General features: G+C 63.8%; 55 protein-coding genes (1 of these 55 running past the window's edge). 27 read left to right on the top strand and 28 right to left on the bottom strand.

Annotated elements, in window-relative coordinates:
* Positions 1 to 445 precede the first annotated feature (445 nt).
* Complete coding sequence (locus U9J33_RS10760; protein WP_054438941.1) at positions 446 to 760, top strand: DUF6481 family protein; 315 nt, start codon at positions 446 to 448, stop codon at positions 758 to 760.
* Between the two features lie 61 nt (positions 761 to 821).
* The gene (locus U9J33_RS10755) at positions 822 to 1,544 is read left to right on the top strand and encodes a spermidine synthase (protein ID WP_420719839.1); all 723 of its coding nucleotides are present in this window, start codon (positions 822 to 824) and stop codon (positions 1,542 to 1,544) included.
* A gap of 115 nt (positions 1,545 to 1,659) precedes the next feature.
* Here the strand turns inward: U9J33_RS10755 and acs are convergent, their stop codons facing one another.
* Positions 1,660 to 3,609 carry an acetate--CoA ligase gene (gene acs, locus U9J33_RS10750; protein WP_324695118.1) on the bottom strand — a complete coding sequence of 650 codons (1,950 nt, stop codon included), beginning with the start codon at positions 3,607 to 3,609 and terminating at the stop codon, positions 1,660 to 1,662.
* A 258-nt stretch (positions 3,610 to 3,867) separates the two neighbouring features.
* Here acs and U9J33_RS10745 point away from each other — a divergent pair, with 258 nt between their 5' ends.
* Entirely contained in the window at positions 3,868 to 4,380 is a 513-nt protein-coding gene (locus U9J33_RS10745; protein ID WP_054438939.1) for a GNAT family N-acetyltransferase, read from the top strand.
* A gap of 84 nt (positions 4,381 to 4,464) precedes the next feature.
* On the opposite strand, the gene lpdA is transcribed toward U9J33_RS10745, so the two are convergent.
* The 3 genes from lpdA to U9J33_RS10730 are packed head-to-tail and all read right to left on the bottom strand — an operon-like array spanning position 4,465 to position 7,580.
* Positions 4,465 to 5,883: a dihydrolipoyl dehydrogenase gene (gene lpdA / locus U9J33_RS10740; RefSeq protein ID WP_324695116.1), complete on the bottom strand. Its 1,419-nt coding sequence runs from the start codon at positions 5,881 to 5,883 to the stop codon at positions 4,465 to 4,467.
* Positions 5,884 to 5,887: 4 nt separating this feature from the next.
* Positions 5,888 to 6,226 (bottom strand): acyl-CoA thioesterase, encoded by a 339-nt coding sequence (locus U9J33_RS10735; RefSeq protein WP_054438984.1) that lies wholly within the window; start codon positions 6,224 to 6,226, stop codon positions 5,888 to 5,890.
* Positions 6,227 to 6,269: 43 nt separating this feature from the next.
* Positions 6,270 to 7,580, bottom strand: a complete 1,311-nt coding sequence (locus U9J33_RS10730) for a pyruvate dehydrogenase complex dihydrolipoamide acetyltransferase (RefSeq protein ID WP_324695114.1) — start codon at positions 7,578 to 7,580, stop codon at positions 6,270 to 6,272.
* 166 nt (positions 7,581 to 7,746) lie between these two features.
* Here U9J33_RS10730 and U9J33_RS10725 point away from each other — a divergent pair, with 166 nt between their 5' ends.
* A complete protein-coding gene (locus tag U9J33_RS10725) occupies positions 7,747 to 8,202 on the top strand; it encodes a universal stress protein (protein ID WP_132468799.1) in 456 nt (151 codons plus the stop codon).
* Between the two features lie 51 nt (positions 8,203 to 8,253).
* Here U9J33_RS10725 and rnr read toward each other — a convergent pair whose 3' ends face one another.
* The 11 genes from rnr to radA all read right to left on the bottom strand — a co-directional run bounded on the left by rnr (position 8,254) and on the right by radA (position 21,052).
* Positions 8,254 to 10,506 carry a ribonuclease R gene (rnr, locus tag U9J33_RS10720; protein WP_324695110.1) on the bottom strand — a complete coding sequence of 751 codons (2,253 nt, stop codon included), beginning with the start codon at positions 10,504 to 10,506 and terminating at the stop codon, positions 8,254 to 8,256.
* Positions 10,507 to 10,568: 62 nt separating this feature from the next.
* A complete protein-coding gene (locus U9J33_RS10715; RefSeq protein WP_054438935.1) occupies positions 10,569 to 11,444 on the bottom strand; it encodes a sulfite exporter TauE/SafE family protein in 876 nt (291 codons plus the stop codon).
* A gap of 288 nt (positions 11,445 to 11,732) precedes the next feature.
* Positions 11,733 to 13,073, bottom strand: a complete 1,341-nt coding sequence (locus tag U9J33_RS10710) for a M20/M25/M40 family metallo-hydrolase (protein WP_324695108.1) — start codon at positions 13,071 to 13,073, stop codon at positions 11,733 to 11,735.
* A gap of 40 nt (positions 13,074 to 13,113) precedes the next feature.
* On the bottom strand, positions 13,114 to 13,698 hold the full coding sequence (locus U9J33_RS10705) for a DUF805 domain-containing protein (RefSeq protein WP_132468796.1): 585 nt from the start codon (positions 13,696 to 13,698) through the stop codon (positions 13,114 to 13,116).
* A gap of 18 nt (positions 13,699 to 13,716) precedes the next feature.
* Positions 13,717 to 15,300, bottom strand: a complete 1,584-nt coding sequence (gene proS / locus U9J33_RS10700; RefSeq protein WP_420719838.1) for a proline--tRNA ligase — start codon at positions 15,298 to 15,300, stop codon at positions 13,717 to 13,719.
* Positions 15,301 to 15,353: 53 nt separating this feature from the next.
* Positions 15,354 to 15,911 carry a polyhydroxyalkanoate synthesis repressor PhaR gene (gene phaR / locus U9J33_RS10695; RefSeq protein ID WP_054438930.1) on the bottom strand — a complete coding sequence of 186 codons (558 nt, stop codon included), beginning with the start codon at positions 15,909 to 15,911 and terminating at the stop codon, positions 15,354 to 15,356.
* 95 nt (positions 15,912 to 16,006) lie between these two features.
* Positions 16,007 to 17,050, bottom strand: coding sequence for an alanine racemase (gene alr / locus U9J33_RS10690; protein ID WP_324699043.1), 1,044 nt, complete (start codon positions 17,048 to 17,050; stop codon positions 16,007 to 16,009).
* Positions 17,040 to 18,668: an MFS transporter gene (locus U9J33_RS10685; RefSeq protein WP_324695102.1), complete on the bottom strand. Its 1,629-nt coding sequence runs from the start codon at positions 18,666 to 18,668 to the stop codon at positions 17,040 to 17,042. The genes alr and U9J33_RS10685 overlap by 11 nt, the downstream gene beginning before the upstream one ends.
* A gap of 59 nt (positions 18,669 to 18,727) precedes the next feature.
* Positions 18,728 to 19,147: an iron-sulfur cluster assembly scaffold protein gene (locus U9J33_RS10680; RefSeq protein WP_324695100.1), complete on the bottom strand. Its 420-nt coding sequence runs from the start codon at positions 19,145 to 19,147 to the stop codon at positions 18,728 to 18,730.
* Positions 19,147 to 19,668: a CvpA family protein gene (locus U9J33_RS10675; RefSeq protein ID WP_185997416.1), complete on the bottom strand. Its 522-nt coding sequence runs from the start codon at positions 19,666 to 19,668 to the stop codon at positions 19,147 to 19,149. The genes U9J33_RS10680 and U9J33_RS10675 overlap by 1 nt, the downstream gene beginning before the upstream one ends.
* 10 nt (positions 19,669 to 19,678) lie before the next feature.
* Positions 19,679 to 21,052: a DNA repair protein RadA gene (gene radA / locus U9J33_RS10670; RefSeq protein ID WP_185997417.1), complete on the bottom strand. Its 1,374-nt coding sequence runs from the start codon at positions 21,050 to 21,052 to the stop codon at positions 19,679 to 19,681.
* Between the two features lie 71 nt (positions 21,053 to 21,123).
* Between radA and U9J33_RS10665 the strand changes: the two genes are divergently transcribed.
* Positions 21,124 to 23,424 carry a patatin-like protein gene (locus tag U9J33_RS10665; RefSeq protein ID WP_324695097.1) on the top strand — a complete coding sequence of 767 codons (2,301 nt, stop codon included), beginning with the start codon at positions 21,124 to 21,126 and terminating at the stop codon, positions 23,422 to 23,424.
* Positions 23,425 to 23,473: 49 nt separating this feature from the next.
* Here U9J33_RS10665 and dnaJ read toward each other — a convergent pair whose 3' ends face one another.
* Together dnaJ and dnaK are read right to left on the bottom strand one after the other, a co-directional pair.
* Complete coding sequence (gene dnaJ / locus U9J33_RS10660) at positions 23,474 to 24,604, bottom strand: molecular chaperone DnaJ (RefSeq protein ID WP_324695095.1); 1,131 nt, start codon at positions 24,602 to 24,604, stop codon at positions 23,474 to 23,476.
* Between the two features lie 81 nt (positions 24,605 to 24,685).
* Positions 24,686 to 26,596: a molecular chaperone DnaK gene (gene dnaK, locus U9J33_RS10655; RefSeq protein WP_324695093.1), complete on the bottom strand. Its 1,911-nt coding sequence runs from the start codon at positions 26,594 to 26,596 to the stop codon at positions 24,686 to 24,688.
* Between the two features lie 205 nt (positions 26,597 to 26,801).
* On the opposite strand from dnaK, the gene U9J33_RS10650 reads away from it, so the two are divergent.
* Together U9J33_RS10650 and U9J33_RS10645 are read left to right on the top strand one after the other, a co-directional pair.
* Positions 26,802 to 27,338 (top strand): copper chaperone PCu(A)C, encoded by a 537-nt coding sequence (locus U9J33_RS10650; RefSeq protein WP_324695091.1) that lies wholly within the window; start codon positions 26,802 to 26,804, stop codon positions 27,336 to 27,338.
* Positions 27,338 to 27,844 (top strand): vgr related protein, encoded by a 507-nt coding sequence (locus tag U9J33_RS10645; RefSeq protein ID WP_324699042.1) that lies wholly within the window; start codon positions 27,338 to 27,340, stop codon positions 27,842 to 27,844. The genes U9J33_RS10650 and U9J33_RS10645 overlap by 1 nt, the downstream gene beginning before the upstream one ends.
* 79 nt (positions 27,845 to 27,923) lie before the next feature.
* Here the strand turns inward: U9J33_RS10645 and U9J33_RS10640 are convergent, their stop codons facing one another.
* The 3 genes from U9J33_RS10640 to hrcA form a co-directional block, all read right to left on the bottom strand.
* Positions 27,924 to 28,181 (bottom strand): glycine zipper domain-containing protein, encoded by a 258-nt coding sequence (locus tag U9J33_RS10640; protein WP_054438912.1) that lies wholly within the window; start codon positions 28,179 to 28,181, stop codon positions 27,924 to 27,926.
* Positions 28,182 to 28,322: 141 nt separating this feature from the next.
* Positions 28,323 to 28,898, bottom strand: a complete 576-nt coding sequence (gene grpE / locus U9J33_RS10635; RefSeq protein WP_324695088.1) for a nucleotide exchange factor GrpE — start codon at positions 28,896 to 28,898, stop codon at positions 28,323 to 28,325.
* Positions 28,899 to 28,914: 16 nt separating this feature from the next.
* Positions 28,915 to 29,958: a heat-inducible transcriptional repressor HrcA gene (gene hrcA / locus U9J33_RS10630; protein ID WP_054438908.1), complete on the bottom strand. Its 1,044-nt coding sequence runs from the start codon at positions 29,956 to 29,958 to the stop codon at positions 28,915 to 28,917.
* 220 nt (positions 29,959 to 30,178) lie between these two features.
* Here hrcA and rph point away from each other — a divergent pair, with 220 nt between their 5' ends.
* Genes rph through U9J33_RS10610 form a run of 4 tightly spaced genes read left to right on the top strand, consistent with a single transcriptional unit; the run spans position 30,179 to position 33,579 of the window.
* A complete protein-coding gene (gene rph, locus U9J33_RS10625; protein WP_054438906.1) occupies positions 30,179 to 30,895 on the top strand; it encodes a ribonuclease PH in 717 nt (238 codons plus the stop codon).
* Positions 30,892 to 31,524: an RdgB/HAM1 family non-canonical purine NTP pyrophosphatase gene (rdgB, locus tag U9J33_RS10620; RefSeq protein ID WP_324695085.1), complete on the top strand. Its 633-nt coding sequence runs from the start codon at positions 30,892 to 30,894 to the stop codon at positions 31,522 to 31,524. Before rph ends, rdgB begins: the two co-directional genes overlap by 4 nt.
* A 10-nt stretch (positions 31,525 to 31,534) precedes the next feature.
* Positions 31,535 to 32,686: a radical SAM family heme chaperone HemW gene (hemW, locus tag U9J33_RS10615; protein WP_324695083.1), complete on the top strand. Its 1,152-nt coding sequence runs from the start codon at positions 31,535 to 31,537 to the stop codon at positions 32,684 to 32,686.
* Positions 32,683 to 33,579, top strand: coding sequence for a tyrosine recombinase XerC (locus tag U9J33_RS10610; RefSeq protein ID WP_324695081.1), 897 nt, complete (start codon positions 32,683 to 32,685; stop codon positions 33,577 to 33,579). The genes hemW and U9J33_RS10610 overlap by 4 nt, the downstream gene beginning before the upstream one ends.
* A gap of 6 nt (positions 33,580 to 33,585) precedes the next feature.
* On the opposite strand, the gene aqpZ is transcribed toward U9J33_RS10610, so the two are convergent.
* A complete protein-coding gene (gene aqpZ, locus U9J33_RS10605; RefSeq protein WP_054438899.1) occupies positions 33,586 to 34,284 on the bottom strand; it encodes an aquaporin Z in 699 nt (232 codons plus the stop codon).
* 491 nt (positions 34,285 to 34,775) lie between these two features.
* Here aqpZ and U9J33_RS10600 point away from each other — a divergent pair, with 491 nt between their 5' ends.
* From U9J33_RS10600 to U9J33_RS10585, 4 genes are read left to right on the top strand one after another with little or no spacing between them, the layout of a single operon-like run.
* On the top strand, positions 34,776 to 34,934 hold the full coding sequence (locus U9J33_RS10600; RefSeq protein ID WP_324695077.1) for a cold shock domain-containing protein: 159 nt from the start codon (positions 34,776 to 34,778) through the stop codon (positions 34,932 to 34,934).
* 58 nt (positions 34,935 to 34,992) lie between these two features.
* Complete coding sequence (locus U9J33_RS10595) at positions 34,993 to 35,211, top strand: hypothetical protein (RefSeq protein ID WP_054438896.1); 219 nt, start codon at positions 34,993 to 34,995, stop codon at positions 35,209 to 35,211.
* A 60-nt stretch (positions 35,212 to 35,271) separates the two neighbouring features.
* The gene (locus U9J33_RS10590; RefSeq protein WP_054438895.1) at positions 35,272 to 35,550 is read left to right on the top strand and encodes an antitoxin Xre/MbcA/ParS toxin-binding domain-containing protein; all 279 of its coding nucleotides are present in this window, start codon (positions 35,272 to 35,274) and stop codon (positions 35,548 to 35,550) included.
* An 8-nt stretch (positions 35,551 to 35,558) separates the two neighbouring features.
* Positions 35,559 to 35,810, top strand: a complete 252-nt coding sequence (locus U9J33_RS10585; RefSeq protein WP_054438894.1) for a hypothetical protein — start codon at positions 35,559 to 35,561, stop codon at positions 35,808 to 35,810.
* A 32-nt stretch (positions 35,811 to 35,842) separates the two neighbouring features.
* On the opposite strand, the gene U9J33_RS10580 is transcribed toward U9J33_RS10585, so the two are convergent.
* Positions 35,843 to 37,003, bottom strand: coding sequence for a penicillin-binding protein activator (locus tag U9J33_RS10580; RefSeq protein ID WP_324695073.1), 1,161 nt, complete (start codon positions 37,001 to 37,003; stop codon positions 35,843 to 35,845).
* A 41-nt stretch (positions 37,004 to 37,044) separates the two neighbouring features.
* Between U9J33_RS10580 and rsmI the strand changes: the two genes are divergently transcribed.
* From rsmI to U9J33_RS10545, 7 genes are all read left to right on the top strand, one after another.
* On the top strand, positions 37,045 to 37,872 hold the full coding sequence (gene rsmI, locus U9J33_RS10575) for a 16S rRNA (cytidine(1402)-2'-O)-methyltransferase (protein WP_324695071.1): 828 nt from the start codon (positions 37,045 to 37,047) through the stop codon (positions 37,870 to 37,872).
* Between the two features lie 61 nt (positions 37,873 to 37,933).
* The gene (locus U9J33_RS10570; protein ID WP_324695069.1) at positions 37,934 to 38,230 is read left to right on the top strand and encodes a YraN family protein; all 297 of its coding nucleotides are present in this window, start codon (positions 37,934 to 37,936) and stop codon (positions 38,228 to 38,230) included.
* A gap of 118 nt (positions 38,231 to 38,348) precedes the next feature.
* Entirely contained in the window at positions 38,349 to 39,335 is a 987-nt protein-coding gene (gene gshB, locus U9J33_RS10565) for a glutathione synthase (RefSeq protein WP_054438888.1), read from the top strand.
* Positions 39,336 to 39,365: 30 nt separating this feature from the next.
* Positions 39,366 to 39,965, top strand: a complete 600-nt coding sequence (locus tag U9J33_RS10560) for a DedA family protein (RefSeq protein WP_324695066.1) — start codon at positions 39,366 to 39,368, stop codon at positions 39,963 to 39,965.
* A gap of 65 nt (positions 39,966 to 40,030) precedes the next feature.
* Complete coding sequence (locus tag U9J33_RS10555; RefSeq protein ID WP_324695064.1) at positions 40,031 to 40,429, top strand: Rap1a/Tai family immunity protein; 399 nt, start codon at positions 40,031 to 40,033, stop codon at positions 40,427 to 40,429.
* Positions 40,430 to 40,586: 157 nt separating this feature from the next.
* Positions 40,587 to 42,584, top strand: coding sequence for a DNA topoisomerase IV subunit B (gene parE, locus U9J33_RS10550; RefSeq protein ID WP_132468792.1), 1,998 nt, complete (start codon positions 40,587 to 40,589; stop codon positions 42,582 to 42,584).
* Positions 42,577 to 43,350, top strand: a complete 774-nt coding sequence (locus U9J33_RS10545) for a hypothetical protein (protein WP_132468791.1) — start codon at positions 42,577 to 42,579, stop codon at positions 43,348 to 43,350. The genes parE and U9J33_RS10545 overlap by 8 nt, the downstream gene beginning before the upstream one ends.
* A gap of 6 nt (positions 43,351 to 43,356) precedes the next feature.
* On the opposite strand, the gene U9J33_RS10540 is transcribed toward U9J33_RS10545, so the two are convergent.
* The 6 genes from U9J33_RS10540 to U9J33_RS10515 all read right to left on the bottom strand — a co-directional run bounded on the left by U9J33_RS10540 (position 43,357) and on the right by U9J33_RS10515 (position 51,520).
* Positions 43,357 to 44,073, bottom strand: coding sequence for an NYN domain-containing protein (locus tag U9J33_RS10540; RefSeq protein ID WP_185997429.1), 717 nt, complete (start codon positions 44,071 to 44,073; stop codon positions 43,357 to 43,359).
* Positions 44,074 to 44,087: 14 nt separating this feature from the next.
* The gene (locus tag U9J33_RS10535) at positions 44,088 to 45,308 is read right to left on the bottom strand and encodes a glycosyltransferase family 87 protein (RefSeq protein WP_324695059.1); all 1,221 of its coding nucleotides are present in this window, start codon (positions 45,306 to 45,308) and stop codon (positions 44,088 to 44,090) included.
* A gap of 248 nt (positions 45,309 to 45,556) precedes the next feature.
* Complete coding sequence (locus U9J33_RS10530; RefSeq protein WP_324695057.1) at positions 45,557 to 46,507, bottom strand: glycerophosphodiester phosphodiesterase family protein; 951 nt, start codon at positions 46,505 to 46,507, stop codon at positions 45,557 to 45,559.
* A 100-nt stretch (positions 46,508 to 46,607) separates the two neighbouring features.
* Positions 46,608 to 49,100 (bottom strand): TonB-dependent receptor, encoded by a 2,493-nt coding sequence (locus tag U9J33_RS10525; RefSeq protein ID WP_324695055.1) that lies wholly within the window; start codon positions 49,098 to 49,100, stop codon positions 46,608 to 46,610.
* Positions 49,101 to 49,201: 101 nt separating this feature from the next.
* A complete protein-coding gene (locus U9J33_RS10520) occupies positions 49,202 to 50,329 on the bottom strand; it encodes an ROK family transcriptional regulator (protein ID WP_324699040.1) in 1,128 nt (375 codons plus the stop codon).
* A 579-nt stretch (positions 50,330 to 50,908) separates the two neighbouring features.
* Positions 50,909 to 51,520, bottom strand: a complete 612-nt coding sequence (locus U9J33_RS10515) for a TetR/AcrR family transcriptional regulator (RefSeq protein WP_324695053.1) — start codon at positions 51,518 to 51,520, stop codon at positions 50,909 to 50,911.
* A 140-nt stretch (positions 51,521 to 51,660) separates the two neighbouring features.
* Here U9J33_RS10515 and U9J33_RS10510 point away from each other — a divergent pair, with 140 nt between their 5' ends.
* The 5 genes from U9J33_RS10510 to U9J33_RS10490 form a co-directional block, all read left to right on the top strand.
* Positions 51,661 to 52,107, top strand: coding sequence for a VOC family protein (locus tag U9J33_RS10510; RefSeq protein ID WP_324695051.1), 447 nt, complete (start codon positions 51,661 to 51,663; stop codon positions 52,105 to 52,107).
* Positions 52,108 to 52,333: 226 nt separating this feature from the next.
* On the top strand, positions 52,334 to 52,843 hold the full coding sequence (locus tag U9J33_RS10505) for an RNA polymerase sigma factor (protein WP_324695049.1): 510 nt from the start codon (positions 52,334 to 52,336) through the stop codon (positions 52,841 to 52,843).
* Between the two features lie 103 nt (positions 52,844 to 52,946).
* Positions 52,947 to 53,927, top strand: a complete 981-nt coding sequence (locus U9J33_RS10500; RefSeq protein ID WP_324699039.1) for a FecR family protein — start codon at positions 52,947 to 52,949, stop codon at positions 53,925 to 53,927.
* 121 nt (positions 53,928 to 54,048) lie between these two features.
* Positions 54,049 to 56,505, top strand: a complete 2,457-nt coding sequence (locus U9J33_RS10495) for a TonB-dependent siderophore receptor (protein WP_324695047.1) — start codon at positions 54,049 to 54,051, stop codon at positions 56,503 to 56,505.
* Positions 56,506 to 56,561: 56 nt separating this feature from the next.
* A protein-coding gene (locus U9J33_RS10490; protein ID WP_324695045.1) for an energy transducer TonB crosses the window boundary here: on the top strand, positions 56,562 to 56,692 show its beginning. 577 nt of this gene lie beyond the right edge of the window; only the first 131 of its 708 coding nucleotides appear in the window; its start codon is at positions 56,562 to 56,564; the stop codon falls past the right edge of the window.

The raw sequence follows: 56,692 nt of genomic DNA, 5'->3' as shown, positions 1-56,692 counted from the left end.
ACTTTCTTTGATCCGGGTCCAGGTTTTCGTCCTGGCCCGGGCAATGCCGGCGCGGCATCGTGGAACCGCGGGAGCGGCTTTGCAGGTCGCATACAGATTGTTGCGCCGTGGGAACACCATTACCTTTGCGGCGCCTGTCCGGCCGGTACGGCGGGAGGGCCATTCCTGCACGAAGCAACAGTCCGTGACAGAAAGCGCATGTCTTGATAATGGGCGATTCCACTGATGTCGCCCTTTGAAGGATAATGGCTGGGTGCGACGTGCACCTCACCTGTCCTCAAGACGCTGCAAGCAGGGCCTGCGCCGCGTTGGACCAGGCCCGTCAACAAAAGATCAGGGACGATGTCCATGATCGTCCGGAACCATCCCGTTCTTCAACACCTCCAAGGATGATGATCCCATCACATCCGCAGCCGGTGGCGACGACGCAATTAGGTAGAATACAATGGCAGCATACAAGGAGCCGGGCGTGGCAGCCCGGCAGAACGCCGCGGCTGAGGCGCGGGCCAAGGCGCTCGCAGCGCTGAAGGCGAAGGCTCCGATCGATCCGGCCGTCCAGGCGGAACGCGTGGCGAAGGCTGAAGCGCGCGAGCTGGCCCTTGCGGAAAAGCGCAAGGCGGCCAAGGAAAAGCGCGAGCGTGACCTTGCAGCCAAGGCGGAACAGGCCGCAGCAGCCGCGCCCAAGCCCGAGCCTACCGAGGAAGAGCGCAAGGCGGCGCGTGACGCCCGCTACGCCGCGCGCAAGGCACGCGGGAAGTAATTCTGCACCCTCACCCCCAGTCCGCAATCGTCCATTCCGCGACCGATGCCGGGATCAGGAGTTGAACGCTCCTGTTTCCGACCTTCTGCCCGGCGACGAGCTCATCGATATAGCGCACGTTCCGAACGGCGACCGTTTACGGCTCGTGCGCAACGGTGACGATTTTGTCATTCTGCTCGACAAGCACGAGCTCATGAGTACCGATCTCTTTTCGTCGGAAGAGGCACTTGCCACGATGACCTGCGAGCGGCTCGGCACCCGTGCCGACCTGCAGATGCTCATCGGCGGCTATGGCATGGGCTTCACCTTGCGCGCCGCCCTCGAAACCCTGGCGTCCGACGCTCAGGTCATCGTGGCGGAGATCGTGCCCGAGATCATAAAATGGGCGCGCGGACCGATGCGGGCCTTCACGGCCGGCTGCCTGGACGACGCCCGGGTCCAGCTCGTGCAGGACGACGTCGCGATACTGATAAATGCGGCGGATAGCGCCTATGACGCGATCCTGCTCGATGTCGACAACGGTCCCGAAGGGCTCACCCGCCGGGTGAACGACTGGCTCTATTCGCGAATGGGCCTCAGGGCCGCCATGACGGCGCTGAAGCCACAAGGTATCCTGGCGATCTGGTCGGCAACGCCGGACGCCGAGTTTTCGGCGCTGCTCGCCGCGATGGGTTTCGAAGTGACGGTCGTCTCCGTCGAAGCCTGCATCGGCGAAGCGCCCGGCCAGGAGGCACCCGGCGACGAACCGCTGGAGCACGTCATCCTGTTTGCGCAGAAGCCGTGATCAGTCCGGCCGCAGGCCGGGCGAAAGCCTGATCGAACAGACCGTTTGCAAAAGGGGCGGGAGGCGAATCTTTCATATTCGCCTCCCGCCCCTTTTCGCTGCGGTCCTGGGATCTTCAGGCCGCCGCTGGCTGGGGCCGGTTGGCGATCAGGTTGTCGACCACCGAAGGATCGGCGAGCGTCGAGGTATCGCCGAGGTTCGAAAAGTCGTTCTCGCCGATCTTGCGCAGGATGCGGCGCATGATCTTGCCCGAACGCGTCTTGGGCAGGCCCGGCGCGAACTGGATCACGTCAGGCGTGGCGATCGGCCCGATTTCATGGCGGACCCACTTGATGAGTTCGCGGCGCAGGGCCTCGTCCGGCTCGACTTCGGCATTGCAGGTGACGAAGGCGTAGATCCCCTGCCCCTTGATCTCGTGCGGCATGCCCACCACCGCCGCCTCGGCCACCGCCGGATGCGCGACCAGCGCCGATTCGATCTCGGCGGTGCCCATCCGGTGGCCCGATACGTTGATGACGTCGTCGATCCGCCCGGTGATCCAGAAGTACCCGTCCTCGTCCCGGCGGCAGCCGTCGCCGGTGAAGTAGGTGCCGGGGAAAGTGCTGAAATAGGTCTGGAAGAAACGCTCGTGATCGCCCCAGACCGTGCGCATCTGGCCGGGCCAGCTATCCGCGATGACCAGGCAGCCGTCGGCCGCTCCTTCCAGGACGGTGCCGTCGTTGTCCAGCAGCACGGGCTTCACGCCGAAGAACGGCTTGCTGGCCGAACCCGGCTTGAGCGCGGTGGCGCCGGGCAGCGGGGTTATCATGGCCCCGCCCGTCTCGGTCTGCCACCAGGTGTCGACGATCGGGCAGCGGCCCTCGCCCACGACCTCGTGATACCAGGACCAGGCTTCGGGATTGATCGGCTCGCCCACCGAACCGAGCAGGCGCAGGCTCTTGCGGCTGGTCTTCTTCACGAATTCGTCCCCCTCGCGCATCAGCGCGCGCAGGGCCGTGGGAGCACCGTAGAATATCTCGACCCCGAACTTGTCGACCACCTGCCAGAACCGGCTGGCGTCGGGGAAGTTGGGAACGCCTTCGAACATCACCGTGGTCGCGCCGTTCATCAGCGGCCCGTAGACGACATAGGAATGCCCCGTGACCCAGCCGATGTCGGCCGCGCACCAGTAGATCTGGCCGGGTCGGTAATCGAAGACGTATTCATGCGTCATCGAAGCCCAGACGGCGTAACCGCCGGTGGTATGGAGCACACCCTTGGGCTTGCCGGTGGAGCCGGAGGTATAGAGGATGAACAGCGGGTCTTCGGCGCCCATCTCCTCTGGCGGGCAATCGGCGGACTGCCCGGCCGCGGCGGAAGCCCAGTCGATGTCGCGCCCTTCGACCATCGGCACTTCGGCGCCGGTATGCGCCAGCACGATGACGCTGTCGACACCGGGACACGCCTTCAGCGCCTCATCGACATTGGCCTTGAGCGCAACCTTCTTGCCCCCGCGCAGCCCTTCGTCGCTGGTGAGAACGATGCGGCTGTCACAATCCTGGATGCGCCCCGCCAGCGCATCCGGAGAGAAGCCGGCAAAGACGATCGAGTGGATCGCACCGATGCGCGCACAGGCCAGCATGGCGACGGCTGCCTCCGGCACCATCGGCAGATAGATGGTGACGCGCTCGCCCTTCTTGACGCCGCGTGCCTTGAGCAGGTTGGCGAAACGGCAAACGGATTCGTGAAGCTCGCCGTATGTGATGCGGCGCTCGGGATTCTTCGGATCGTCCGGCTCCCAGAGGATCGCTATGTCGTTCTCTCGTGCCTCTAGGTGTCGATCAAGGCAGTTCGCCGAGAGATTGAGCGTGCCGTCCGGGAACCATGAAATGCCGAAGTCCGCCTCGTTGAAGCTGGTCTGCTTCACCACCTCGAAAGGCTTGATCCAGTCCACCCGCTGCGCTTCTTCCCGCCAGAAACCCTCGGGATCCTCGATGGAACGGGCGTACATCTGCTGATAGCGCGCCTCATCGATCAGGGCGTTCTCGGCCCATTCGGCGGGCACTGGATAGATGGCCTCGGCCATGACTTCCTACTCCTCTCGCCAGGCACTGCCCGGCAAACGACTTTCTAGGCCAGCTTCGCGAGCGGCCGGTTCCTCCCTACATTAACCGATGAATCGCCAAGCGCTACCTGTCTTGCAACGACTTGTCCCACTAGCGGGACATAACCGACAGGTCGTGTTAGCCTTGGCCGCAGGCGACGGCGTTCGATGATCCCGATCAATGCCGGATCATGGTACAAGCGCCTAAGGAACCGACACAATTCCAGTGGAGTTCGACCCATGTCCCTCAATGACGCCATCACGCTGCCAACCCGTTCCGGGATCGTGCTCGACGTCCGCCCGGCCACCCAGAACGATGCCGAGGCTCTGGCGGAATTCTTCGAACGGGTAACCGATGACGACCGGCGGTTCCGCTTCTTCGCCGCCGCCGACAGGGTCAGCCCGCAGCAGATCGCACCCATCGTCAAAGCGGACCATTACCGTACCGAATCGTGGCTGGGATTCTCTGAAGACGGCGGGATCATCGCCTCGGGCGTGCTCGCCTTCGACGACAACAGCGATTCCGCCGAAGTAGCGATTTCAGTGCGAGCGGATCACAAGGGCAAGGGCGTCGGCTGGGCCATGCTCGACTTCCTCGGCAAACAGGCCGATGCCCGCGGCTGCAAGCGCATCATCGCCATCGAAAGCCGCGAAAACAGCGCTGCCATCGAGGTGGAACGTGACAAGGGTTTCATCCCCGAACCCTTCATCGGCGATCCCACTCTGGTCATACTCTCCAAGAACTTCGGCTGAGCGCGATCCTCCGCTACCGAACCAAAGAGAAAGGGCGGGCCCGCAAGGACCCGCCCTTCTCATTTTCGTCCGGAGACGCGATCCTTAGAAGTGGATAGCGCGACCGTAAGCCGAGAGCGTCGCCTCGTGCATCATTTCCGACAGTGTCGGGTGCGGGAACACGGTCTGGATCAGTTCGGCCTCGGTGGTTTCGAGGGTCTTGCCGACCACGTAGCCCTGGATCAACTCGGTAACTTCCGCGCCGATCATGTGAGCCCCCAGCAATTCGCCGGTCTTGGCGTCGAACACGGTCTTGATGAAGCCTTCCGGCTCGCCGAGAGCGATCGCCTTGCCGTTACCGACGAACGGGAAGTTGCCGACCTTCAGCTCGTAGCCCGCTTCCTTGGCCTTGGCCTCGGTCATGCCGACCGACGCCACCTGCGGGTGGCAGTAGGTGCAACCCGGGATGTTGTTACGATCGAGCGGGTGCGGGTGAACGTCCTTGTTGCCCAGTTCCTGAGCAATGGTTTCGGCAGTGGTGACACCTTCGTGGCTGGCCTTGTGTGCCAGCCAGGGGCCTTCCACACAGTCGCCAATGGCCCACACGCCCTTGACGTTGGTGCGGCCGTAGGGATCGACCTTGATGTGGAAGCGCTTGTCGGGTTCGATACCGAGATCTTCCAGCCCGATGTTCTCGACATTGGGGACAATGCCGATCGCGACGATGACATGGCTGAACTCGACCGTTTCGGTCTTGCCCTTCTTGTCGGTCAACGCAACCTTCACGCCGTCCTTGCCGACCGCGATATCGCCGGTCTTGGCGCCCGTCATGATCTTGAGGCCCTGCTTGGTCAGCGCCTTCTCGAGGAAGGTGGAGACGTCGGCGTCCTCAACAGGAACGATACGGTCCATCATCTCGACGACGGTCGTATCGACACCCATGTCGTTGTAGAAGCTGGCGAATTCGATACCGATCGCGCCCGAACCGATGACCAGGAGCTTCTTCGGCATTTCCTTCGGCGTCATCGCGTGGCGATAGGTCCACACGCGCTCTCCGTCGGCCTTGGGCTTGGGAAGGTCACGCGCGCGGGCACCCGTGGCGATGATGATGTGCTTGGCGGCCAGTTCGGTCGCCTTGCCGTCGGCATCGGTGACGGAGAGCTTGCCCGGAGCCACGAGCTTGCCGTTGCCGAAGTGCACGGCAATCTTGTTCTTCTTCATCAGGTGCGTAACGCCCTGATTGAGCTTGTCGGCTACCCCGCGCGAGCGCTTGACCACCGCGTCGAGGTCGGCGGTGATGTTGTCCGCCGCCAGGCCGTAATCCTTGGCGTGCTTCATCTGGTGGAACACCTCGGCCGAGCGCAGCAGCGCCTTGGTCGGGATGCAACCCCAGTTGAGGCAGATGCCGCCGAGGCGTTCGCGCTCGACGATGGCGGTCTTCAGTCCGAGTTGCGCACAGCGGATCGCCGAAACGTAGCCGCCGGGGCCGGAACCGAGGACGATGACGTCGTAAGTATCAGCCACTGAGTTATTTCTCCTGATCGATGACGCGCGGTTTGCCGAATTCGTTCACCGCGACGAAGGTGAACACCGCCTGTGTCACCTTCACTTCTTCCTCTTCATGCCGGTGCCGACGCCATGCCTCGATGGCGATGGTCAGCGAAGTACGGCCCACGCGCTGAATTTCGCCGTAGACCGAAACCTCGTCGCCAACCTTGACCGGCAGGTGGAACTGCATGCCGTCCATCGCCACCGTCACCGCGCGTCCGCGCGAGCGACGGGCGGCGACGAGGCCGGCACCCATGTCCATCTGGCTCATCAGCCAGCCGCCGAAGATGTCTCCATAGGCGTTGGCGTCAGCCGGCATGGCCGTGACCCGGATCACCGGATCGCGTGGATGCTCGCTCACGTCAGGCGACCATCCCGAGCGGGGTCTCGACGTATTCGCGGAACGCGGCCATCAGGCGCGCACCATCGGCGCCGTCCACCGCGCGGTGGTCGAAGCTGCCGGTTGCGCTCATGACGGTCGCCACGCCGAGCGTGCCGTCGGGCATGACCCACGGGCGCTTGTCACCCGCGCCGATCGCCAGGATGGTCGACTGCGGCGGGTTGATGACGGCCGAGAACTGCTTGATGCCCATCATGCCCATGTTCGAGATCGAGGCGGTGCCGCCCTGATACTCGCCGGGAGCAAGCTTGCCTTCGCGGGCACGCGTGCCAAGATCCTTCATGTCCTTGGCGATCTGCGAGAAGGACTTGCCGCTCGCATCGGTGACGATCGGGGTGATGAGCCCGCCGGGGATCGAGACTGCGACAGAGATGTCGGCTCGGGCGTAAGTGATCAGTTCGTTGCCGGCGAAGGTCACGTTGCACTCCGGCACGTCGATCAGCGCGCGGCCAAGTGCCTTGACCAGCATGTCGTTGACCGAGACCTTCACGCCCTGCTTTTCGAGCATGGCGTTCAGTTCGGCGCGCAGCGCCATAAGCTTGTCGAGGCGGACATCGACCGAAAGGTAGATGTGCGGCGCTTCCTGCTTGGACTGGGTAAGGCGCTTGGCGATCGTCTTGCGCATTCCCGAAAGCTTGGTGACCGCGTGCGGAACCCGATCGTCGAGCAGCGCACGGGTTTCCGGTGCCATGTCGACGGGAGGAGCCTTGGCTTCGGCGGCGGCGGGCGCGGCGGCAGCAGGCGCCGGAGCGGCGGCCGCAGGCTTGGCCGAACCGGGCTGCGCGCTTTCGACGTCTGCCTTGACGATGCGGCCGTTCGGGCCGGAACCCTTCACGGTGGCAAGGTCTACGCCCTTGTCGGCAGCGATACGCTTGGCAAGCGGCGAAGCGGCAACGCGGCCGTCCTTGGCAGCAGGCACAGAGGCGACCGGGGCAGGCGCGGCGGCAGCCGGAGCCGGAGCGGCATCGGCTGCCTTGGGGGCCTCGGTCTTGGCGGCGGCAGGTGCGGCGGAAACGGCACTGACGTCTTCACCTTCACCGGCGAGGACGGCGATCACGGTTCCAACCTTCACGCCTTCGGTACCTTCGGCGATCATGATCTTGCCGATGGTGCCTTCGTCGACGGCTTCGAACTCCATCGTGGCCTTATCGGTTTCGATTTCGGCCATGATATCGCCGGAGCTGACGGTGTCGCCTTCCTTAACCAGCCATTTTGCCAGTTTTCCCTCTTCCATCGTGGGGGACAGGGCGGGCATCTTGATCTCGATGGGCATGGAAGCTTGTGTGTCCCTTGTTTTCCTGGGGAGGTGTGCGGGGTCCGCCTTTCCTTGGACAAGTTGAGCCGCGCGCACAAGCGCCTTCGCACGCCTTTTTTCGCATTCGTGATGGCTTGCACCGTGACCTGAATAGCCCGATAACCCGTGTTCAAGAGGGAACACTATGCGCATCTACCTGGTCATCGTCGACGAAACGGAAGAAGCGCTGGTGGCGCTGCAATTCGCGGCGCGCCGCGCCGCGAAGACCGATGGTGCACTGCATCTGCTGGCCCTCGTGCCGCCCCAGCCGTTCAATGCCTTCGGGGGGGTTCAGGCTACCATCGAGGAAGAGGCCCGCGCCCGTGCGGAAACGCTGGTGACGGCCGCCGCCGGCAACCTTTTATCACAAGGCGCTAAGATGCCGGTAATCTCGGTCCGCATGGGCGAGGACATCAAGATCGTGCGGCAGTACCTGAAAGAGCACGCCGAGGTCTCGGCACTCGTGCTCGGCGCCGCCCGGGAAGGCGGGCCGGGCCCACTCGTTGCGCACTTCACCGGCGCCGGACTGGGGCAGATGCCCTGCCCCGTTTTCGTGATTCCCGGCACCCTCGATGCCGAAGCGATCGAGCGCCTGAGCTAGGATCGCAAAAGCGGCGTTCGTCCCGAAGCGAATTCGGGACGAAACGACCGACTACTTCCTGCGCCCCTGATGGCGAATGTTGCCGGGCCGCCCGCGCTTGCCGACGAAGTGCTTGCCCTTCTTCTTCAATTCCTGGGGCTTGCCGCGCGGCTCGATACGGCCGCCACCCTCTTCCAGCTCGAACTTGAGCGCACCGGTAAGCGGATTGGCCTCGGCCAGGCGCAGCCGCAGGATCTGGCCCATTGCATAAGTGGTGCCCGTGCTTTCGCCTTCGAGAATCTGTGCCTTCTCGTCATAAGAGAAGCGTTCCGCGCCCAGAGTCGAAACCGGCACCAGACCATCGCCACCAAGGCCGATGATCGTGGCGAAGAACCCGAACTTCTGAACTCCGGTGATGCGCGTGTCGAACACATCACCGACACGGGCGGAAAGCCATGCCGCAACGTATCGGTCGATCGTCTCGCGCTCGGCCTCCATGGCGCGGCGCTCGGCGGCGCTGATGGCCTCGCTGACGCGGCCGAGATCGTCACGGTCGCGCTCGGACAAGCCGGAGGTCGCGGGAATCTTGCCCTTGGGCGCCGGTTGCTCCAGTCCATAGGCATCGACCAGCGCGCGGTGGACCAGAAGGTCGGCATAGCGACGGATCGGCGACGTGAAATGGGCGTAAGAACCGAGCGCGAGGCCGAAGTGACCTTCGTTGCGCGGCCCGTAATAGGCCTGTGTCTGGCTGCGCAGCACCGCTTCCATGATGAGCGCCTTCTCGCTCTCATCCGCGATGTCCTTGAGCATGCGGTTGAACAGGCCCGGCGTGATGACCTGCCCAAGCGAAAGCTTGCGCCCGAAGGTGGCAAGATAGTCTTTCAGCGCCATGAGCTTTTCACGGCTGGGCACTTCATGGACACGGTAGACCACCGGCGCAACCTTGGCTTCAAGGGCCTTGGCTGCTGCAACGTTGGCGGAGATCATGAAATCCTCGACCACGCGGTGCGCGTCGAGACGCTCGCGCAGGGCGATCTCGGCAATGCGGCCCTGATCGTCCAGCTTTACCCTGCGCTCGGGCAGTTCAAGTTCGAGCGGATCGCGGTCGCTGCGCGCCTGGGCGAGCACCTTCCAGCAAGCCCACAGATCCTGAAGGTGCGATTCGGCACGGCCTTCATCAATGCTTGCCTGGGCCTCCTCGTAAGCGATCACTTCATGGATGCGGACGAGCGCGCGTGTGAACCGCCAACCAACGACCTTCCCCTGTGCATCGATCTTGAGGTGGCACGCCATGGCCGCGCGGTCCTCTCCCGAGCGCAGCGAACACACGTCGGCACTGAGCACTTCGGGCAGCATCGGCACGACGCGGTCGGGGAAATAGACCGAATTGCCACGCCGCCGCGCCTCGCGGTCAATCTCACCACCCGGCCGCACATAGAAAGAGACATCGGCGATGGCGATGAGTGCATCGAATCCGCCCTCGCCGTCCGGCTTGGCCCAGATCGCATCGTCATGGTCGCGGGCGTCCGAAGGATCAATGGCGACTATCGGCAGATGCCGCAGGTCTTCGCGCTTCTCGGCGCTGAGCGGCATCTTCGCCGCGGCCTCGGCTTCCTCGATGGTCTCTTCGTTGAAGCGGTTCGGGATACCGTGCTTGTGAATGGCGATAAGGCTGAACGCTTTGGGCGCCAGTGGCTCGCCCAGGATTTCCGTGACCTTCACCGATGGACGCGCGGATCGCCCGATCGGTTCGGCCAGAACCAACTCGCCCTTTTCGGCGCCGCCAAGGTCGGAAATCGGGGCAGAACTGCGGACACGCTTGTCAACAGGTGCCAACCATGGCTTGCCCGCACCGTCGATCTCGACGACCCCGAGAAGCTGCTCGGATCGCAGGGTGAGCTTCTTCATCGGCCAGGCGCGCCACCCGGTGGGAGTTTCCTCGGTGCGCGAAAGTACGCGATCGCCCTTCTTGAGCGCTGAACCACGCCCCTTCTCCACCAGGCGAATGCGCGGTGGCGGCGTTGCATCGTCCGGTGTCCAGGTGTCGGGAATGGCGATCGCCTCGCCTTCCTCGATCTGGACCACGCGAAGAACAGTGACCTTGGGCATACCGCCCATCCGATGAAATGCTGTGCGCTTGCCGTCGATCAGGCCTTCCTCGGCCATGTCCTTCAGCAGCGACTTGAGCTGAATTTTCTCCTGCCCTTTCAAGCCGAATTCACGCGCAATTTCGCGTTTGCCGACGGGGTCGGACGAATTCTGAATGAGATCGAGGATTTGCTGGCGTGTCGGCAGGCCAGGCTCGGGCCGGTTCTTGGGAGGCATGACAGCGCCATGCGCCCGTTCAGGGCTTATTGCAATGGCGCCGCATCATTGCGGCGCCGTCATCACGGGTGCTGTTCGGGAATTTCACCCTCGATTGTTGCGGCATGGGCTGTTGCCGGCGTTGGCAGCGCCTTGTCTGCCGAATTGGCCTTCAGGAACAGTTGCCAGGAGGAAACGGCGAGAACGCAGGCCAGAAGAGGCTGCAGAATCCTGTCCGGCGCATGGGACGAGAGGTAGCTTCCAAGAATGACCCCGGGGATCGATCCCAGCAGCAATACCGCCAGAAGTCCGAAGTCCACATCACCGATAAACCAGTGCCCCACGCCGGCGATAAGAGCCAGCGGCACGGCATGGGCAATATCGGAGCCGACGATGCGGGCGACGGGCAGCTTGGGATAGAGCATGAGCAGCACAGTCATGCCGATCGCGCCCGCTCCTACCGACGAAATCGATACCGCAACGCCGATTGCCGCTCCGAGCAGCACCGTCCCTCCCACGACCCGAGAGCGGGGCTGGTCCGGATTAATGTCATGCGCGAACTTGAGCAGCCATTTCCGACAGACAACCGCCACCGCCGTCAGGCCGAGGAGGACCGCCAGCGAGATCATGATGAGATGTTCGGTGGAATTGCCGATCTTGCCGAAGTACGACAGGAAACCGAGAGTTACGATGGCTGCCGGCACGCTGCCGCAAGCCATGCGGCGCACGATCGTCCAGTCGACAGTGTTGCGCTTGCCGTGAACCGCGGAACCGGCGATCTTGGTCACCGCGGCGAACAACAGGTCGGTGCCTACCGCTGTCTGCGGGCTTACGCCGAACAAAAGCACCAGCAGCGGCGTCATGAGCGAGCCTCCGCCAACCCCGGTCAGCCCCACCAAAATACCCACCAGCATACCGGCCAAGGCATGCAACAGGTCGAAATGTTGTGTCAGGCCCATGATCGCTTACCGTTTCCCTTGGATAACGGCGCCGTCCAGATATTCCCACGCTTTGGCAAGCGATAATGGCAAGTTGTTGCGATATATCCCGGGTTGTGCCCCGGCCTTGCGATTGTCATCCAGATCCCCTTCAGCCCGAATTTCCCGCATCACTGCTGCATAACAAGCCTATCCGCGAGCTGCGAACCGAGAATGCACCATCCTCGGTCAGCACACTCCCGATTGCAGGCATTGGCAACCGAATTGGACGCATCGGATCTTCCCTCGGCAATGCCTGAAACATCCGTTTCAAGGCAATTGCGCAAGCGGAGTAAAACCCCCGCCCGGAACGGCGGCTGCAATCGGACTGACGCTGCCGTCAGCCGCGATCGATCTTACGCCGAGTATCCAGTCGTCGCCGCGCAGTCCTTCAAGCTTCACGCTGGTTTGCGAAGTCTTCGCCACCAACGGCTGCGCTTCCCATTCCGGCGCATCGGTGCGTCGGCGCCATACCGAATAGCCGGCAGCCCCCGCCACTGCCTTCCAGGTCACGTCGGTCCAGGTCTTGACCGCGGCGTCCGCCACCGGCTCCGGTGGCATGGGTGCGCTGGCGAGCGCAGCCAGACCTGCGATGTTGAGGCGCGTGACCTTGGCGAGATAGGGGAAATCCATCTCATCGATGGTATCGCCGAACTTCACGCCGTTTTCGGTGCGCAGGTCCTGATGCTGATGGTCATAATCCTCGATCGCGACCGAGAATCTCACCGCCGGATTTCCCTGCTCCAGGAACGGAATCTGATCGCCGCCGCGCCCCATACGGTCGGCGCGCCAGACCTGCCGAACCGCGAGATCATCCTGAACGCCTCCTGCCAGAGCGGCAATGTAGCGAGAGATATTGCGGCCGGGACTATCGTTTTCACCACCAAAACGGCGGGCATCAGCGCGTGTCTTGTCCGTTGCGTCGGCACGCGGCCCTTCGGAAAACACGCGCACATGCCGATCATCCACGAGGCCGTCGGAACCATGAGTGCCGCCAACGATATCGTTGTTGAAGACGGCCTTGACAGTCCAGCCCTGTTTTCTGGCGTACTCCGCCAGCAGCTTGCCGCCATATAGCCCCTGCTCCTCGCCCGAAAGGGCGGCGTAGACGATCGTGGTCGGAAACTTTCGCCTGGACAGCACGCGGGCGGCCTCGAGAACGAGCGAGGTGCCTGAAGCATCGTCATTGGCACCCGGTGCATCGCTCTTGATGTCCATCACATCGGTCACGCGGCTGTCGATATGAGCCTGGACGATCACCACTTCATTGGGCCGTTCGGTACCGCGCTGTATCGCAACCACGTCCACCATCCTGACTGGCGTCGGAATGCGCGTACCGCTCACAATGGCTTCCGGCATGGTGACTTCGAGGCAACCGCCACAAGCCTTGGAGGTTTTGCGGAACTCGTCGGCGGCCCAGCGCCGGGCCGCGCCGATCCCGCGCTTTGGGTCGGTATCCGATGAAAGCGTGTGGCGGGTGCCGAAGGACACCAGTTTTTCCACATCGGCGCGCATCCGGCCTTCGGAAACTTCGGCCGAATCACCGGCTGAAGCGGGGACGGCGTAAATGATCGAGGCGGAAAGCGCAGTCGCGGCCAGAAGCTTGTTCATGTACGCGCTTGTCACGCCGGATATCCGGGTTGGCAAGAGGTCAGACGCGAACCGGCGGAGGTCCGTAGCGATTGGTCCCTGGGCTGGAAGGCCATACGCCGAACACGATGACAAGCAAAATGGCCGCGTAACCGAGCAGGCTGGCGCCCACCAATTTCGATTGCATCGCGAATGCCGTTTCAAAATTCTCCGGCGAAACGGTGCGCATAGTCGAAACGATCTCGTTCATTTTCGACCAGACAATCGCCTTCGAAGAGAGTGAGAGCAGGAACGTCAGAACCGATATCCAGCCCGGCCTCCCGGAATCGTGCAGGCGGCGGGCGAAAGCGGCCATCAGCAGGAGGCCGGCCAGAACCGAAACGATGGAGGACACCGTCATCGACGTCCTCATGTAACCGGCCATCTGGGCCATCAGGCGGACCTGCATGTCGGCCGCAGTGGCACCTTGTTGAGCGGCGCTGAAAGCGCCTTTCATCATTCCACCCATCATCGGCATGGCCATGACCATGCCGACGAGATACTGGATGACGACGAGGAAGAGGACGTAGAGCCAGAACGTCTGGCGGGCATCACGTCCCCTGAAGTTCAACAGGTTCGACAGGTTGTACTTGATCGATCCCAGCACGCCCTCTTCCCCTTCAGATCAGTAGGACCTTGCGACGTAGATCCGCTCGACCGCCGGCTCTCCGGAGAATACGCAAGGGCCAGTGACCGGCGCAGCGTCCAGCGGGGTGTTGCGGATGGTGAGCTTCAGCGCCTTCAGCTTATGCACCACGGCTTCGAGTTCGGCACCGGTCGGCCGCGACCATTCGACCTCGACCCAGCCCGGATAACGCTTGCCTTCCGAGAAGAAGGAAGCAAGTTCGTCGAAGCTCGCAGCGCGCGAGATGTTCGCATCGAGCTTGCCCTTCGCCTCGGCGAAGAGCGAGGTCTGGATATCCTCGATTTCTGTGGCCGCGCGGGCGATGAAATCTTCCTTCGCCATGGCAGCAAAGTTAGCCTTGGCCGCCTCGTTCCAGAGCTTGTTGCGGCGCAGCATCGAGACCTGCCCGCCGGCAGCATCGCGGCCGCCGATCTCGAGGATGAGCGGAACGCCCTTCTTGACCCAGGCCCAACGCTTCTGGGTCGCCTTGCCCGGACGCTTGTCGAGCAGGACGCGCAGCGGTTCCCCAAGTGCGAATTGCGTGACGAGCGCCTTGCGGAGTTCCTCGCAGTAAGCGAGCAATGCTGCGTCTTCGTCGTTGTCGCGCAGCATCGGCAGGATGACGATCTGGTGCGGCGCGATCATCGGCGGCACGCGAAGACCATCATCGTCGCCGTGCGTCATGATGACACCGCCGACCATGCGCGTGGAAGTGCCCCAGCTCGTCGTATGCGCGTACTGCTGGGTGCCTTCCTTGTCCTGATACTGAATGCCTGCCGCTTCGGCGAAGCCCGTCCCCAGGTAGTGCGAGGTGCCCGCCTGAAGCGCCTTGCCATCCTGCATCATGGCTTCGATCGAGTAAGTCGCGACCGCGCCGGGGAAGCGTTCATTCTCAGGCTTTTCGCCCGCGATCACCGGCATGGCCAGCTCGTTCTCGGCAAAGTCGCGATACATCTCGAGCGCACGCAGCGTCTCGATCATGGCATCGTCACGGTCGGCGTGGGCAGTGTGCCCTTCCTGCCAAAGGAATTCGCTCGTCCGCAGGAACATGCGGGTGCGCATTTCCCAGCGTACGACGTTGGCCCACTGGTTGACCATGAGCGGCAGGTCGCGCCAGGACTGCACCCAACGCGCCATGGCAGCGCCGATCACCGTCTCCGAAGTCGGGCGGACAATCAGCGGTTCTTCCAGCTTCGCTTCGGGATCGGGCACAAGGCCGCCCTTGCCGTCACCGACGAGGCGATGGTGAGTGACAATCGCCATTTCCTTCGCAAAGCCTTCGACGTGCTCGGCTTCCTTGGCGAAGTACGAAAGCGGAATGAACAGCGGGAAGTAGCAGTTCGTGACGCCGGCAGCCTTGATGCGGTCATCCATCAGGCGCTGGATGCGCTCCCAGATACCGTAGCCCCACGGCTTGATCACCATGCATCCGCGAACGCCCGATTCCTCGGCCATTTCGGCCTCGGAAATGACTTCCTGATACCACTGGGCGAAGTCGTCCTCGCGCTTGGTCGAGAGGGCGTGACGAATGGCGGACACGATTGCTTCTTCCTGATCTGCGATGCGACGGACCATCCGTTGCATTCAAGGCAATTCGCGGCGCCTTGTTCGCGCCGCGAAGGACCATGCGCAGACCCTTATTTGCCCAGCGCGTCAAGCCTCTTCTGGATTTCGGCCATCTGATCGCGCAGTGCCGAAAGATCGCCTGCCTCTCCGGCTGGAGGGGCTTTGGGCTCGGGCTTTTCCGCTCCCGGCATGAACGCGGCGGCGGCGGCCTTGAACATCGCCATGTTCTGTTCGGCCAGCTTCGCCAACGGGTTGTTGCCGAGGCTGTCCTCGAAAGCCTTGTGGAGCTTCGTCTGATTGGCCCGGAAGTTGTCCATCGAAGCTTCGAGATAGTGCGGAACCAGCGACTGCATCGAATTGCCGTACATGCTGATAAGTTCGCGAAGGAAATTCACCGGAAGCATCTGCTCTCCGTTGGATTCCTCCTCCATGATGATCTGCGTGAGGATCGTGTGCGTAATGTCGGTACCGCTCTTGGCATCGAGCACTTTGTAATCGACACCTTCACGGGTCATCTTCGCAAGATGATCGAGCGTGATGTAGCTCGAGGAACGTGTATTGTAGAGACGACGGTTTGCGTACTTTTTTATGATTACCGTGTTGTCGTCCTGCGACGCCGTTTCAGCCATTGCCAATCCCCAGTCCAGAATGACAACATGTTACCACCCGGTGTTGTCGCAACGCAACACAAATTGCTGCGCAGCAAAACTCCGGGTTAATCGCGTTAGCGACCGAACCTGCGCCCCAAAAGCGTGAGCAGTTCGTATTGCGACAATCCCGTCTTTGCAGCAGCCTCGGGAAGTGCATAGTCTGCGGAGACCCAATCGCCCTCTCCCAGTTCAGGAGCATGGGTCAGATCGATTACGGTCATGTCCATGCTGACCCTGCCGAGCACTGGCAATACGTGTCCCCCGGCGCGGAACACACCCCTGTCCGACCAGCACCGCAGATAGCCGTCGGCATAACCCAGCGCGACGGTTCCCACGCGCATGGGGGAGGTAACCTCATACGTAGCATTATAGCCGATCGTTTCTCCGGCGGAGACCGAACGCACCTGAAGGATGGCCGCTTCCGGCAGGACCACCTGCCTGAGATCGTCCGCCATCTCCGCCCGTGGCACGCCGCCGTAAAGCGCGATTCCCGGCCGCGTGATGTCCCCGTGGTAAGCGCTGCCAAGTGCAATCCCGGCGCTGTTGGCAAGGCTGGCGCGTTCATGACGCACTTGTCCGAGCGCCTGCCGCCAGCGAAGCCGCTGCCGTTCGTTAAGATCGCTTTCTTCCTCGGCCGATGCGAGATGCGATAGCACGATGTCGACATCCAGCGCTTCGACCGCCTCGTCACCCAGTTCGGAAAGCGAAACGCCGAGACGGTTCATCCCGGTGTCCACCATCAAATGGCAACGCCCACCGCCGCATTCGATCCAGCGCCGGGCCTGCGCAATCGAATTGATCACCGGAACCGTTCCTGTTGCACGGGCAAAGGCGGCATCCCCTGCACTAAGCGGGCCGTGCAGAACGGAAAGACCGGCAGAGCCGATACAGTCGAGCAGATCGGCGGCTTCACCCCAATGAGCTACGAAGAAATCCTGACAACCAGCCTCCCGCAGGACCGGCACGACTTCGCGCGCGCCAAGACCATAACCGTTGGCCTTCACCGCCGCCCCTGCCAGTGCACTTCCCGAAAGACGGTCCAGCGCTTGCCAGTTTGATTTCAGGGCCTCCCCATCAAAGGAGAGGCGGAGGGCGGAAGCAGGAACTTCAGGAAGCATCGTCACCATAATCGCGCGGAGGGCCGCCTCGCAGCCCCCACAGCGAGACGACGAGGGCCATCGCGACAACACCCCACGTATACCAGAGACCCTGATAGGGGTTGCCGCTGCTCGCGACCATGTAGCTGGAAATCAGCGGAAGGAAACCGCCAAAGTAGCCCGTCCCGATGTGATAGGGGATGGACATCGAACTGTACCGGATGCGCGGCGGAAACATTTCCGAAAGCAGGGCCGCTACCGGACCGTAAGTGGCACCGGACAAGGCCATCAGCACGATTAGCACAACTCCGATCGTCACGGCATCTCGCGCGCCTGGTGTGACTTTGGCGAAATCGTAGCCCGCCTCGCGCAGCCATCCCTGCAGGACAGCGCCTCGGCCTTTCCTGTCGCCCCACGGATAGGTTTCGAGCGGAAGCGCCTTGCCGCCGACCTGCAAGACAAGCTCCGGCGCGGCGGACAGGCGATAGGTCACGCCCGCTCCGGCGAGATCTCCAAGCAATTTCCCGCAGTTCGACTTCTGCTCGATATCGAAGGGATTGTAGCTGCAGTCAGGCCCGACAACGAAGACCGGCGCCTCCCGAGCCGCATGCGCAAGCTGGGGATTGGAATGACTCCCGATCAACCAGAAAGCGGGAAACAGCAGGAGCAAGGTCAGGGCATAGCCCCATATGATCGGCTTCCTGCGACCGATACGGTCAGACAGGCTGCCGAATATTACGAAGAAGACCATGCCCAGCGCCGCGGACGCACCAACGATCAGTTCCGCCGGCCTGTCCTCCATGCGCATGGCTCCCTTGAGGAAGCTCAGAGCGGAGAACATCGCGGTATACCAGATCACGGTCAGTCCGGCGGCGATCCCGAAGAGAGCGATGAAAATCCGCTTCCTGTTACCGGGGTAAGTGAGACTTTCGATAAAGGGGTTACCGGAAATTTCGCCCTGCGCCCGCATCGCCTTGAAGACCGGGCTTTCCGATAGCTTGAGGCGCATCCAGAGCGATATCGCCAGTAATGCGAGGCTGAGGATGAATGGCAGGCGCCAGCCCCACGCCTCCCATAGGGCTGGGCTCATGACCGATTTACAGCCAAGCACCACGATCAGGCTCAGCACGAAACCTCCGACGACGCTGGCCTGAATGAAGCCGGTGTAGAACCCGCGCCTGTTCGGCGGCGAATGCTCGGACACGTAGATCGCGGCGCCCCCATATTCCCCGCCGAGTGCGAGCCCCTGCAGCACGCGGAGCACCAGGATAATCGCAGGAGCCGCCCAGCCTATGGCATCGGCGGAGGGAATAAGGCCCACGCCGGCTGTCGCCACGCCCATCAGTGTGACCGTCACGAGAAACGTGTACTTGCGACCCAACTTGTCGCCGAGATATCCGAACAGGATCGCACCAAGCGGCCGGAACCCGAAGCCCACGGCGAAGCCGGCCCAGACCAACAGGGTCTCCAAAGTCGCATTGCCGGAAGGAAAGAAGGTCTTGCCGATAACCGCAGCAAGCGTGCCGTAAATGAAAAAATCGTACCACTCGAAAACCGTGCCCATCGAGGACGCGGCTATTACCAGCCTGATGTCGGACACGCTCGGCTGAACCGGTTTCCCAGGTGCTACCTCTGCCATTTCGATCTTCCCCCGCCGGTCCCGATTTCGAGATCCGTCAACGCGATCTAACCGCGCTTTCAGCCGATGGGAAGAACCTGCGTCGCCGCCTTCCAAGGGAGCATGACCGCACCATGGCGTGCCGGATAATCACGCGCAGCAGCGATCAAAACAAAGCCGGGCCAATCGGGAAGACCTTCCTCACCCGCCAACCACCGTGTAATTTTCGCAGCCGCATCATGCACTTGTGCAGAAGTCCGGCCGATTGCAGCGTCTGAAAAAATTGCAGCGGCAGCCTGTCCGATCGCGCAGGCCTGGCTGCGGACCCCCACGTGCACGATCCTGCCTTCAGCGTCCAGGTCGAGACCCAGCGCGATCGTGCTGCCGCAGCTTTGCGAGCGCGCCTCTGCCTTCAGCGACAGTGCTTCGTCCCAGGGGTGGCCCGCCAATTGAACGGCTAGCCCCAGGACTTCTGGCGTATAGAGCACTGCCGTCGACATCAATTGTCTGCCGCTTCGCTTGCTGCGGCTTCGTGTCGGCGTTCGGCAATCATCTTGACGAGCGCTTCGCTACTCGCGTTGACGAACGGATAGGTTCGCGCCTGCTTTATCCAGTCCGGCCGGCCGCCTGCACCCCAGATCGTGTCATAACCAAGCACCAGCACCGAAAACGCGAGAACCACGATAATCATGCCCTTCACCGCCCCGAAACCGAAACCCAGCACGCGATCGATCGGGCCAAGCACCGACGCGCGGCTCCGCTTGCCTGCCCAGCCTGCGATCAGCTTTACGGCAAAGAACGGAACCAGCAGCAGAAGCGCGAATGCCAGGACGGGTGTCGCCGATCCCGTGCCGGAATAGGGCTCGAGCAGGAGCGACACCGGCTCATGGAAAGCGCGGATGGCAAACACCGCAAAGACCCAGGCGCCCAGCGCCAGTATCTCTTGCACGAAACCACGAAGAAACCCGGTGGCGGCCCCCACGCCGACAAACACCAGAACAGCAATATCGAAACCGGTCATAAGCTACGAACTAGGCATCCCCCAGGATACGGTCAACGAGATTGGGCAGCATCGCAAGTCCGGTGAAGTCGATGTCCTTGGCGGATTCCGCTTTTGCACCGCCTGCCGGACCTATCGCGCGCCCGAATCCAAGCTTGGCCGATTCGCGCTGACGGATAGATGAATGGGAAACCGGCCGGATTTCTCCTGCCAGCGAAACCTCGCCGAACCAGACGGCATTCTTCGGTAGCGGGCGATCGCCCAGTGCCGAAACAAGCGCCGCAGCCACGGCCAGATCGGCGGCCGGATCGGCAAGCCGATAGCCGCCGGCGACGTTCAGATAGACTTCGGCACTGGAAAAGTTGAGCCCGCAGCGCGCTTCCAGAACCGCAAGCAGCATCGCCATGCGTCCCGAATCCCACCCCACTACCGCACGCCGCGGAGTCGCCCCGCTCTGGAGTCGCACGATCAGCGCCTGGATTTCGACCAGCACAGGCCGCGTGCCTTCCATGGCAGCGAAAACCGCGCTCCCGGGCATTTCCTGATCGCGACCGGACAGGAACAACATGGAAGGATTGCCGACTTCGGTCAGACCCGCCCCTTCCATGGCAAAGACCCCGATCTCATCGACCGGGCCGAACCGGTTCTTCAGGCTGCGCAGGATCCTGTACTGATGGCTACGCTCACCCTCGAAGCTCATTACCACGTCGACCATGTGCTCAAGGACGCGCGGACCGGCGATTGAACCATCCTTGGTAACGTGACCGACCAGCACGAGCGTGACGTCGTTTTCCTTGGCGTACCGGATCAATTCGAACGCGCAGCCGCGCACCTGGCTGACTGTGCCGGGAGCGCCCTCTATCGAATCGGAATGCATGGTCTGGATCGAATCGATGACCAGCAGGGCTGGCGCATCCATCATGCCCAGCGTGGTGAGAATGTCCCGTACCGAAGTTGCCGAAGCCAGCAGGATCGGGGATTTCGATAGGCCAAGCCGCTCCGCCCGCAGCCGGACCTGCCCTGCCGCCTCTTCACCACTTACATAGACGACGCTGCCACCCGAGTTTGCGATATGCGCGGAAGCCTGAAGCAACAGCGTCGACTTGCCGATGCCCGGATCGCCGCCCATCAGGATGGCGGAGCCCGGGACAAGACCTCCGCCCAGAGCCCTGTCGAATTCCGCATATCCACTCGCGCGGCGTTTGGGCAGTTCGCCGGGGGCATCGAGCGGCGTGAACTGGATCGGACGGCCGCCCGAAGACAGATCATGCTTGGACGAAAACACCGTTTGCGGCGCATCCTCGACCAATGTGTTCCACTCGCCGCAATCGGCGCATTGGCCTTGCCAGCGGCTGGAAACTCCCCCGCAGGACTGGCAGACATATCGACGTTTGGGCTTTGCCATGAGGTTCCGGGTATCTGGAACGGAATGAGAACGCAATTGCCTTTCTTCCAATATGCCGCCAACATGGAGCCATGCGGCAAAAGGAACTGCGGATCGCGCTGGTCTGCTACGGTGGTATCAGTCTGGCCGTCTACATGCACGGCGTTACCAAGGAGTTGTGGAAGACCCTTCAGGCAAGCCGCGCGTTCTGGGCGGGCGAAGAAGCTCCCGAAGGAACCGCCCGCGTCTACCGACGATTGCTGCAGCGGCTGGAAGAAGGAAGCAACCTGCGACTACGGGTGCTGACGGATATCGTCGCCGGCGCGAGCGCGGGCGGGATCAACAGCGTGTTCCTTTCCCAGGCGATCCATTCAGGCCAGTCGCTCGAGCCGCTGACCGAACTCTGGCTGGAAAATGCCGATATCGATGTGCTGCTCGATCCCGAAGCGCGCGCACGGTCGCAGGCGACCAAGTTCTGGGCCAGACCGATCGTATCCTACCTGTTGCACCGCCCCGGCAACGCGGTGAGCACCAGCGTAGCGCCGGAAACACGGGAAGAAGTACGCGAGAAACTCTCGCGCCTGATCCGATCACGCTGGTTCGAGCCCCCCTTCAGCGGTATCGGCCTGTCACGATTGCTGGCGGGCGCTTTTTCGGCGATGGAACGCGCAAACGCGGGACCTGCGCTCCTTCCACACGGACACCCGATCAATCTGTTCGTCACCGCCACCGACTTCAAGGGCCACCTCGAAACCCTGAGGCTCCATTCCCCCGAGCTGGTGCTCGAAAGCGAACACCGACTGACTATCGGGTTCGAGGCTTTGTCGGGCTCGGCAAATCTCGCCCCCATGCCGGAGCTCCTGCTAGCCTCGCGTTCGACCGCTAGCTTTCCCGGCGCGTTCCCGCCTCTGCAGATCGAGGAAATCGACAATCTCGTGTCCGAACTGAGCCTTGAGTGGCCGGATCGCGAGGCGTTCTTCCGTCGCATCATGCCAGAGCACAGCCTGCGCGGAGATCTCGACAAGGTCGCACTGATCGACGGCTCCGTACTCAACAATGCACCGTTCGCCGATGCCATGGCCGTGCTGCGCGATCGTCCGGCAACGCGAGAAGTGGACCGACGCTTCGTCTACATAGATCCCACGCCCGATCGTATCGGCGCCTCGATACGCCGACAAAAGACGGCGCCCGGTTTTTTCTCGACGATCTTCGGCTCGCTTTCCTCGATTCCGCGCGAACAGCCTATCCGCGACAACCTCGAAGCGCTCGAGCGCCAGTCGCAGGAGATGGCGACGATGCGCACCATCATCCTCGCCCTGCGGCCCGAAATCGAGGAAACGGTAGATCGCCTGTTCGGCAATACCTTCTTCCTAGACCGGCCCACCCCGAAGCGGCTCGCGGCGTGGCGCAACAAGGCACAGCTCGCCGCCCTCGAACAGGCCGGTTTCGCCTATCACGGCTACGTTCAGGTCAAGTTCTCGGGCATTGTCGCGACATTGGCGCGACTGGTTCACGAGGCGGCGCCCGACCTTGGCCTGTCGTCCAGCCAACCTGTCGTCCAGCGTCTGCACGATCATTTCACGCTCAGCGGGCTGGATCGGATCGAAGGCCTCAAGGGAGACGGTTCTCCGGGAATGATCGGGTTCTTCCGCAGTCACGATCTCGCCTTCAGGGTGCGCCGCCTGCGGCTTCTGGCACGCCGCGTCACGCAGGAATGGCAGCAGGAAGCCAGCGTAACCGAGGCCGAGCGGGACAAGGCGCGCGAAGCGATTTACGCCGCGCTTGCGCTCTATCTCGACCGAGAGCCCGCCGCTGCACTGGGAGAAGATTTTCCAGCACTGGCCGCCGGTGTCTTTGCGGACCCTGCAGCCGTGGTCGATCACGTCTGGAAAGCTCGAAACCTGGTCGAGATCGATGCACGGGTAGATGTCATGCTGGCCGAGGCACTGGCCGACATGCCCCAAGCTCTGCGCCGGCGCGTGCTGCTCGCCTATCTGGGATTCCCGTTCTACGATACTGTAACCCTGCCGCTGCTGCGCGGCGAAGGGCTGACCGAGTTCGACCCGGTTCGCGTCGACCGCATCTCGCCCGAGGATTGCCACATGATCCGCAAGGGGCCGGTGCTGCGCGGAACCGAATTCTACAACTTCGGCGCCTTTTTCAGCCGCGCCTACCGCGAGAACGACTACTTGTGGGGAAGGCTCCACGGTGCGGAGCGTATGGTCGACCTGATCGCCTCCTCACTTGAAGGCGAACATGCACTCTCACAGGGCGAAATGGCCGCATTCAAGCGGGACGCCTTCCTTGCAGTGCTTGATGAGGAAAAGAACAGGTTGACCGCCGATCCGGCGCTGCTTCGCGACCTTCGCGAAGATGTTTTGCGGGGCGGCTAGAGGAACCACATCGTCGTCCCGGAAGAGGTCCGGGACGACGATATGAACCTCATTCGGTCAGATCGTTCCAGGCTTCCTTGATCCGGTCGAAGAAGCCCTTGGACTGCGGGCATTCATCGCCGGTTTCGGTTGCCTGAAGCTCGCGCAGCAATTCCTTCTGGCGAGCGGAGAGCTTGGTCGGTGTTTCCACGCTGATCTCGACGACGAGATCGCCGCGGCCGCGCCCCTGAAGCACCGGCATGCCTGCACCGCGCTTGCGCAGTTGCTTGCCTGACTGGATGCCCGCGGGAATATCGATCGTGATCGGATCACCGTCGATGTTCGGAATCTCGATCGACCCACCAAGTGCTGCCGTAGTGAAGGTGATCGGTACGCGTGTGAGCAGTGTCGTTCCGTCTCGCTCGAACACCCGGTGACGCTTGACGTGCAGGAAGATGTAGAGATCTCCGGGAGGCGCGCCGAAAGGCCCGGCCTCGCCTTTGCCGGACAAGCGAATGCGCGTGCCCGAATCGACTCCTGGCGGGATGTCGACCTGCAAGGTCTGCGGCTTGTCCACGCGCCCTTCACCGCCGCAGGAGCGGCATGGCTTCTCGATCACTTCGCCCCGGCCGTGACAGGTCGGGCAAGTGCGCTCCACCACGAAGAAGCCCTGCTGGGCACGAACCTTGCCGTGGCCCGCGCACATGTTGCACGCGCGCTTGCCTGTGCCCGGTTCGGCGCCAGAACCGCCGCAAGGCTCACAGCTCTGCGACACTTCGATGGTGATTTCGGTCTGCTTGCCATGGAACGCCTCGTCGAGGCTGACTTCCATGTCATAGCGCAGATCGGCGCCGCGACGCGCCTGCTGCCGACCGCCGCCACCGAAGGCACTGCCGAAGATGGATTCGAAGATGTCTCCGATGTCGCCGAACTCGGCGCCACCGGCATGACCGCCACCGCCCATTCCCTGCTGGAACGCCGCATGACCATAACGGTCGTAGGCAGCCCGCTTCTGGGGGTCCTTGAGGCAATCGTATGCCTCGCTGATCTGCTTGAAGCGCGCTTCGGAATCGTCGCACCCCGGATTCTTGTCGGGATGATAGCGCATCGCGAGCCGGCGATATGACGACTTGATAGTCTTGTCGTCGGCGCTGCGCTCTACTTCAAGCAGTTCGTAATAGTCGATTTCGGTAGCTGACACGTCTCGTTATTCCCCGCGTGCGACCTGGCCGCCACCGTTACGTCCGGTAACGATGGCGGCCACGCTTGTCATGAGGACCGATCAGCCCTTGTTTTCGTCGACTTCCGAGAATTCGGCGTCGACGACATCGTCGTCACCACCGGCCGGAGCGGCTTCCGGAGAAGCGGCAGAGGCCTGCTCCTTCTCGTAGATGGCCTGACCCATCTTCATCGCGACTTCGGTCAGAGCCTGCGACTTGGCAGTGATCTCGGCGGGCTCACCGCCTTCGATCGCGGCCTTGGTCGCGGCGATGGCCGCTTCGACTTCCGCCTTCAGGCCGGCGTCGATCTTGTCGCCATGTTCGACGATCTGCTGCTCGGTCGCATGGACGAGGCTGTCGGCGTTGTTCTTGGCCTCGGCAGCCTCGCGACGCTTCTTGTCCTCCTCGGCAAACTTCTCGGCATCCTTGACCATCTGGTCGATGTCGTTGTCCGACAGACCGCCCGATGCCTGGATGCGGATCTGCTGCTCCTTGCCAGTGCCCTTGTCCTTGGCCGAAACGTTGACGATGCCGTTCGCGTCGATGTCGAAAGTGACTTCGATCTGCGGCACGCCCCGGCGCGCGGCCGGAATGCCCACCAGGTCGAACTGGCCGAGCATCTTGTTGTCCTGCGCCATCTCGCGCTCGCCCTGGAACACGCGGATGGTCACCGCCTGCTGGTTGTCCTCGGCGGTAGAGTAGACCTGGCTCTTCTTGGTCGGGATCGTCGTGTTACGGTCGATCATCTTGGTCATGATGCCGCCCAGCGTCTCGATACCCAGCGACAGCGGGGTCACGTCCAGCAGCAGCACGTCCTTGACGTCGCCCTGAAGCACGCCGGCCTGGATCGCGGCGCCCATGGCGACGACTTCGTCAGGGTTCACGCCGGTGTGCGGATCCTTGCCGAAGAAGTCCTTCACGACTTCACGGACCTTGGGCATGCGGGTCATACCGCCAACCAGCACGACATCGTCGATGTCCTTGGCCGAGACGCCGGCGTCAGCCAGAGCCTTCTTGCAGGGCTCGAGCGTGCGCTGAATGAGGTCCGCAACCATCTTTTCAAGGTCGGCGCGGGTGATCGTCTCCACGAGATGCAGCGGGGTCGTGGCGCCGCCTTCCATGCGTGCGGTGATGAAGGGCAGGTTGACCTCGGTCGTCGCGGTGGACGACAGTTCGATCTTCGCCTTCTCGGCCGCTTCCTTCAGGCGCTGCAGGGCGAGCTTGTCGCTGCGCAGGTCCATGCCTTCCTTGGCCTTGAACTTGTCGGCCAGCCATTCAACCAGCTTGGTGTCGAAGTCTTCACCGCCCAGGAACGTGTCGCCGTTGGTCGACTTCACTTCGAACACGCCGTCGCCGATTTCGAGGATCGAAACGTCGAAGGTACCTCCGCCAAGGTCATAAACGGCGATCGTCTTGCCGTCCTGCTTGTCGAGGCCGTAGGCCAGTGCAGCCGCGGTCGGTTCGTTGATGATGCGCAGCACTTCCAGACCGGCGATCTGGCCGGCGTCCTTGGTCGCCTGGCGCTGTGCGTCGTTGAAGTAGGCGGGCACGGTGATGACGGCCTGCGTCACGGTCTCGCCGAGGTACGATTCGGCGGTTTCCTTCATCTTCTGCAGAGTGAAGGCCGAGATCTGCGACGGGCTGTAGTCTTCGCCGCCGGCCTGGACCCAGGCGTCACCGTTCTTGCCCTTGACGATGTGGTACGGAACCAGCTCGGTGTCCTTCTTGGTCACCGGATCGTCGAAGCGGCGGCCGATGAGGCGCTTTACCGCAAAAATCGTGTTGTCGCCGTTGGTCACGGCCTGGCGCTTTGCCGGCTGCCCGATCAGGCGCTCACCATCCTTGGTGAAAGCGACGATCGAGGGCGTCGTGCGGGCGCCTTCTGAATTTTCGATTACCTTGGGCTTGCCGCCGTCCATGACGGCGACGCAGCTGTTGGTGGTGCCAAGGTCGATACCAATTACTTTTGCCATTATCCCCATTCCTCACGTCAGTGGATGACACCATGCGGATCGCCTCCCTCCATAAGGCAAGGCGGCTTGCACGGCTCGATGACGTTCAAGTCGTCGCACCGGCATATAGGTGTGGTTTCGCTTGGAACAAGTCTGTCTCGATGGCATTACGCCGGGGAAATTTTCAGTGCCCCGTCATGAGCCTGCCCGAGAGGATCAACCTGCCGTGAAGCCGCTTCGTTTGCTGACCCTTGCCAGTGCCCCCGCCCTGCTTTTCGTGCTCGCCGCCTGCCAGCAGGGCGAAGCCCCAACGTCGCAGGAAACCGCCACACAGTCGGCTGAAGGCGCTGTCGGCCCAACGGCAAAGCCGGGCATCAGCGCAAGCGACGGGCACCTGGTCCTTCCCGTGGTAAGCGGCCGCCCGGGCGCGGTCTACTTCTCTGTGCGCAACGATGGTCCGGCCGCCGTGAAGCTTATCGGCGTACACGTCACGGGGGCAGGCAGCGCCCAGATGCACAAGACCGACGGCGGCAGCATGGCGGCTGTCGATTCGCTTGAAATCGCACCCGGTGCACAGGTCGAATTTGCACCCGGCGGCCTTCACGTCATGGCGTTCGACATCGGCGAAAGCGTGAAATCCAGCGGAACCGCTGAACTCACCCTCACCTTCTCCGATGGAGACAAGCTGTCGATGCCCTTGCGGGTGGAAACGATGGGCGGGGACATGCCCGGAGGCGGAGACATGCCGGGGATGAACCACTGATCGCGGGCCTTCCACTCGCGCTCCCGGACAGCCCCTGCCCACCCGGAGGAGAGCGCAAGCTGACCGCCGGCGAAACGGCGCTAGTGCGCTCGATATTCGGAGAAGCGGTGGACTGCAGGCCCGTGCGCATCCGGCGCAGGCGGTGGTTTCCTTTCCAGCCCGCCAATGTGGCGATGGCGCCTTGCGGCCATATCCATTTCGCCGGCGCCTCGGACCTCTATCGCGATGATTTTTCAGACGCGCCGATTGGGATGCAGGGCCTCTTCATTCACGAAATCACGCATGTCTGGCAGGCGCAACAACGAGGTCGATGGTATCTTCCACTGATGCGCCACCCCTTCTGCCGCTACGATTATGCGCTGCGACCGGGCTGGACGCTCGCCAGGTACGGGATCGAACAGCAGGCGGAAATCGTGCGCCATGTCTTCATGCTCGAACGAGGCTGGCAAATTCCGGGCGCGCCGCCACTGGCCAGCTATCGCGGAATTCTTCCGTTTTCTGCCTGAGCCCGAAACCAAAAGTGTGCCAACGAAAAGAGCGCGCGGAACGTTCCGCGCGCTCTTTTCGTTGGATGACCCGAAGTTTTCAGCAATCGCGGTCCCAATAACGGTTCCCGCGGCGGTCGTAGCGGTAGCAACCGTCGTGCTTCTTTGCTGTCGAGCCCGCAACAGCGCCTGCCGCTGCACCGATGGCCGCGCCGGTGCCAACGTCGCCGCCGGTAATGGCACCGACACCCGCGCCGAGAGCGCCACCGGCAAGGGCGCCTTCGCCCGCGTAGTTGCTGGCGCAACCGGCGATGCTGAATGCCCCGGCGGCGAGGATGGGAAGTATGAGCTTGCGCATGGAATCTCTCCGCTGAAAGTCAGGTTTGTCTACCTGCTCAACGGCTCCGGCGCGGACGGGTTCCATGTCGCCCCGTCAAACATCGACGCCCCGCCCCCGTTCGTCCCTGCGGGACTTGACGGCAGGCGGGGCGCGAAAGGATCAGTCAGGCTTCTTTGCGACGGCGACCATGGCCGGGCGCAGGAGGCGATCCTTGATCATGTAGCCCGCCTGGAGCTCCTGCACGACAGTGCCGGGTTCCGCGTCGGCCGAGGGAATCTCGATCATCGCCTGATGCTGGTTGGGGTCTAGCGGCAGGCCCATCGCCGCGATGCGGCTGATGCCGTGGTTCGTGAACGCCTTTTCGATCTCACGGCCAGTGGCCTCGATACCGGCGACCAGGCTCTTCAGCTTCTCGTCCTCGCGCAGTTCGGCGGGGATCGCCGAGAGCGCCCGCGTCAGATTGTCCGCAACCGAAAGGATATCGCGGGCAAAACCGGTCGCCGCATAGGCGCGCGTGTCCGCAATGTCCTTTTCGAGACGGCGACGCACGTTCTGTGTCTCGGCGCGCGCATAGAGCGCGTCCTGCTTGGCGACTTCGATTTCCTCGCGAAGCTTCGCGATTTCACCGCTGTCCTTACCACTGTCGATCATGTCTTCGGGCACGCCCTTCAGTTCTTCCGCGATCGCGGGATCTACAGTTTGACCCTCTGGCGGCTGGGTCTTGTCGTCAGTCATTATTCTGTTGTTCCAACTATCCGATGAGCTTGCCCAGGCTCTGGGCGGTGAAGTCCACCATGGGGACGACGCGCGCATAATTCAACCGAGTCGGCCCGATTACCCCCACGACGCCCACCACGCGGCCTTCGCGGTCGCGATAAGGCGAGGCGATCACGGACGAGCCCGACAGAGCGAAAAGACGGTTCTCGGAACCGATGAAGATACGGGTCGATTCGGCTTCGCGGGCAAGGTCGAGGAGTTCGGCCACGGATTGCTTGTTCTCGAGATCGTCAAGCAACGAACGCACCCGTTCGAGATCGACCAGCGCGGTCTCGTCGAGAAGGTTGGCCTGTCCGCGCACGATCAGCACCGGGCGCGCCATGGCATCCTCGCTCCACACCGCAAGCCCCCGCTCCACGAGATCGCGGCTCGCCGAATCCAGGGCGGATTTGCCGGTGGCGATATCGGCGCGCATCGCCCTTGCGGCCTCGCTCAGCGTACGGCCAGCGAGGTGCGACGAAATGTAGTTCGAAGCTTCCTCCAAAGCGCCCGGCGGCAATATCGCGGGAAATTCGACGATGCGGTTCTCTACAGCGCCATCTTCTCCCACCAGCACTGCCAGCGCTCGCCCCGCAGCCAGCGGAACGAGTTGCAAGTGCATCAGGCGCGGCTCGCGGCGCGGCACCATCACGACGCCAGCTCCGGAAGTAAGGTTCGACAACAGGGAACTGGTCGCTTCGAGCGCGGCCTCGATCGGGCCGGGTGCGGCGATTCGGCTCTCGATCGCCATGCGTTCCTCGGCGGTGGGCTCGGCCACCTGCATGATGCCGTCCACGAACAACCGAAGCCCGGCCTCGGTCGGCAGGCGTCCGGCGCTGGTGTGCGGCGCGGCCAGAAGTCCAAGCGATTCGAGGTCTGCCAGAACCGAGCGGATCGACGCCGAAGACAACTGCACCCCGCCCGGCCCCGCCAATACCTTGGATCCGACCGGGGTTCCGGTCGCCAGATAGCCCTCCACGACTAGGCGGAAAATCTCCCGCGCGCGGGCGGTCAGTTCATTGATGGGCGTCGTCGGCATGTACCTTCAATCTAGGGATTGGGATTGCAGCCTCAAGCACAATGCGCAGCCTGTTTCCCGATTGTCGCATTTTCCGAGCCGTCAGGTGTTTCCACCTGACTTGAAAATGCAAGTTTACCGTTTGTCGCATTTTCCGAACCGTCAGGTGTTTCCACCTGACTTGAAAATGCTCTAGGGGGCGCGGGTAATCGACGATCCGAACTAGACCAAAGGAACCTCCATGCGACCTTCCGGCCGTACGCCCGACGAGATGCGCACCATCGATATCCAGACCGGTTTCACCAAGCACGCCGAAGGTTCGGTGCTGATTTCCTTCGGTGATACCCGCGTCCTCGTCACCGCCTCCGTCGAAGAGAAGGTGCCGCCGTTCCTTCGCGGCAAGGGCGAAGGCTGGGTAACGGCCGAATATTCGATGCTGCCCCGCGCAACGCATACCCGCGGTAGCCGCGAAGCGGCCAAGGGCAAGCAGTCCGGCCGCACGCAGGAAATCCAGCGCCTCATCGGCCGCAGCCTTCGCGCCGTGGTCGACATGAAGAAGCTCGGCGAACGCCAGATCGTGCTCGACTGCGACGTGCTTCAGGCGGACGGTGGCACCCGCACCGCCTCGATCTCGGGCGCGTGGGTTGCGCTGCGTCTTGCCGTCGACAAGCTGATGGCGGACGGCAAGATCAAGGAAGACCCGATCCAGGCCCGTGTTGCCGCCATTTCCTGCGGCATCTGCAACGGCACCCCGGTGCTCGATCTCGACTATATCGAGGACAGCGCCGCCGATGCCGACGCCAACTTCGTGCTGATCGAGGGCGGCAAGATCGCCGAGGCACAGGCCACTGCCGAAGGCGCGACTTATGACGAGGAAGGCCTCCTGCGCCTGCTTCGCCTCGCCCGCATCGGCTGCGACCAGATCTTCGCCGCCCAGGCCAAGGCAGTCGGCCGTTGAGCAATCGCCGTCTCCAGGGCGAACGCCTCGTCATTGCCACGCACAATGCGGGCAAGCTGAGGGAAATCGGCGCCCTGCTCGCCCCTTACGGGATCGAGTGCGTTTCCGCCGGGGAACTCGGCCTGCCCGAGCCCGAGGAGACCGGCACGACGTTCGTCGAGAACGCACTGCTCAAGGCCCATGCCGCCGCGAAAGCCGCGCAGCTTCCTGCGCTGGCTGACGATAGCGGCATGTCGGTAACGGCGCTGGGCGGAAAGCCCGGCGTCTACACCGCCGACTGGGCCGAACGGCAGTGGTTCGAGGGCGAACCCGGCCGGGACTGGTTCATGGCGATGGGCAAGGTTGAAGGCCTCCTTTGCGAACAGGGCCCTGAAGCCGACCGTTCGTGCTGGTTCTCCTGCGTCCTCGCGATCGCTTGGCCGAACGGCGATGAAGCGGTCTACGAAGGCCGCTCCAACGGGACTTTCACGTGGCCTCCGCGCGGAAAGTTGGGTTTCGGCTACGACCCCTGTTTCGTGCCGGACGGCCTCGACCAGACCTTTGCCGAAATCGCGCCTGAAAAGAAGCACGAGATCAGCCACCGCGCCGATGCTTTCGCCAAGCTGGTCGCGGAGCAGTTCCCGAGCTAATCTGCCGATCATGGCCCGCGCGCTGTACATCCACTGGCCGTTCTGCCTCGCAAAGTGTCCCTACTGCGACTTCAACAGCCATGTCCGCGAGCGGGTCGAGATCGCGCGCTGGGAGGCGGGGCTGCTGGCCGACATGCGGCATGAGCATGCGGTGGCAGGCGGGGAACCGCTCGATTCGATCTTCTTCGGCGGGGGCACGCCCTCGCTGATGCCCCCTGCCCTCGTTGCGCGGCTGCTTGACGAGGCGCAGAAACTCTGGGGTTTCGCGGATGGAATCGAGATCACGCTGGAAGGCAATCCTTCCTCCGTCGAGGCCGGCAATTATGCGGCGCTTGCCGATGCCGGTGTAAACCGGGTCTCGCTCGGCCTTCAGGCGCTGGACAACGCAACTCTGCGGTTTCTTGGCCGTCTTCACGATGCGCAAGAGGGACTGAAAGCGCTTGAAGTGGCACAGAAACGCTTTGAGCGCGTCAGTTTCGACCTGATCTACGCCCGCCCCGGCCAGACGCCGGACCAGTGGCATGCCGAACTGTCCCATGCCCTGTCCTTCGGCACCGGACACCTCTCGCTCTACCAGCTGACCATCGAGCCGGGCACCAAGTTCGCGACCATGGTTCGCCAGCATGAATTCGAGCCGCTGGACGAGGACGCCTGCGCCGACATGTTCGCCCTCACCCGCGAGATGACCGCTGGTGCCGGCCTGCCCGCCTACGAGATCAGCAATCACGCCCGCCCCGGCGAGGAAAGCCGCCATAACCTGACCTACTGGCGCTATCAGGACTATTGCGGCATCGGCCCGGGCGCTCATGGCCGGCGCGGCGGGGTGGCCACCACCCGCCACCGCAAGCCCGAAAACTGGCTTGAAGCCATCGACCGCGCCGCGCACGGCATCAACGAGAGCCGCGAACTCGGCCGCCGCGAGCAGGCGAGCGAGGCCATGCTGATGGGCCTGCGCCTGCGCGAAGGCGTGGACCTTGGCGCGATGTCCGCGCGGTTCGGGCTGGACGCGGCGCAGCTTTGCGATCCCGCCAAGGCCGCATTCTACGAGAAGCAGGGGCTGATCCGGCGCAGCGGCTTGCGGCTGCACGTCACCGAATCGGGAATGCCGTTGCTTGACGGCTTGCTGGGCGAAATCGTGCCCGAAGACCTCGTCGAACCTTGACCAAGGCGGACCTGCTCGAAACCTGGGGCAATCACCTCGGCAACGCGCGGCGCCGCAGCCCCCATACCTTGCGCGCCTATCTCGCGACCGCGGCCCGCCTGATCGACCGGACCGGGGCGGAGGACTGGAATACCCTGGCCCGGCTCGAAGCGGCGGAGCTGCGTCTTCACCTTGCCGACCGGCGCGAACAGGGCATCGGCAACGCTTCGGCCGCGCGCGAACTTTCCGCACTGAAGAGCTTCCTCGCCTTCGCCCGGGAACAGATGGGCGTGGCCCATGCCGCGCCGCCGCGGCTCAGGGGGCCGCGCCTCAAGAAAGGCCTGCCGCGCCCGGTCGCGCCGGACGAAGCCGTCAATCTCGCCGCCACGGTGGAGGAAGACGCGCGCGAGCCGTGGATCGGCGCGCGGGACCGCGCGGTCCTGCTCCTGCTCTACGGCGCGGGCCTGCGCATTGCCGAGGCCCTGTCGATCGAAGGCAGCGCCCTGCCCCTGGGCGAGACCCTGATGGTGACCGGCAAGGGCGGCAAGCAGCGCATGGTGCCCTTGCTGCCGATCGTGCGCGATGGCGTGGCAGACTACATCCACAAGTGTCCATGGCCGATGGTAGCGGGCAGTTCGATCTTCCGCGGGGCCAAGGGCGGAGCGCTTGCCCAAGGCATGGTCCAGAAGGCGGTCGCGCGCGCGCGCATTTCCCTTGGCCTGCCTGCCAGCGCCACGCCCCATGCCCTGCGCCACAGTTTCGCCACCCACCTGCTCGGCGCCGGGGCGGACTTGCGCAGTCTCCAGGAACTGCTCGGCCATGCCAGCCTCGGCTCGACCCAGATCTATACCAAGGTGGATGCGGCAACCCTGCTCGACGTCTACCGCAATGCGCATCCGCGCGAGCAGGGTTGATCCATTCTAGAGAGCGCCTTCGTTAGGCGCCAGCAGCGTGCGCCAGATGAGGGCGCCGATGGCCGCGCCGATCAGCGGCGCCAGCCAGAAGGCCCATAGCTGCCCCAGCGCAGCGGTTTCGGCGAAGAGCGCCACCCCGGTCGACCGGGCGGGGTTGACCGAGGTATTGGTTACCGGGATCGACACGAGGTGGATCAGCGTCAGCGCCAGGCCGATCGCCAGCGGGCCGAACCCGGCCGGAGCGATCTTCGAGGTCGACCCGAGGATGACGATGATGAAGCCCGCCGTCAGGATCGTTTCGATCAGCAGCGCCGAATGAAGCGCATAGCCACCGGGCGAAAGCGCGCCATAGCCGTTCGTCGCAAAGCCTTCGGGCGTCCAGCCCGCCTTGCCCGAGGCGATCGCGTAAAGTGCGCCCGCCGCCACGATCGCGCCGAGAACCTGCGAAATCCAGTAGGGAACGAGGTCTTTCCAGTCCAGTCGGCCGCCGATCGCCATGCCGAAGGAAACCGCCGGGTTGAAATGCCCGCCGGATATGCTGCCCACTGCATAGGCCATGGTCACGACCGTAAGGCCGAAAGCCAGGGCGACACCGGCAAAGCCGATGCCAAGCTCCGGAAAGGCTGCTGCAAGAACGGCCGAACCGCAGCCTCCGAAGACGAGCCAGAATGTACCGAAGAATTCCGCTGCCAGTCGCTTCGACATAACGCCTGCTCCCCAAATGGTTGCGCGCCATGGGTACTCCACTATTACTGCGTATGAAAGTGTACTTTCGGGAAGCGCCGTTCTTTATTCTGATGGAAAAAGACGACCTTCTCCCCCCGGCCGGTCGCTCTCTTGGGGGAAGTAATTTTTCATGAAAGTGGCGGCGGAAGTCCGGCTTGCCCGGAAGCGATCCCGAAAATGCGCGGCGGGCGATTTCAGAGTGGATCTGTGCCGGGCCTGCGGCGGCATAATTAAATAGGACAGACCTTCGGGCCGTGTTACACTCGCCCGATAGATTTGATCTTTCAGATTTCGATGGCCGCAACGGCACTCCCATGAAATCGGGAATCACGCCTTTATTGGCCATTTCGATTAATCGTTTTTGAAAATCTCTCTCCACATTCTCGCTTTTGCGGGACGTTTTTCATGAGAGGGAAAACATGCAAACCGGAATTGTCCAATTCCTTAGCCTTGAAAAAGGTTACGGCTTCTTGCGTCCCGAGGACGCCGGCGGAGACAACTTCGTCCACATATCGAGCGCTCATGCCGTGGGGCTTGAGACCCTGGCACTGGGCGATCGCTTCACTTACGACATTCAGATCGCGCGCAACGGGAAAGCCTCTGCCGTCAATCTGGTGAAGCTGGCCTGATGCCCGGCGCCCCCCTGACACAACCCCGGCAACCCGGGTCGGGCCCATGGCGCAGCTGATGAGCCTGACCAAAGCATTCTGCGACGCAAGGGCGCAGGAGGCGGCCTCTGCCGCCCAGCAGGCGATGCTCTCGAATGTGCGGGAGCGCGAACTGCGCTCCGAAGCCGCGTGGAGAGCGATGTCCGACCGTATCAGCAAGATGGAAGCCAGCCGCGCTCTCCGCGAGGCGGAGCGTGCCCAGACCGAAACCACCGAGCATACCGAACAGCCCACTTGAGGCCCCGTCGCGGAACATTTCCGGCTTCGGTTGCGCGCTCATTCTGAAGGGAACACGACGATGACGGATACTCCCCCCGATCCGGCCCCGCGCAAGAACAGGAACCGCTGGCAAGCCCGCAACCCGCTCACGCAGGATGAAGCGCGGCGGCAAGGTGACGTGACGCGGTGCGCGCTCCTCACGCTTGGAAACAAGGACGCGGCCATCGCCTATCTCAACGAGGACCGGGACGACCTTGGCGGGCGGCCCATCGATCTGGCGCTGGCCACTGCCGAAGGCTTCAGGCGCGTCGTCGCCCATCTGGCGGACCTTCCGGCTCCCTCGCCCGCGATCGGATAGGCCCGGCCATGACCAGCGGGCTGATCCTGGCCTGTCTTCTGATCGCCGCGATAGGCACCGGGATCGTCTGCCTGGTCATAAGGGCGCTACGCCGGTCGCGCGCAAAAAACGAAAGCTGGCGCCGCCCCGATCCCGATCTCGAGATTCTGGACATCGCCAGCTTTCAGGCGAAACTGGAACGCCAGATCGGCAAAACCGCTGCGGACCGGCGAAAAGCCTCGAAGATGTTACCCGAGGACGGCGGCAAGCCGCCGTCCTAGCCGGCCCCCCGAACGCAGCCGGATCGCGAGACCTAGTCCTTGGCGAAACCGCTGGGGGCAGCGCTGATGACCTTGATCGCGCCGCCGTCCACCGCGCGAACCTCCAGAGCGCGTTCGATCAGGCCGTTCCGGTTGAAGCGGAACGGACCGTCCATGCCGAGGAAGCCACCCGGATCCAGCATCTCGCCGGTGGGGAACGCCTTGCCGGGAACCCAGGCGCGGGTAACGCGCAGGGTCAGCAGCACGGCATCGTAGCCAAGCGTTGCGATGCGGAAGGGCGCGGCGCCGAAGCGGCTGCGATAGCTCTTGGAAAACTGCGCGAAGCGAACGTCGGACACGGTGGAGAACCAGGCGCCGTTGAGCGCCGGGCTGGTGGCCAGTTCGCGCTCACCGCCCCACAGTTCGGTGCCGAGCAGGCGCACGCCCGCACCGCCACCGGCCGCGCGGTAGGAAACCGCTGCCCTGGCCGAAAGGCTGCCGCTGTCAGCGATGAGCAGCGCGCCGTAACCGCTCTTGGCCTTGATGCGATTGGCCGCCGCACCGATCGAGGCGGGGGTGCGATCATAGGTTTCCATGGCCACGACCGAGCCGCCGCTGTCCCGCACCGAGGCGAGGAGCGAGCTGCTCACGCGTTCGCCATAATCGCCCTTGGGTACGAGAGCCGCGAAGGTGCTGATGCCCTTGCCCCGCGCATAGCCGACCGTGCGGGCGATCGACTGGCCCGGCAGGTTACCGATGATGAAGACATCCTTGCCGGCCGCCTTCTCGTCGTTCGAGAAGGAGATGAGCGGCACGTGCGCAGGCTTGGCGACAGCCGCGACCGATGCGATGTCGTCAGACAGTAGCGGACCGAGAATCAGCTTGTTGCCGTCGGCGATGGCGCGGCGGGCGGCTTCGCCCGGATTCGTGCCGGTGTCGTAAGTGGTGATGCGCAGGTTCTTCGCGCCGGTATCGAGCAGCGCCATGTTCGCCGCATTGGCGAGCGACTGGCCGACGCCCGCGTTGGGCCCGCTGATCGGCACCAGCAGCGCCACGCGGTGACGTTCGGTATCGGTGGGAATCTCGCTTTCCGGCGCCGTTGGCGTGGGGGCGGGAGCCGGCGCGGGCGCCTTGGGGACCACTGCGCAACCCGCGAGGGCTGCCATCGCTGCCGCCGCGAGAAGATTGCGCCGGTTCAGGCGATTATAGAACATTGCTTGCCGCTCCCATAGTGCTTGGGCCATGAGTCCCTGCGATGGAACACACTCTCACCTCAGGCCTCTACATAGTGGCAACCCCGATTGGCAACCTTGGGGACATTACCTTTCGCGCCGTGGAGATCCTCAAAGGCGTGAGCGCGGTCGCTTGCGAGGACACGCGCATCACCGGGAAGCTCCTGCATCACCTCGGCATCAAGCAGAAGATGATCCGTTATGACGATCACGCCGGCGAAGCCGACCGCGAGCGGCTGCTGGCGCTGATGGAAAGCGAGCCGGTGGCCTTGGTCAGCGATGCCGGAACGCCGCTGATCTCCGACCCCGGCTATCGCCTCGTCAGGATCGCGCGGGAACGGGGCATTCCCATCACCAGCCTGCCGGGCGCGAATGCGGCGGTCATGGCCATGACGCTTTCCGGCCTGCCGAACGACCGCTTCCTGTTCGCCGGCTTCCTGCCCAACAAGGCCAAGGCGCGCGAGACGGTGCTGGCGGATCTCGCCAGAGTGCCCGCCACGCTGATCTTCTACGAAACCGCCCCCCGTCTCGGCGATGCGCTTGAGGCCATCGGCGCGGTCCTGCCCGGCCGCGAAGTCGCGGTGGCGCGCGAACTTACCAAGAAGTTCGAGGAATGCCGCAGCGGCACGCCCGGCGAGCTTATCGCCCATTACGCGGCGCACCCGCCCAAGGGCGAGATCGTCCTGCTCGTCGCCCCTCCCGGCGAGGAACCGATCGGCGAGGTGGATGTCGATGCCCTGCTCCGCGCCGAACTGGCGCTGGCGAAGCCCTCACAGGCGGCCGGAACGGTGGCGAAGGCGACCGGGCTCGACCGCAAGGTGCTCTATGCCCGGGCGATGGAGCTGAAGTGAACAGGCAGCGCGCCGAAGCGGAGCGCAAGGGCGCCGGGGGGAGGCTCTGGCCGCATGGTACTTGCGGCTCACCGGCTGGAGCATCCGCGCCCGGCGGGTCAAGACCGGTCGCGGCGAGGTCGATATCGTCGCCCGGCGCGGCCGCACGCTGTGCTTCGTCGAGGTGAAGTGGCGCGCGCGCCGCGCCGATCTCGACCATGCGATAGATCATCACCGCCTGCGCCGCGTGGCGGCCGCCGCCGAGGCCGTCGCCCACCGGTACCGGAAGCCGGGCGACAGCCTGAGGGTGGACGTCCTGCTGATGGCGCCCGGCTGCTGGCCGCGCCGGATCGCCAATGCCTGGCAGCCGGACCTGTAGCCCGATCCGCAAAGTTGCAGGACCGGCCCCAAAATCATTCGCGCCCGGCGCCGATTCCGATTAAGCCGCCTTCCCGAAAGATACCGCTCGGTACATATCCGCGAGGACCAGACTTTTCATGACCTTACGCATCGCCGTTCAGATGGACCCGCTGGAATCGATCAAGATCGCGGGTGATTCCTCGTTCGCGCTCATGCTCTCGGCGCAGGCGCGCGGGCACGAACTGTTCCATTATGACGTTCGCACGCTCGCCTATGACGCGTCCTCTGGCGCGGCCGGACGCCTCACCTGCTGGGGTGCCCCGGTTACGGTTCAGCGCGTGGAAGGCGCGCACTTCACGCGCGGCGAGTATCGCCTGATCGACCTCGTGGCCGATATCGACGTGGTGCTGATGCGGCAGGACCCGCCTTTCGACCTCGGCTACATCACCGCCACGCACCTGCTTGAGCGGCTGGCCGGGCAGACGCTGGTGGTCAACGATCCGGCTTCGGTCCGCAATGCGCCCGAAAAGGTCTTCGTGCTGGACTATGCGCGCTTCATGCCGCCCACCTTCATCGCCCGCCGCATCGAGGACGTGCGCCTGTTCCAGCAGCGCAACGTCGAAGCCGGTTTCGGCGGCGACCTCGTCATCAAGCCGCTGCACGGCAACGGCGGCAAGGCAGTGTTCCGCGTGCCCGCCGACGGCAGCAACCTGGGCGCGCTGATCGAGATGTTCGAGAACGCCTGGGTAGAACCGTTCATGGTCCAGCCCTTCCTCCCCGACGTTGCCGAGGGCGACAAGCGCATCGTCCTGGTGGACGGCGTGTTCGCAGGCGCCATCAACCGCAAGCCCGGTGCCGGCGAATTCCGCTCCAACCTCGCGGTGGGCGGCTCGGCCGAGGCCACCGGCCTCACTTCGGCGGAAGAGGAAATCTGTGCGGCGCTTGCCCCGGAACTCAAGGCGCGGGGGCTGGTTTTCGTCGGTATCGACGTGATTGGCGGAAAATGGCTGACCGAAATCAATGTGACTTCCCCCACCGGCATCGTCGCGATCGACCGGTTCAATGGAACCGACACCGGCGCCATGATCTGGGACGCCATCGAGGTCCGCCACGCCGCGATGTAGGCGGTTACCGCCAGGCCGGAGCAGCGCCGCATGAATGAATGGGTGATCTCCCTCGTCGAGGGCGGCGGCTATTGGGGCATCCTGTTCCTCATGGCGCTGGAGAACATCGTGCCGCCGATCCCCTCGGAGCTTATCATGGGCCTCGCCGGGATCGCCATCGCGCATGGCCGCATGGATTTCCTGCCGGTCCTGCTCGCGGGAACGGCAGGCGCCACGCTCGGCAACTACGTGCTGTTCCTCGCCGCCGACCGCCTCGGCTACGAGCGTCTCCGACCGCTGATAGATCGCTGGGGCCGCTGGCTGACGCTGGAATGGGGCGACGTGGAGAAAGCCGGGCATTTCTTCCGCAGGCACGGCCACTGGGTGGTGTTCGTCATGCGCTTCATGCCCATGTTCCGCACCATGGTCTCGGTTCCGGCCGGGCTCGCCCACATGCGGCACCTGCCCTTCCTGCTTTACACCGCGGCCGGCGCGGCGATCTGGAACACGATCCTGCTGATGGCGGGCCGGTGGCTGGGCCATACTTTCGCCGAGGCCGAAACCTGGATCGGATGGGGCACGCTCGCCTTCGCGCTGGGCACCGTGGCCTGGTATCTCTGGCGCGTGATCTCGTGGAAGCCGTCGAACTGAGGGCGCGCCTCAAGCGCCGAGGGCCGCCGAAAAACGGCTCGCATATGGGTTGGAGAGTTTCAAGAATGATGTCCCGGAAGCTGGCCTGCCTTGCCCTGATCCTGCCGCTGGGGTTCGTGCCCGGCGCCGCCAATGCCAGTTTCTATACCGGCGCCCAGCTCTACGAGAGCTGCACCGCCCAGCGCGGCAGCAACAGCTACGTCGAGAAGACCTACGAATGCATCGCCTACATCACCGGCGCGGTGGATGCCTTCAATACCGCGCACAAGTCCAAGAGCTGCATTCCGGCAGGGGTGACGATCAGCCAGCTCCGGGAAGCCACGGTCGGCTACCTGCACGACAATCCCAAGGTTCACAGCGAATCCGGCTCCGACGTGGTCTTTGCCGCCACGCGTAGCGCCTGGCCCTGCGCCGGGGCCGCAACGAAACCCGCGGGCAAGACGGGCAAGACCAGGAAGAAATAGACCCGGCAAACACCCCCGCGAATCGCCATCGGCCACGCGGTGCTTCCCCTCCCCGCGCCTGCCCGAATCCCGAAAAAGATCAGACCGCGAACATCTCTTTGCGGATAAGCACGAAGCCGTGCTTGATCGCGGGTTTAGCCGCCCTATAGTCCCGGCCATGTCCGATGACCTGTTCGACAAGCTCCCGTCTGCGGGCGGGGAATCCTACGATGGTTCCGCGATCGAAGTGCTGGAGGGGCTCGAGCCCGTCCGCCGTCGTCCCGGCATGTACATCGGCGGCACCGACGAGCGCGCGCTGCACCATCTCGCCGCCGAAGTGCTGGACAACGCGATGGACGAGGCCGTGGCCGGCCACGCCAACCGCATCGAAGTCACGCTGGACGAAGGCAACCGGCTGACCATCACCGACAACGGTCGCGGTATCCCGGTTGACGAACACCCCAAGTTTCCCGGCAAGTCGGCGCTGGAGGTCATCCTCTCGACGCTGCACTCGGGCGGCAAGTTCTCCGGCAAGGCCTATGCCACTTCGGGCGGCCTGCACGGCGTCGGCATCTCGGTGGTCAACGCCCTGTCCAGCCTTACCCGCGTCGAAGTGGCCCGCAACAAGGAACTCTTCGCGCAGGAATTTTCGCGCGGGGTCACGCTCGGGCCGCTCCAGAAAGTCGGCGCGGCGCCCAACCGGCGCGGCACGGCGGTCAGCTTCACGCCCGATACCGAGATTTTCGGAGACCAGCAGTTCAAGCCCGCGCGCCTGTTCAAGCTGGTGCGTTCGAAGGCCTATCTTTTCGCGGGCGTCGAAATCCGCTGGAAATGCGCGCCCTCGCTCGCTTCCGAGGATGTTCCCGCCGAATCGACCTTCCAGTTCCCCGGCGGCCTTGCCGATCATCTGGCGGAGCAGATCGGCACCCGTGAATGCGTGACCACGCAGTTCTTCTCCGGGCGCCAGGATTTCCAGCGCGGCGATGACGGTTCCGAACAGGGCCGCGTCGAATGGGCGATCGCCTGGCCGCTCTATTCCGACGGTTCCTATTCCTGGTACTGCAACACCATCCCCACCCCGGACGGCGGCACGCACGAACAGGGCCTTCGCGCCGCGCTGACCAAGGGCATCCGCGCTTTCGCGGACCTGGTGGGGCAGGCCAAGAAGGCCAAGGACATCACCCCGGATGACGTGGTGACCGGCAGCGAAGTCATGCTCTCGGTCTTCATCCGCGATCCCCAGTTCCAGAGCCAGACCAAGGACCGCCTCACCAGCCCCGAGGCCGCCCGCCTCGTGGAAGCGGCGGTGCGCGACCATTTCGACCACTTCCTCACGGACAACCTCGATCGCGGCAAGGCGCTGCTCGGCGCGGTGATGGAACGCATGGACGATCGCCTGCGCCGCAAGGCCGAGCGGGAGGTCAAGCGCAAGACCGCCACCAATGCCCGCAAGCTGCGTCTTCCCGGCAAGTTGACGGACTGTTCGGGCGAGGGGCCGGGCGAGACCGAACTGTTCATCGTCGAAGGCGATTCGGCAGGCGGATCGGCCAAGCAGGCGCGCAACCGCAAGACCCAGGCCATCCTGCCGATCCGGGGCAAGATCCTCAACGTGGCCTCGGCCACGGCGGACAAGATCCGCGGGAACTCGGAAATCGCCGACCTCGGCCTCGCGCTCGGCTGCGGCACCCGCAAGGACTGCAACGCCGACAACCTGCGCTACGACCGCGTCATCATCATGACCGACGCCGACGTGGACGGTGCGCATATCGCCACGCTGCTGATGACCTTCTTCTTCCAGGAGATGCCGGACATCGTGAAGCGCGGGCACCTCTACCTCGCGCAGCCGCCGCTTTACCGCCTCACCGCAGGCTCGACTTCGGCCTATGCCCGTGACGACGCACACCGCGCCGAACTGGAAGCAACGGTGTTCAAGAACAAGAAGGTCGAAGTGGGCCGGTTCAAGGGTCTGGGCGAAATGAACCCGCAGCAGCTTCGTGAAACGACGATGGCGCCGGAAAGCCGCTCGCTCATCCGCATCACCCTGCCGCCGGAATACGAGGGCCGCGCGGCGGTGAAGGACCTTGTGGACCGCCTGATGGGCCGCAATCCCGAACATCGCTTCATGTTCATCCAGAACCGCGCCGGTGAGATCGACCCGGAGCTGATCGATGCGTAACGCTCTTATGCTCGCGGCGCTGGCCGCGATCTCGTTCACCCCGGCCGGGGCCGTCCCCTCGCTTGCCGCCACTGCGGCCGTCTCGCAGCAGGCGGTTTGGGACGAGCTTGCCGGTATCGTCGTCACTGACGAGCAGATGGCCCGGTCGAGCAACGCCATGCTGAAGGCCATGGTTGACGGTCTGGCCGCCGACGAGGAAATGGCCGAACTCGAAACCGCTTATCCCGGCCTGCTCCGGGCATTTTCCGATGCCCTGAAGCCGATGATGGTGCAGGAAGCCCAGCGGATCGTGCCACTGTACCGCAGCGATCTCGCGGCGCTCTACAAGGCGAACCTGTCCGCCTCGGAGGCGGCCGAAATCGGGGTTTTCCTCCGTTCCCCGCAAATGACGCGCTTCATCTCGACCGTGGCCGAACGCAACGCGATGGGCGCCACCGCCCGCGATGCGATGGCTTCCAGGGAAATATCGGCGGAGAGCCTTTCGGCCGATATAGGTTCCGCCGCGATCGATGCCTCGCTTCAGGTAGACGGTGCGGACATGAAGTTCATCAAGGACTTCTTCGCCACGCCGCTGGGCAAGCGGATGTCGGCGCTGAATGCGCAGAAGATCCAGATCGACGCCAGGTGGTCGAACTATATCTCGCCCGAAGCAGAGGCCGAAGTCGGCCCGCTGGTGATCGAGGCCATGGCCCAGCACATCGCCAAGACCGATCCCGAAGTGGCGGCGGAAGTGCGCAAGACCAAGCTGGACACCTCCGCAAATTAAGCGGCTCTAGCGCGTCCGCTTGACGAACAGCCCGCTTTCCCGCCGCTCGGTCGCGAAATTGGGCAGTGTCTGCACCAGTTCCGACAAGCGCGAGAAACCATAGCTGCGGGCATCGAAGCTGGAGCGGTTCGCCACGCGCTGCCCCACTTCGGACAGGCTCGCAAACCCCATTTCGTCCCGCTTGCTGGCCTTCCACGCCTCCCCCAGCAGCTTCACCAGTTCGTCGTCGATGGCGGGCTTTGCCGCTTCGCTCGCCGGTTCGACCGCGTCCTCGTCCGGCATGGCGTCGAGATCGATGAACCGCGTGCAGGCCTCGCGAAACGCCTCGGGCGTGCGGGCGGTGCCGAAGCCATAGACCGGCGTGCCGTTCTGACGGATGCGGATGGCGAGCGGCATGAAGTCGCTGTCGCTCGTCATCAGTCCGAAACCGTCGACATGGCCTCCGTATAGGAGGTCCATCGCGTCGATCGTCATCTTCATGTCTGTGGCGTTCTTGCCCTTGGTCAGGTCGAACTGCTGCTGCGGCTCCAGCGCGTGGCGATGCACGAGCCGGGACCAGCCCTTGAGCGCGGGCTTGCTCCAGTTGCCGTAGATGCGCCGCACGTTGACCGTGCCGAGATCGCCCAGGATCGTCAGCGCCGCATCGAGATTGGCGGGAGAGGCATTGTCGGCATCGATCAGCAGCGCGATGTTGCGGCCGATGCGGGGCTTGGGTTCGGGCACTTTTGGCTCCTTTATCAGGGTATTGCCCTGGAATGCCCGGAAGCTTCCGAGGTTGCCCTCCGCCAGACTACCCCGAAGAACAGCACGAGGACCAGAGGCATGACCGGGATATCGAAGCCAAGCGCCAGCGGGCGCGCCAGCGCGGGCGCGGCAAAGGCGAGCACGAGCGCCAGCTTCTCGTAAGGCGCAAAGCCGCTGCGCAGCCCCTCGCCCACCAGCCAGAGCATCGGGAAGGCCAGCAGCACCATGTCATAGTCCAGCACATAGGGCGTCGCCAGGGGGGCGCCGGCCAGCATCAGCGCGGCCAGCCCCGGCGTCCAGGCCCCTGCCCGTCCCTTGCGCAGGCAGGCCCACAGCACCAGCCCGGCCACCGCCAGCGTCACCAGCCCCTGCACGGCATAGCTCAGGCCCATCGAGGTGCCGATGAGGCGCATTCCCGCAAACGGGCTCATCATCTTGCCGTAGCCGATCTGCCCATGGGCCATCGCCGCCTGCGCCCGCTCGCTCGCCCCCAGCCAGCCGATCCAGGCCTGCGCGCCGAATGCCCATGCGGATAGCAAGGCCAGCGCCGCGGCCGTGATGCAGGCCGAGGCGATGACCCGCCATTGCCCCGTCGCCACCAGCACAAGGGGGAGCAGCAGCCCGAACTGCGGCTTGATCGTCGCCAGCCCGAACAAGGCGCCCGCGATCCAGGGCCGGGTCGGCACCAGCCAGGCGCCCAGCCCAAGCAGGCCGCAAACAAGGAATGCCGTCTGCCCATGTGTCACGACGATCGGCACTGCGGGGAAGGCCGCGAACAGGAGCCACAGCGGCACCCCGGTCGCCGCCCGTTCCCACCAGCACCGCACCGCGCCGAGGTACAACGCGCCCGTCATCAGCAACCATGCCCCGAGCGCCGGAAAATAGGGCAGCCCGCCAAGCGGCCAGCAGAACGGCAGAAACGAAGGCGGGTAATAGAATGCGGTATAGGCGCCTTCCGCCGAGAAATAGGTGCGCTGCGCCGCGATATGCGCGGCCCCGTCGTATGGGTCGCCATGGGCGAAGAGCATGTGGCCCGTCGTCCAGAAACTGATGAAGTCGCTGCCGAGCAGATAGCCGTTGGCATCTACCCCCCCGTGCGAGGTTCCCACCAGCCAGGCCAGCATGACGGCGGCAAGCACCGCGAAGAGTCGCAGGTATCCGGTGACGCGCGCGGCGCCCAGCCAGTCCATCCGTTTCAGGAAATCAGCCCCCATGCCCCGCTGTCTGCAACGCCCCGGCGGCGAAGTCCATGCCTCGCCCGAGGTAGCGGGCTCCGCGCTTGCCTTGCCGGCTCGCAAAACATGGACCTCGCAGCGCGTCCTGCAACCGACTGGAGTTCTTGAAGGGAACGAGGGCCTTTCTCAGTTCCGCTCCGGCTGATTGTGCTGTTGGTGCGGGCAGCCTTGGTACGGGGCCGGGCACTGCGTGGAGGGCCCCGCTGTTGGAAGCCCCTCCCCGATCATTACCGCCGACCGCTTGCGTCACGCATCGCCAGCATCGCTTCGGGCTCGTCGGTCAGCAGCATGGAAACACCTTCGCGCACCAGACTGCCCCATACGGCATCCGGCGCGCGCAAGGCATCCCTGTCGCTCCCAGCACCAAGGACGAAATTGCCGTCGAGCATGTTCACCCACAGGCGAACGCCCAGCGATTGCGCGCGCTTGACAATGGCTGGCAGCGCCTCGCGCGGGAGGCGGTAGGGAAGCTCGATGCCGACGGGTTTGATTTTGCCGGACATTTGCGCGGCGATCATGTCGGGAATGCTCTTGCCGCTGTCGTCGCCGTCCTTTGGGATGACAAGGAAAGGCACCTCATCATAAGGCGCCATCGGGGCCAGCGGTTGCGAGCCCACGCCGACCCGCGTCTTCAGCGTCACGCGGTTCTGGGCGCCCGCCTTGCGCACGGCGGCGATCACTTGCGGGTAGATGGCGTCCTTGACGTCCAGGTTGAGCGTGATGCGATCCTTGGCGAGCGCCAGCATCTCATCCAGCGTGAGCACGAACTGGTCGGTTGCCGCGGCATCGCTGCCGCCCTCGTCCTGGCGCAGTCGCAGGCTCTTGATCTGTGCCAGGGTGAGATCGGCGACCTTGCCGGTGCCGGTGGTCGTGCGGTCCACAGTCTCGTCATGCATGATGACCAGGTAGCCGTCCTTGCTCTCGAGCACGTCGGTTTCCATCATATCGACGCCCATCGCCGCGCACTTTTCGAGAGCCTGCACCGAATTTTCAGGCGCCGCGCCGAAGCCGTGAAGAGGCGCCGGTTCGTGGCAGCCGCGATGGGCGACCACGATGAGCCGGCCATGCGGATCGCGGATCTGGGCCATGATCTCGCCGGTGGAACGATGGGTGGGTGCGGCATGTGCAGCCGTAGCGGCCAGCGACAGCGCGGCCGCGGCAAGAAGAATGATCTTCATCGAGCGTTTCCAGTATCGAAAAGGGAGTGCCGCGGCCTTGGCGGCGCGGCGGAAGCGGCCCGAACACAAAGGTCCGGGCCGGACAGTCAGCGCGTGATCGTCACCACTTCAGGCCGAGCACGAAGCGCACGTTACGGCCCCACAGCGGACGCCCGAAGATTGCCTCCGGCGTGCCCTGACCGGTCAGAGTATCGCCGGCGGTGTTGCCTTCGGTGAAGCCGTGGGCATTGGTGATGTTGTCGCCCACGACCTGAAGGCTCCACCGCCCGTGGTTGAAGGTCGCGCCCGCGCTGAAGTAGCCATAAGCGGGCAAGGCCGTGGTGTTCGTGACGTCGACATAGCGCTTGCCGACGTAATCGTAGCGACCGTAGAGGCTCAGGTGATCGCCGCCCGCAAGGTTGAAATCCAGGCTCGGGCGGATGTTGCCGTAGACCTTCGGCTGGCGCACGATCTGCTTGCCCAGCACGTCCCCGGCGTCGGCGCCGGTGCTGCTGGTGAAGTTGATGTACTTGGGATCCTGCACCGTGACGGCGCCCGCGATCGAGAACGGTCCCGCCACGCGCAGCAGCCCGTCTGCCTCCACGCCCTTGTCCTCTGCCGATCCGAGGAACTGGATCGGCTGATCGCTGCGGCCCGTCACCGGGTTGTAGGTGGCGAAGCTGGCATTGAGCGGGTCGAACCTGGTGTAGAACCCCGTGAGGTAGAGGTAGGAGCGGCCGAATACAGCCTTGACCCCTGCTTCGTAGAGCTTGGCCTTCGATGCCGTGTACGAAGCTCCGGCAGAGCCGACTACGGAGCCATTGGCAGGCACCTGAAGCTGCGACGCGCGGGCGTAGAGGCCGAAATTGTCCGTCAGGTCATAATTCGCGCCGACAGTCCAATTGGTCGCCTTGGGTTTGAACGTCGTGTTGACGATGGCGCCGGTGAAGCCGCGCGTGGCATTGTCCGCCAGCGTGGTGGCATCGCCCAGATCATAGGCTGCAGTGGTGCGCGAAAATCCGCTGTAGTCGTACCATTCCTGGCGCAAACCCAGATCGATGCGCAGCTTGTCGGTCACGTCCCAGCTATCGGTGCCGTAGACTGCGAACATCCTCGCCTCGTACTTGCCGCCGATCAGCGACGCCGCATCGGTCAGTGCGCCGTTATCGGTAACATAGCCGCTGACCGAGCCGGTCGCACCATAAGCGACAAGGTCGAGTACCTGCGGCTGATTGGCCACTTGCAGCAGATAGTTCTGATAGACCCCGAAGATCGTGCTGCCCCAGGTCGCCCCGTAGACGCCGACGCGAACATCGTGGCTGCCCAGGCCGGTTTCGAATTTGCGGGTGACGCTCAGGTCGCCCTGGCCGGAATAGAATTTGGCGTCGGTGTGGCGATACTGCGCCGAAAGCACGAGGCCGGATTCGCTGTTCGGATCGTAGACAGTCGCGCCGCTGGTGCCGGCGATGGCATAGCCCAGCGACGCGACGTTCCCGAACGCGGACTGTGCTGCCGACAGATAGCCGGCGGCGAACGTATCCGCATCCACCGGATTGGAGGTCGTGTAGAGGGCATCGAAGGTCGAACGCCCCTGCGTATATCCGGCTTTGGCCGATACGTGCCACTCGCCGAAATCGCCTTCATAATCGACCTGCACATTGCCGAACCGCATGTGGCGGCCATTGGCAAGGTCGTAAGTGTTGCTCTGGACCTGTCCGCTACCGTCGCGATAGGCAATGTTGGCGGCGCGCAGCGCCGGGGTATCGAGCGTGCCGGTCAGCGAATTGAGGTACGGGTTCAGGCTGACCGAAGGATCGCGCGGATCGGCGGTGGGCAGCGAGAGATAGAAGATGTTGTGATCGTTGGTGTACTGGCCCGACACCTTGATCGAACCGTTATCGAAATCATGCTTCAGATTGGCGCGGATCTGGCCCCCGCGATCGGCAGGGAAGCCTGCATCGCGATACCCGTCGTTCTGGCGAAGGAAGCCGCCGACGGCATAGTACGTGTCCTTGCCCAGCGGACCGGACTGATAGGCATCGAGGCGGTAGAGGCCGCTGGTGCCCAGCGTCACTTGCGCTTCACCCTGCGGCGTATCGCTGCCGGTCCGCGTGATGACGTTGGCGATGGCCGCCGCGCCGCTGGCATAGATCGGTGCCGGGCCGCCGCGCACCACTTCGACCCGCTGCGTCATCAGGTCGGTACGGTTCATGCCGTCTCCGGAATTGAAGAAGTAGCCGTCCAGATCGTGAAACAGCGGCAGGCCGTCCTGCTGGAAATAGAGGTAGCCGCGGTCGGTGGGAATGCCGCGCACGCGGGTGATGTTCTGCACTTCGCCGCCGGTCGATTCGACCTGAACGCCGGGAACGACGCTGAAAAGCTGGGCCATGCTCTGCGGAGCGAGCTTCTTGATATCGTCTTCGGACAGCGTGTTGACGGCATAGGACACATCGAACCGGCGCTGCGCACGGGCGGAACCGGTAACGATGATGTCGGTCGGCCGGGCATCTTGGGACGCGGTCGCCGTGTCCGTCGCCGATTGGGCGAGCGCGGGCGCGCCGGTAAGCAGCGCTGCCGCTGCGGCGTTCATTAGCAGGAATGACTTCGGTTGCATGGAATCCCTCATGAGCTTGCGTTCTCGAGGGGCGCTCTCGGCGCGTTCCGTGACGGTTTTAATTGCTTTCATGAAATTAAATGGGCGGCGTCGCTGGCGGCTCAACCTCGCGCCCCCAGAACGTCGTGCAGAGGCGCGAGCGCAGCGCCGAGCACCACCGCCTTGCTGGCGAGCGAGGACGCATAGATGCGCGGCGTAGGGGCCCGATATCCGGCGAAAAGCCGGCCGCAGTGGGCCTCCACCTGCTCGGCTAGCGCGGCCAGAACGGCCCTGGGCAAGGCGCCCGAGATGACCACCGCGCCAGGATCGAGCCAGGCGACGCCGCTGTGAACCGCCGTGGCCAATTGTGCCGACGCCCGCTCGATCCACGCATCGAAGACCGCGCGATGGCTGTCCATCACCCCCTCCAGATCGGCCAGCGAACTGGCCTCTGCACCGGCGTCGCGCAGGGTCTGGAGCAGGTCGATGCCGGATGGACGCGGCTGATCTCCGGGAAACAGGCGTCCGACTTCGCCGGCGTTATGGAATTCTCCCACAAAGAGATCCCGTTCGGCAATCAGTCCACCGCCAACGCCGTGGCCGAGGAAAAACACCAGGATCGAACGATGGCGGCTGATGATCTCCGGGCGATAGTATTCGGCAAGCGCGGCAGCGGCTGCATCGTTCTCGATCCAGACGGGCATGTCGAGAACGCTTTCCAGTACCTGCTGCAACGGGATGTCGTCCCAAGGCGCGATCCAGTCGACCACACTGCGGCGGTTGCGATCGCCGCCGATGGCATATCCCGCCACCGCAACGCCAAGCCCCAGAAATCGGCCGCGCATGAAGCCGCGCTCGGCCGCCAATGCCCGCAGCCGCTCGTCCAGGGTACGTGCGAAGACCTTGGGATCGCCTTGCGCGAAGGGCCGCGAATCCTCGAACAGCACTTGCCCCCGGAAATCGATGACCGCCAGTTCCAGCCAGCCGGGATGGACAGTGGCGCCGACGGACCAGCCCCCGTGCCCCGCGATGGATACCGGAACGGTCGGACGTCCCCGTACCGTCACCGGGCTGGCCGGGGTCTCCTCCACCAGTCCAAGAGCGGAGAGTTGCTGGGTCAGGCGCGTCAAGGTCGCCGCGTTGATATCCAGCGTCTGTGCCAGATGAACCCGGGCGGTGGGCCCGTGAATCCGCAGATGCTGTACGACGCGGCGCTGGGCATCGCTGAGTTGGAGCTGGGGGCGCATCATCACCGGCATGGCCGCCGCCCATATATTTTCATTGCGTCAAAAAAATGAAGGCAAACGGGTTTGGAGCGCGCGTGCATGGCCGGCTCTCCCGCAACCCTGCATCCTGCCGAGAACGCGTCTCGCTGCTCTATTTCCTCACCGTCCGGACGGGCATTCCCATTGTTCTCGCTGGAAGCCTGTTGACGATCCTGATGGTCTGGGACGGATTGGCCGACCTTGCCGTTTCCTATGTTATCGATGATTTTGTCGAGTTCAGGGCTGGATCACCCAACCGCCGGGATGCCTCACTTTCTGATCACTGCAGCCAGGTCGTAAACTCATGCTTGGATCGAGCTGCTTGCTGCTGGTTCATCGCTGGTCGAGGCGTTCGGCGAAGCGGCCGCTTTCGGGATTGCCGCTGTAGACCACCTGCGTCTGGAAGGAGGCGCTTTCTGCCGGAGGCCCCTGCCATGCGCTCGGGATCAAAACCGCCTACGAATCGCAGTGCGATCTCGGTCTTGCCTGTCGGCCCATCCCGCGAATCCATCACCGACGGCGGCGGGGTATGTCGCCGCCGTCCAGATTGGATCCTCGCGGATGTCAGATGGCGATAGAGATATCCAACCCGAGATAGCCGAATACGGCCCGCTTCACTCGCTTTTCAAGTCCCGCCATATCCGTCTCACCTCGCTCTCCTGCAGCATCGTTGATGCCCTTGATGATCGCCAGACAGTCGGCAGCCGTAGTGTCCAGCCGATCGGGTAGCGGGCCTGGAAGCAGACGCAGAATCGACGCAAGGGCAGCCGTGAGGCTGTTTTCCGCATGAGACTGCTGGTCGTGCAGCGGCAGCCTCAATTCCTCGAAATCCAGCAGGCGAGCGAGAGCCGGACGGCGCATCTGGTGGGCGGCGCAGGCGGCAATGACGGCGCACAGCGCCGAGCGCGGAACGGTGATTTCAATCGCCGTGACGTCCTCGAGCAGCTGTGCTTTTTCCCGCTGGATTAGCCCCGCGGTCAAGGCATCCTTGCCGGGGAAGTACTGGTACAGCGATCCAATGCTGACCCCGGCGAGTTCAGCTACGGCATTGGTGTTGTAGCCGTCGAAGCCCTTCGTCTCCAGAATGCGAGCAGCAGCCTCCAGGATCGCGCGCACGGTCTCTGAGGACCGCGCTTGTCGCGGCGTTTTGCGGGGCTCGATCGGCGTTTCTGGCAAGGCGCGAGCCTCCTTTTGGAATGCGAGTTGTGAAAGTGAGTTTAAGCTCGCATTTTTTCGGCGTCCACTGAGATACAAAGGCTCCCCGAATGCAAAAGTCTGTTACGGAAAAGCATGTTTTTCCCGCCAAACTCAACCACATGAGCTTCCCGACCAACGACGTCGCGGCCACATCTGCATTCTTCGAGAACTATCTAGGCTTCACGCTCTCGGTATTCGTCGAGCCCCATTTCGCTATCCTGAAGCGCCCCGGCCTCGACGTCGTGATCGAGAATGCGGCCCCGGACGCGCCCACGATCCGCACGATCGGCGCCGACAAGCCGGACCGCCCCTTTGGCGAATGCGTTTCCACCGACCCTTCCGGTCTTCGCTGGCCAATGTCATTTCACATCGGCCTTGAACTGCCCGGCTATGACGATGTCTGCGCCTTGCACGACAGGTTTGCGGCGGATGGCTTCGTCGCCGAAACGCCAGTGTTCCACCATGAACGCGGTTCGCGATTTTTCCTGCGCGCGCCGGGGGGCATTATGGTCGAATTCAACACCCGCTCCGATGCGGACACCCGATATCGCGGCACCTTCGACTGATGCTTAGCCAGCCCACTTGGCGCGCGGCGCATTGGCGAGGCATCGTTTCCGACGGTGCCTTCGCGGACCTGACGTTCCGCACAGCCTTTCTGATCATCGCCATCGCTGGCCGGATTTCGGGCAAGTACTTTCCCGCAAGGCCGGGAAACAGGGAACATGGGAGAGCCGACTCGTTGCGAATTACTCGCAACTGGATTAGTGGCCCCGTTCCCGTCGAGCGGAAACGATGTCCACGAACGCTTTCGTCCTGTCCCATCTGCTGCTGCGAGAGCGGCCGTCGCTGCTGAAGCGGCTGCGGCGGATGCTGCGCGATGAGCGCGCGGCGGAGGATGTGACGCAGGGCTTGTGGCTGAAGATCCAGTCCGTCCACGATCATCCGCCGATAGACAATCCCGGCGCTTATCTTCACCGTCTCGCCATGAACGCGGCGACCGATGCCCTGCGCGCCTCGAAACGGCGCGGGGCATTGGTCGAGGCGGAAGTGGCCGACTTGCTCTGGGTAGAGGATGACAGCCCCGCGCCCGACCGGATCGCCATCGGGCGCGACATGCTGGAGCGCATCATGGCGGCATTGGCCTCGCTACCCGAACCGACCCGCTCGATCTTCCGCCTCAACCGCTTCGAAGGTCTGACCCAGCGCGAAATCGCCGCGCGGTACGGCGTTTCGACCACCGTCGTCGAACGCCATATCCGCCGCGCGCTCAAGGCGCTCGACGATGTTCGGAATGCACCGTGACGAAAATATCGCTGCGCCTGTTTGGAGATCCCATCCCTGAAACGTCGTACCTTGTGGCAGGCGGTTTTACGCCGCTGCGGGCCGCACTGGGGACAAGGGCGTGATGGATCCCGAAGAGGCACTGGAGGCCGAAGCTCTGGCAGAAACGGCACGCGGCTGGGTCGCGCGGCTGGCGTCGGGAGAAATGGACAGCGCAGAACTCGACCGCTTCAAGCAGTGGCGGGCGGCTCACCCCGACCACAACCGGGCGTTCGAGCATCAGCGCGCGCTCTGGCGCGCCCTCGGACGGGCAAGCGCGCCTGCACCGGGCGGTCCGCAACGCCCAAGGCGCTTGCCGTGGTCGCGGCGCGAGCAAGCGCGCGTTCCTCGCCGTGCATGGCCGAGGATCGCCGTCGCTGGAGTTGCCGCACTGGCCGCCGTGCTGGCCTTTCCCGAACTGATGCTCTCGTTGCAGGCCGATCACCGCTCCGGGATCGCCGTGGAGAGCCTGACCTTGCCCGATGGCAGCGCCGCCGTTCTCGACGCAGATTCCGCCATCGCCGTGCGTTTCAGCGACAACGAGCGACGCGTATCGGTGCTGAAAGGCGATGTATGGTTCGACGTGCGCCATGGCGATGCTCGCCCGTTCCGGGTCGAGGCGCTGGGCGGGGTTACGCAGGATGTCGGCACGGCTTTCGAGGTGCGCCGAGAGCGCGATAGTGTATTTGTCAGCGTGACGCAGGGTGAAGTGGCAGTCCGCTCTGGCACCCCCGCTTCACCGCTTGTTCTGCAGGCGGCGCAGCGCGCGCGCTATGAACGTGGCGGCCCGGCCTTGCGGCTCGGCGATGCGGCAACCGGTGATATCGCCGTCTGGCGCAATGGCGAACTACTGCTCGACAGGGTGGCGGTAAGCGACGCCATCGCCGCGATCGGTCGCTATCGGCGCGGCCCCGTTCTGGTCATGGGTAGCGTTGAGAAAACCGCGCGGATCAGCGCCGCATTCCGTACCGACAAGCCTGAGGAAGCCATCGACGCCATTGCCCAGATGTCCGGGTTCGATGTCTACCGCTTGGCAGGAATCGCCGTTTTGCGTCCAGCCCGGTAAAATTTTTCATCGCCATGTTAGGAAGCCACCCCTGCCCGACGTCAGACACAATGGATGCGCTGCTAATGCGGATTATTTGCAGAATTAGGCGCGTCCCGCTTGTCGAGCAGGGGATAATAGAATGTCGTTGCCATCGTACCGCCGAATTGCCGGCGCCACGCTTCGCCTGTCACTACTGGCATCGGGAGGGGTCTTCGCGCTTGCCGCCAGTGCCCCGGCGCTCGCCCAGAACGCCCGTTCGGCCGCCCGCAATTTCGATATTGCGGTCCAGCCGCTTCCCGGCGCAATTCGCCAGTACATGCAGCAGTCCGGCATTCAGGTCGCCTACCCGGCCGACCTTGCCGAGGGCGTAAACGCCTCTGCGGTAAAGGGAGAGTTCGGTTCGGCAGAAGCGCTTTCGCGCCTGCTTGGGGGTACCGGCCTTACCTTCCGCTTCACAGGTGCGGGCACCGCCACGCTGGAGCGCGCTCCGCAGTCGGCGAGCGGCACGATCCAGCTCGGCCCGGTACAGGTTCAGGGGGATGGCGGCGACTACGGCATTCCCGCCAGTTTGACGAGCGATCCCAATGCCACGGAAGGCACCGGCTCTTACACGATCCGCCAGACCAAGGGCGTGACCCGCCTCGACCTCTCGCCGCGCGAGACGCCGCAATCGATGTCGGTCGTGACCCGCCAACAACTTGACGACCAGCAACTGATCTCGGTTACCGATGCGCTGCGCGTGGTACCCGGCATCGTCCTCTCGCACGACGACAGCGACCGCCACTTCCTCTATTCGCGCGGGTTTTCGACCACTATCGTCCAGGTCGACGGACTGCGTTCCTACGATCAGGACGCCAGCGCCAGCTTCCTGACGCAAGTCGACACCGTGACGCTGGACCGCGTTGAGGTGGTGCGCGGCGCCAGCGGGTTGCTCAAGGGCGTGGGTAACCCGTCCGCTGCGATCAACCTCGTGCTCAAGCGCCCGACCAGCGAATTGCAGGGCCATGCCTCGGTCAGCGCGGGATCATGGAACCGCTATCGCGGCGAGGCGGATATTTCGGGTCCGGTCAACGAGGAAGGGACATTGCGCGCCCGCGCCGTTGCCGCCTTCGAGAGTCGCGACAACTTTTCAAATTACTACCACAAGGAAGCCCAGACCTATTACGGCATTCTCGAATACGACCTGACCCCCGACACGGTGGTCGATGCCGGGATCGAGTACCAGTATTCGCACACCGATGGTTCGACTTACGGTGCGATCCCGCTGTTCTGGTCGGACGGTACGCGCTTCATCGCCAAGCGATCATGGAGCCCGTCGAGCAAGGGCGCCTATCTGGAATCGAAGAGCCGCAAGGTCTTCGTGGACGTGAAGCACGATTTCTCGCCCGACTGGCAGGCCCGCCTCCGCCTCACGGATTCGCGACTGATCCGCGACATGCTGGTGCGCCAGATCTATGGCGCCGTCGCACCGAACCGGCAGACGGGCCTGGCGACGATCTACAACACGACGTTGACCCCTGATCGCAAGGCCAAGGGTCTGGACGCACAAGTCACCGGTCATGTCGATCTCGGCGGCTGGGACGCAGATGTCGTGGCCGGTTACTCCTGGACCCGCGGCGTCCTGCACCGCACGGATACGACCAAGGACGAACCGACCACCCTGCTGGCTGATTGGGACGGCGAGATCGCGCCGCTCGACGATTGGTCTGGCGCTTCGGTCGTGCAGCGCCGCACGATGGAGCGCGAGAGCAGTGCCTATGCCACAGCGCGCCTGCGCCCGCTTGACGGCCTCTCGGTAATCCTCGGCACCAACTTCACGACCTACAAGCTGCGCGACGTGGTCAACGGCACGCTCAGCCGCAAGCTCGATGAAAGCGGCAAGTTCGTGCCCTATGCCGGCGTGGTCTACGACTTTGCGAAGAACCTTTCGGTCTACGCCAGCTATGCCCAAATCTTCTCGCCCGCGTCGGTCTACGACGCCAACGACAGGGTGCTCGATCCGGTCACCGGCGACAATTACGAGGCCGGCATCAAGGGCGAATTCCTGGACGGCAAGCTCAACACCAGCATCGCCGGGTTCTACATCAGGCAGAACAACGTGGCGGTTGCCGTTCCCGGTGAAACCACACCGTCCGGCGCGCAGGCCTATGAGGGGCAGGACGGCGTCACCAGCAAGGGTATCGAGTTCGAAGTCTCGGGCGAGATCCTGCCCGGTTGGCAGGTGCAGGGCGGCTACACCTATCTGCACGCCCGCACCGCCGCCGGAAGCCGCGTGAACACCGGCCTGCCGCAAAACCAGGGCAAGCTGGCAACCTCCTATCGCTTCCACACGGGCACTCTCGACGGCGCGATGATCGGGGCCAACCTGACATGGCAGGACGCTACCCACTACGCGACCTCCTATGGTACCGCGAAGCAGGGCAATGTCGGCGTTGTCGGCCTGATCGGCGGCTATGAGGTGAACGATCACCTCTCGCTCTCGATCGTGCTCAACAACCTCTTCGACAAGACGTATTACGATGGATACGGCCTCTACACATCCTACACCTACGGCGCGCCGCGCAACGTGCTGTTCACGGCCCGCTACAAACTGTGAGCGAACGGCGGCGCCTGACTTCGATGGTATCGGAACTTCCGTCGCCGTTTTCCGGCATGTCCCTCCTCGTCGATGCGCCCGAGCGCTATCGCACGAACGGGGGCAGCCGCTGGCTGGGCCTTGTCGGCACTGCCGGCCTCTATGGACTGGTGCTCGTGTGCCTTTTCGCGACCTTCCGGACCATGGT

This window comes from Novosphingobium sp. RL4, assembly GCF_035658495.1.
Taxonomy (GTDB): domain Bacteria; phylum Pseudomonadota; class Alphaproteobacteria; order Sphingomonadales; family Sphingomonadaceae; genus Novosphingobium.
This window is presented reverse-complemented; position numbering and strand designations above follow the sequence as displayed.

Coding starts and splice junctions, on each gene's coding strand:
- dnaK (WP_324695093.1), bottom strand. CDS start 26,596: ATGGCAAAAGTAATTGGTATCGACCTTGGCACCACCAACAGCTGCGTC.
- parE (WP_132468792.1), top strand. CDS start 40,587: ATGTCCGATGACCTGTTCGACAAGCTCCCGTCTGCGGGCGGGGAATCC.
- U9J33_RS10585 (WP_054438894.1), top strand. CDS start 35,559: ATGACCAGCGGGCTGATCCTGGCCTGTCTTCTGATCGCCGCGATAGGC.
- U9J33_RS10510 (WP_324695051.1), top strand. CDS start 51,661: ATGAGCTTCCCGACCAACGACGTCGCGGCCACATCTGCATTCTTCGAG.
- U9J33_RS10555 (WP_324695064.1), top strand. CDS start 40,031: ATGATGTCCCGGAAGCTGGCCTGCCTTGCCCTGATCCTGCCGCTGGGG.
- U9J33_RS10590 (WP_054438895.1), top strand. CDS start 35,272: ATGACGGATACTCCCCCCGATCCGGCCCCGCGCAAGAACAGGAACCGC.
- U9J33_RS10735 (WP_054438984.1), bottom strand. CDS start 6,226: ATGCCGGCTGACGCCAACGCCTATGGAGACATCTTCGGCGGCTGGCTG.
- U9J33_RS10640 (WP_054438912.1), bottom strand. CDS start 28,181: ATGCGCAAGCTCATACTTCCCATCCTCGCCGCCGGGGCATTCAGCATC.
- proS (WP_420719838.1), bottom strand. CDS start 15,300: ATGCAACGGATGGTCCGTCGCATCGCAGATCAGGAAGAAGCAATCGTG.
- U9J33_RS10725 (WP_132468799.1), top strand. CDS start 7,747: ATGCGCATCTACCTGGTCATCGTCGACGAAACGGAAGAAGCGCTGGTG.
- rsmI (WP_324695071.1), top strand. CDS start 37,045: ATGGAACACACTCTCACCTCAGGCCTCTACATAGTGGCAACCCCGATT.
- rph (WP_054438906.1), top strand. CDS start 30,179: ATGCGACCTTCCGGCCGTACGCCCGACGAGATGCGCACCATCGATATC.
- U9J33_RS10525 (WP_324695055.1), bottom strand. CDS start 49,100: ATGCAACCGAAGTCATTCCTGCTAATGAACGCCGCAGCGGCAGCGCTG.
- aqpZ (WP_054438899.1), bottom strand. CDS start 34,284: ATGTCGAAGCGACTGGCAGCGGAATTCTTCGGTACATTCTGGCTCGTC.
- U9J33_RS10520 (WP_324699040.1), bottom strand. CDS start 50,329: ATGATGCGCCCCCAGCTCCAACTCAGCGATGCCCAGCGCCGCGTCGTA.
- hemW (WP_324695083.1), top strand. CDS start 31,535: ATGGCCCGCGCGCTGTACATCCACTGGCCGTTCTGCCTCGCAAAGTGT.
- U9J33_RS10595 (WP_054438896.1), top strand. CDS start 34,993: ATGAGCCTGACCAAAGCATTCTGCGACGCAAGGGCGCAGGAGGCGGCC.
- gshB (WP_054438888.1), top strand. CDS start 38,349: ATGACCTTACGCATCGCCGTTCAGATGGACCCGCTGGAATCGATCAAG.
- acs (WP_324695118.1), bottom strand. CDS start 3,609: ATGGCCGAGGCCATCTATCCAGTGCCCGCCGAATGGGCCGAGAACGCC.
- U9J33_RS10715 (WP_054438935.1), bottom strand. CDS start 11,444: ATGGGCCTGACACAACATTTCGACCTGTTGCATGCCTTGGCCGGTATG.
- radA (WP_185997417.1), bottom strand. CDS start 21,052: ATGGCAAAGCCCAAACGTCGATATGTCTGCCAGTCCTGCGGGGGAGTT.
- phaR (WP_054438930.1), bottom strand. CDS start 15,911: ATGGCTGAAACGGCGTCGCAGGACGACAACACGGTAATCATAAAAAAG.
- U9J33_RS10760 (WP_054438941.1), top strand. CDS start 446: ATGGCAGCATACAAGGAGCCGGGCGTGGCAGCCCGGCAGAACGCCGCG.
- U9J33_RS10730 (WP_324695114.1), bottom strand. CDS start 7,580: ATGCCCATCGAGATCAAGATGCCCGCCCTGTCCCCCACGATGGAAGAG.
- U9J33_RS10545 (WP_132468791.1), top strand. CDS start 42,577: ATGCGTAACGCTCTTATGCTCGCGGCGCTGGCCGCGATCTCGTTCACC.
- U9J33_RS10710 (WP_324695108.1), bottom strand. CDS start 13,073: ATGAACAAGCTTCTGGCCGCGACTGCGCTTTCCGCCTCGATCATTTAC.
- U9J33_RS10680 (WP_324695100.1), bottom strand. CDS start 19,147: ATGTCGACGGCAGTGCTCTATACGCCAGAAGTCCTGGGGCTAGCCGTT.
- U9J33_RS10535 (WP_324695059.1), bottom strand. CDS start 45,308: ATGGGGGCTGATTTCCTGAAACGGATGGACTGGCTGGGCGCCGCGCGC.
- rnr (WP_324695110.1), bottom strand. CDS start 10,506: ATGCCTCCCAAGAACCGGCCCGAGCCTGGCCTGCCGACACGCCAGCAA.
- U9J33_RS10560 (WP_324695066.1), top strand. CDS start 39,366: ATGAATGAATGGGTGATCTCCCTCGTCGAGGGCGGCGGCTATTGGGGC.
- alr (WP_324699043.1), bottom strand. CDS start 17,050: ATGCTTCCTGAAGTTCCTGCTTCCGCCCTCCGCCTCTCCTTTGATGGG.
- U9J33_RS10665 (WP_324695097.1), top strand. CDS start 21,124: ATGCGGCAAAAGGAACTGCGGATCGCGCTGGTCTGCTACGGTGGTATC.
- U9J33_RS10675 (WP_185997416.1), bottom strand. CDS start 19,668: ATGACCGGTTTCGATATTGCTGTTCTGGTGTTTGTCGGCGTGGGGGCC.
- U9J33_RS10580 (WP_324695073.1), bottom strand. CDS start 37,003: ATGTTCTATAATCGCCTGAACCGGCGCAATCTTCTCGCGGCGGCAGCG.
- hrcA (WP_054438908.1), bottom strand. CDS start 29,958: ATGCCGACGACGCCCATCAATGAACTGACCGCCCGCGCGCGGGAGATT.
- U9J33_RS10685 (WP_324695102.1), bottom strand. CDS start 18,668: ATGGCAGAGGTAGCACCTGGGAAACCGGTTCAGCCGAGCGTGTCCGAC.
- U9J33_RS10495 (WP_324695047.1), top strand. CDS start 54,049: ATGTCGTTGCCATCGTACCGCCGAATTGCCGGCGCCACGCTTCGCCTG.
- U9J33_RS10500 (WP_324699039.1), top strand. CDS start 52,947: ATGGATCCCGAAGAGGCACTGGAGGCCGAAGCTCTGGCAGAAACGGCA.
- U9J33_RS10745 (WP_054438939.1), top strand. CDS start 3,868: ATGTCCCTCAATGACGCCATCACGCTGCCAACCCGTTCCGGGATCGTG.
- U9J33_RS10505 (WP_324695049.1), top strand. CDS start 52,334: ATGTCCACGAACGCTTTCGTCCTGTCCCATCTGCTGCTGCGAGAGCGG.
- grpE (WP_324695088.1), bottom strand. CDS start 28,898: ATGACTGACGACAAGACCCAGCCGCCAGAGGGTCAAACTGTAGATCCC.
- U9J33_RS10530 (WP_324695057.1), bottom strand. CDS start 46,507: ATGAAGATCATTCTTCTTGCCGCGGCCGCGCTGTCGCTGGCCGCTACG.